General features: G+C 43.7%; 47 protein-coding genes and 1 other annotated feature (1 of these 48 running past the window's edge). Of the genes, 17 read left to right on the top strand and 30 right to left on the bottom strand.

Going from position 1 to position 57671, the window contains the following annotated elements:
* Positions 1-339: 339 nt before the first annotated feature.
* From clpB to rluD, 3 genes are all read right to left on the bottom strand, one after another.
* On the bottom strand, positions 340-2913 hold the full coding sequence (clpB, locus tag AB4232_RS03585; RefSeq protein WP_372086234.1) for an ATP-dependent chaperone ClpB: 2574 nt from the start codon (positions 2911-2913) through the stop codon (positions 340-342).
* A 142-nt stretch (positions 2914-3055) separates the two neighbouring features.
* Positions 3056-3790 carry a peptidoglycan editing factor PgeF gene (gene pgeF / locus AB4232_RS03590; RefSeq protein WP_009848468.1) on the bottom strand — a complete coding sequence of 245 codons (735 nt, stop codon included), beginning with the start codon at positions 3788-3790 and terminating at the stop codon, positions 3056-3058.
* Between the two features lie 8 nt (positions 3791-3798).
* Entirely contained in the window at positions 3799-4773 is a 975-nt protein-coding gene (gene rluD / locus AB4232_RS03595; RefSeq protein ID WP_009848467.1) for a 23S rRNA pseudouridine(1911/1915/1917) synthase RluD, read from the bottom strand.
* A gap of 137 nt (positions 4774-4910) precedes the next feature.
* Between rluD and AB4232_RS03600 the strand changes: the two genes are divergently transcribed.
* The 6 genes from AB4232_RS03600 to yjjX all read left to right on the top strand — a co-directional run bounded on the left by AB4232_RS03600 (position 4911) and on the right by yjjX (position 12621).
* On the top strand, positions 4911-5639 hold the full coding sequence (locus AB4232_RS03600; protein ID WP_009848466.1) for an outer membrane protein assembly factor BamD: 729 nt from the start codon (positions 4911-4913) through the stop codon (positions 5637-5639).
* A gap of 157 nt (positions 5640-5796) precedes the next feature.
* On the top strand, positions 5797-7221 hold the full coding sequence (locus tag AB4232_RS03605) for a lytic transglycosylase F (RefSeq protein WP_309598818.1): 1425 nt from the start codon (positions 5797-5799) through the stop codon (positions 7219-7221).
* A gap of 424 nt (positions 7222-7645) precedes the next feature.
* Positions 7646-7981 carry a ribosome hibernation-promoting factor, HPF/YfiA family gene (gene hpf / locus AB4232_RS03610; RefSeq protein WP_372086236.1) on the top strand — a complete coding sequence of 112 codons (336 nt, stop codon included), beginning with the start codon at positions 7646-7648 and terminating at the stop codon, positions 7979-7981.
* A gap of 110 nt (positions 7982-8091) precedes the next feature.
* Positions 8092-8213, top strand: a sequence feature (Phe leader region).
* A 12-nt stretch (positions 8214-8225) separates the two neighbouring features.
* Complete coding sequence (pheA, locus tag AB4232_RS03615) at positions 8226-9401, top strand: prephenate dehydratase (protein ID WP_372086238.1); 1176 nt, start codon at positions 8226-8228, stop codon at positions 9399-9401.
* A gap of 357 nt (positions 9402-9758) precedes the next feature.
* On the top strand, positions 9759-12137 hold the full coding sequence (locus AB4232_RS03620) for an EAL domain-containing protein (protein WP_372086240.1): 2379 nt from the start codon (positions 9759-9761) through the stop codon (positions 12135-12137).
* On the top strand, positions 12100-12621 hold the full coding sequence (gene yjjX / locus AB4232_RS03625) for an inosine/xanthosine triphosphatase (RefSeq protein ID WP_017098361.1): 522 nt from the start codon (positions 12100-12102) through the stop codon (positions 12619-12621). Before AB4232_RS03620 ends, yjjX begins: the two co-directional genes overlap by 38 nt.
* 117 nt (positions 12622-12738) lie before the next feature.
* Here yjjX and trpR read toward each other — a convergent pair whose 3' ends face one another.
* Positions 12739-13035 carry a trp operon repressor gene (gene trpR, locus AB4232_RS03630; RefSeq protein ID WP_009848461.1) on the bottom strand — a complete coding sequence of 99 codons (297 nt, stop codon included), beginning with the start codon at positions 13033-13035 and terminating at the stop codon, positions 12739-12741.
* A 172-nt stretch (positions 13036-13207) separates the two neighbouring features.
* Positions 13208-15157 carry a transglycosylase SLT domain-containing protein gene (locus tag AB4232_RS03635; RefSeq protein WP_372086243.1) on the bottom strand — a complete coding sequence of 650 codons (1950 nt, stop codon included), beginning with the start codon at positions 15155-15157 and terminating at the stop codon, positions 13208-13210.
* 263 nt (positions 15158-15420) lie between these two features.
* Between AB4232_RS03635 and ettA the strand changes: the two genes are divergently transcribed.
* The 3 genes from ettA to AB4232_RS03650 all read left to right on the top strand — a co-directional run bounded on the left by ettA (position 15421) and on the right by AB4232_RS03650 (position 18606).
* Positions 15421-17088: an energy-dependent translational throttle protein EttA gene (gene ettA, locus AB4232_RS03640; RefSeq protein WP_009848459.1), complete on the top strand. Its 1668-nt coding sequence runs from the start codon at positions 15421-15423 to the stop codon at positions 17086-17088.
* An 89-nt stretch (positions 17089-17177) separates the two neighbouring features.
* The gene (locus AB4232_RS03645; protein WP_269335599.1) at positions 17178-17546 is read left to right on the top strand and encodes a PilZ domain-containing protein; all 369 of its coding nucleotides are present in this window, start codon (positions 17178-17180) and stop codon (positions 17544-17546) included.
* Between the two features lie 49 nt (positions 17547-17595).
* Complete coding sequence (locus AB4232_RS03650) at positions 17596-18606, top strand: M23 family metallopeptidase (protein ID WP_017103007.1); 1011 nt, start codon at positions 17596-17598, stop codon at positions 18604-18606.
* 163 nt (positions 18607-18769) lie between these two features.
* On the opposite strand, the gene tyrA is transcribed toward AB4232_RS03650, so the two are convergent.
* The 3 genes from tyrA to nagZ all read right to left on the bottom strand — a co-directional run bounded on the left by tyrA (position 18770) and on the right by nagZ (position 22324).
* Complete coding sequence (gene tyrA / locus AB4232_RS03655; RefSeq protein ID WP_372086245.1) at positions 18770-19897, bottom strand: bifunctional chorismate mutase/prephenate dehydrogenase; 1128 nt, start codon at positions 19895-19897, stop codon at positions 18770-18772.
* A gap of 117 nt (positions 19898-20014) precedes the next feature.
* On the bottom strand, positions 20015-21088 hold the full coding sequence (locus AB4232_RS03660; protein ID WP_012603285.1) for a 3-deoxy-7-phosphoheptulonate synthase: 1074 nt from the start codon (positions 21086-21088) through the stop codon (positions 20015-20017).
* A gap of 246 nt (positions 21089-21334) precedes the next feature.
* On the bottom strand, positions 21335-22324 hold the full coding sequence (gene nagZ, locus AB4232_RS03665) for a beta-N-acetylhexosaminidase (RefSeq protein WP_372086248.1): 990 nt from the start codon (positions 22322-22324) through the stop codon (positions 21335-21337).
* Positions 22325-22445: 121 nt separating this feature from the next.
* On the opposite strand from nagZ, the gene AB4232_RS03670 reads away from it, so the two are divergent.
* Both AB4232_RS03670 and murQ read left to right on the top strand, forming a co-directional pair.
* The gene (locus AB4232_RS03670) at positions 22446-23561 is read left to right on the top strand and encodes an anhydro-N-acetylmuramic acid kinase (protein WP_372086251.1); all 1116 of its coding nucleotides are present in this window, start codon (positions 22446-22448) and stop codon (positions 23559-23561) included.
* Between the two features lie 45 nt (positions 23562-23606).
* The gene (gene murQ / locus AB4232_RS03675; protein ID WP_372086254.1) at positions 23607-24527 is read left to right on the top strand and encodes an N-acetylmuramic acid 6-phosphate etherase; all 921 of its coding nucleotides are present in this window, start codon (positions 23607-23609) and stop codon (positions 24525-24527) included.
* A 109-nt stretch (positions 24528-24636) separates the two neighbouring features.
* Here murQ and AB4232_RS03680 read toward each other — a convergent pair whose 3' ends face one another.
* Positions 24637-24987, bottom strand: a complete 351-nt coding sequence (locus AB4232_RS03680; protein WP_009848451.1) for a DUF2799 domain-containing protein — start codon at positions 24985-24987, stop codon at positions 24637-24639.
* 334 nt (positions 24988-25321) lie between these two features.
* Here AB4232_RS03680 and AB4232_RS03685 point away from each other — a divergent pair, with 334 nt between their 5' ends.
* The 3 genes from AB4232_RS03685 (at position 25322) to btsR (ending at position 29581) form a co-directional block, all read left to right on the top strand.
* The gene (locus tag AB4232_RS03685) at positions 25322-26815 is read left to right on the top strand and encodes a carbon starvation protein A (RefSeq protein WP_372086257.1); all 1494 of its coding nucleotides are present in this window, start codon (positions 25322-25324) and stop codon (positions 26813-26815) included.
* Positions 26816-27073: 258 nt separating this feature from the next.
* Positions 27074-28744 (top strand): LytS/YhcK type 5TM receptor domain-containing protein, encoded by a 1671-nt coding sequence (locus AB4232_RS03690; protein WP_372086260.1) that lies wholly within the window; start codon positions 27074-27076, stop codon positions 28742-28744.
* Positions 28745-28849: 105 nt separating this feature from the next.
* Positions 28850-29581 carry a two-component system response regulator BtsR gene (gene btsR, locus AB4232_RS03695; protein ID WP_371710033.1) on the top strand — a complete coding sequence of 244 codons (732 nt, stop codon included), beginning with the start codon at positions 28850-28852 and terminating at the stop codon, positions 29579-29581.
* Between the two features lie 138 nt (positions 29582-29719).
* Here the strand turns inward: btsR and ispH are convergent, their stop codons facing one another.
* The 6 genes from ispH to murJ form a co-directional block, all read right to left on the bottom strand.
* Complete coding sequence (gene ispH, locus AB4232_RS03700; protein WP_135382475.1) at positions 29720-30676, bottom strand: 4-hydroxy-3-methylbut-2-enyl diphosphate reductase; 957 nt, start codon at positions 30674-30676, stop codon at positions 29720-29722.
* A gap of 127 nt (positions 30677-30803) precedes the next feature.
* Positions 30804-31235 carry an FKBP-type peptidyl-prolyl cis-trans isomerase gene (fkpB, locus tag AB4232_RS03705; protein ID WP_135382465.1) on the bottom strand — a complete coding sequence of 144 codons (432 nt, stop codon included), beginning with the start codon at positions 31233-31235 and terminating at the stop codon, positions 30804-30806.
* A 194-nt stretch (positions 31236-31429) separates the two neighbouring features.
* Positions 31430-31930, bottom strand: coding sequence for a signal peptidase II (lspA, locus tag AB4232_RS03710; RefSeq protein ID WP_372086264.1), 501 nt, complete (start codon positions 31928-31930; stop codon positions 31430-31432).
* A 158-nt stretch (positions 31931-32088) separates the two neighbouring features.
* Positions 32089-34947 carry an isoleucine--tRNA ligase gene (ileS, locus tag AB4232_RS03715; protein ID WP_372086266.1) on the bottom strand — a complete coding sequence of 953 codons (2859 nt, stop codon included), beginning with the start codon at positions 34945-34947 and terminating at the stop codon, positions 32089-32091.
* A gap of 63 nt (positions 34948-35010) precedes the next feature.
* Positions 35011-35946, bottom strand: a complete 936-nt coding sequence (ribF, locus tag AB4232_RS03720; RefSeq protein ID WP_102257730.1) for a bifunctional riboflavin kinase/FAD synthetase — start codon at positions 35944-35946, stop codon at positions 35011-35013.
* A 70-nt stretch (positions 35947-36016) separates the two neighbouring features.
* Positions 36017-37579: a murein biosynthesis integral membrane protein MurJ gene (gene murJ / locus AB4232_RS03725; protein WP_009848488.1), complete on the bottom strand. Its 1563-nt coding sequence runs from the start codon at positions 37577-37579 to the stop codon at positions 36017-36019.
* Positions 37580-37829: 250 nt separating this feature from the next.
* Here murJ and rpsT point away from each other — a divergent pair, with 250 nt between their 5' ends.
* A complete protein-coding gene (gene rpsT / locus AB4232_RS03730; protein WP_012603273.1) occupies positions 37830-38090 on the top strand; it encodes a 30S ribosomal protein S20 in 261 nt (86 codons plus the stop codon).
* 220 nt (positions 38091-38310) lie between these two features.
* Here rpsT and AB4232_RS03735 read toward each other — a convergent pair whose 3' ends face one another.
* Both AB4232_RS03735 and nhaR read right to left on the bottom strand, forming a co-directional pair.
* Positions 38311-38604 carry a metalloregulator ArsR/SmtB family transcription factor gene (locus AB4232_RS03735; RefSeq protein ID WP_009848443.1) on the bottom strand — a complete coding sequence of 98 codons (294 nt, stop codon included), beginning with the start codon at positions 38602-38604 and terminating at the stop codon, positions 38311-38313.
* 100 nt (positions 38605-38704) lie between these two features.
* Entirely contained in the window at positions 38705-39595 is an 891-nt protein-coding gene (gene nhaR, locus AB4232_RS03740; protein ID WP_009848442.1) for a transcriptional activator NhaR, read from the bottom strand.
* A gap of 389 nt (positions 39596-39984) precedes the next feature.
* Here nhaR and AB4232_RS03745 point away from each other — a divergent pair, with 389 nt between their 5' ends.
* Positions 39985-41130: a Na/Pi symporter gene (locus AB4232_RS03745; RefSeq protein WP_017102996.1), complete on the top strand. Its 1146-nt coding sequence runs from the start codon at positions 39985-39987 to the stop codon at positions 41128-41130.
* Positions 41131-41436: 306 nt separating this feature from the next.
* On the opposite strand, the gene AB4232_RS03750 is transcribed toward AB4232_RS03745, so the two are convergent.
* From AB4232_RS03750 to rppH, 7 genes are all read right to left on the bottom strand, one after another.
* Positions 41437-41913, bottom strand: a complete 477-nt coding sequence (locus tag AB4232_RS03750; protein ID WP_372086268.1) for a hypothetical protein — start codon at positions 41911-41913, stop codon at positions 41437-41439.
* 217 nt (positions 41914-42130) lie between these two features.
* Positions 42131-43522: a winged helix-turn-helix domain-containing protein gene (locus AB4232_RS03755; protein WP_009848439.1), complete on the bottom strand. Its 1392-nt coding sequence runs from the start codon at positions 43520-43522 to the stop codon at positions 42131-42133.
* A 140-nt stretch (positions 43523-43662) separates the two neighbouring features.
* Entirely contained in the window at positions 43663-44514 is an 852-nt protein-coding gene (locus AB4232_RS03760) for a thymidylate synthase (RefSeq protein ID WP_009848438.1), read from the bottom strand.
* Between the two features lie 9 nt (positions 44515-44523).
* Positions 44524-45345, bottom strand: coding sequence for a prolipoprotein diacylglyceryl transferase (gene lgt / locus AB4232_RS03765; RefSeq protein ID WP_004735021.1), 822 nt, complete (start codon positions 45343-45345; stop codon positions 44524-44526).
* A gap of 58 nt (positions 45346-45403) precedes the next feature.
* A complete protein-coding gene (locus tag AB4232_RS03770) occupies positions 45404-46195 on the bottom strand; it encodes a sulfite exporter TauE/SafE family protein (protein ID WP_372086270.1) in 792 nt (263 codons plus the stop codon).
* Positions 46196-46203: 8 nt separating this feature from the next.
* Complete coding sequence (gene ptsP / locus AB4232_RS03775) at positions 46204-48453, bottom strand: phosphoenolpyruvate--protein phosphotransferase (protein WP_012603267.1); 2250 nt, start codon at positions 48451-48453, stop codon at positions 46204-46206.
* 2 nt (positions 48454-48455) lie between these two features.
* Entirely contained in the window at positions 48456-48974 is a 519-nt protein-coding gene (rppH, locus tag AB4232_RS03780; RefSeq protein WP_009848435.1) for an RNA pyrophosphohydrolase, read from the bottom strand.
* Positions 48975-49590: 616 nt separating this feature from the next.
* Between rppH and mutH the strand changes: the two genes are divergently transcribed.
* Positions 49591-50256: a DNA mismatch repair endonuclease MutH gene (mutH, locus tag AB4232_RS03785; protein ID WP_086017877.1), complete on the top strand. Its 666-nt coding sequence runs from the start codon at positions 49591-49593 to the stop codon at positions 50254-50256.
* A gap of 115 nt (positions 50257-50371) precedes the next feature.
* Here mutH and AB4232_RS03790 read toward each other — a convergent pair whose 3' ends face one another.
* The 6 genes from AB4232_RS03790 to recJ all read right to left on the bottom strand — a co-directional run.
* Positions 50372-50683: a DUF6482 family protein gene (locus AB4232_RS03790; RefSeq protein WP_009848433.1), complete on the bottom strand. Its 312-nt coding sequence runs from the start codon at positions 50681-50683 to the stop codon at positions 50372-50374.
* Positions 50684-50876: 193 nt separating this feature from the next.
* Positions 50877-51128: a DUF1127 domain-containing protein gene (locus AB4232_RS03795; RefSeq protein ID WP_371708334.1), complete on the bottom strand. Its 252-nt coding sequence runs from the start codon at positions 51126-51128 to the stop codon at positions 50877-50879.
* Positions 51129-51700: 572 nt separating this feature from the next.
* A complete protein-coding gene (vpsR, locus tag AB4232_RS03800; protein WP_009848431.1) occupies positions 51701-53035 on the bottom strand; it encodes a cyclic-di-GMP-binding transcriptional regulator VpsR in 1335 nt (444 codons plus the stop codon).
* Positions 53036-53311: 276 nt separating this feature from the next.
* Positions 53312-54844: a lysine--tRNA ligase gene (gene lysS / locus AB4232_RS03805; protein WP_009848430.1), complete on the bottom strand. Its 1533-nt coding sequence runs from the start codon at positions 54842-54844 to the stop codon at positions 53312-53314.
* A gap of 98 nt (positions 54845-54942) precedes the next feature.
* A protein-coding gene (prfB, locus tag AB4232_RS03810) for a peptide chain release factor 2 (RefSeq protein ID WP_100208942.1) occupies positions 54943-56041 on the bottom strand; the annotation gives its coding sequence in 2 pieces (ribosomal slippage) (positions 54943-55965 and positions 55967-56041; 1098 coding nt in all).
* Positions 56042-56292: 251 nt separating this feature from the next.
* On the bottom strand, positions 56293-57671 hold the 3' portion of the coding sequence (recJ, locus tag AB4232_RS03815; protein ID WP_012603262.1) for a single-stranded-DNA-specific exonuclease RecJ. Its footprint extends 358 nt past the window's final position; only the last 1379 of its 1737 coding nucleotides appear in the window; its start codon lies off the right edge, out of view — the gene reads right to left on this strand; it ends in the stop codon at positions 56293-56295.

The following is a 57671-nucleotide window of genomic DNA, read 5'->3' on the forward strand; positions in this document are numbered from 1 at the left end:
AAATTGTTAAAGAGCTTTACTTATTGAGCGTTCCTTTTAGGAAGGAGTCTCTCTAAGTGGACGGCCATTCTAGCGAATTGGATTCCAGTGTCAAACACTTTTTCCAGCTAATTTTTCAAAGCATCTTAAATGCTTAATGTCGTCTCGTTACTTACTTCAAACCGCTTGGTTATCCCTAGCAACGGAGGCGCATTATAGAGAGAATCCCCCTTTACACAAGACCAAAAACAGAAAAAAATCGCCACAGGCGATCGTTCGGACACTATTCACTCAAAGCGTTCAAAATAGGTACGATTGCGTCTTAATTCCGACTAATCGTACCTATCGTTCTTACCTTGATTATTGGTGAGCAATAATTCGGTCGTTATTCACTAATAGCTGCACTTTCTTATCCGGATTGATTTTCCCCGCAAGTATCGCTTTCGCTAATGGGTTCTCAACACTCTGCTGAATTGCTCTTTTAAGAGGCCTCGCACCATATACAGGATCAAAACCGACTTTAGAAATCAGCCTCAGTGCTTTATCCGATACTTCAAGCTCATAACCATTGTCTTCCATTCGCTTTTTCAAGTGCTCAAGCTGAATAGCGGCAATTGACTCAATGTGCTCTTGGCCTAATGGATGGAACACAACGCTTTCATCAACTCGATTCAAAAACTCAGGTCGGAAATGTTTACCCACAACTTCCATAACCTCATTTTTAATGCCTTGGTAATCCAATGTATTAAAGTTCTCTTGAATACGAGTTGAACCTAGGTTCGATGTCATGATTACCACGGTATTTCTAAAATCGACCGTGCGACCTTGTCCGTCAGTTAATCGTCCATCATCTAAAACCTGCAATAGAATATTGAAAACATCTGGGTGAGCTTTCTCTACCTCATCAAGCAGAATGACAGAATAAGGTTTTCGACGAACAGCTTCGGTTAAGTACCCACCTTCTTCATAACCCACATAACCAGGGGGCGCACCAACTAAACGAGCGACAGAATGTTTTTCCATAAACTCAGACATATCGATACGCACCATCGCATCTTCACTATCAAACATAAAGTTCGCTAATGTTTTACACAGTTCGGTTTTACCGACACCTGTTGGCCCTAAAAACAAGAACGAACCAATAGGCTTATTCGGATCAGACAAACCAGCACGGCTACGACGAATCGCATTCGATACTACTTCGACCGCTTCCGCTTGACCGATAACCCGCTTATGCAGAACACCTTCCATTTTCAGAAGCTTCTCTTTTTCTGCTTCTAGCATTTTAGAAACAGGAATACCGGTTTGCTTTGAAAGGACATCGGCAATCTCAGCGTCAGTCACCTTGTTACGTAACAAGGTCATTTCTTGCATTTCAGCTTGAGTCGCGAGATCTAACTGCTTCTCCAACTCTGGAATTCGACCATATTGCAATTCAGACATACGGTTAAGGTCACCAGCACGTCGTGCAAAATCCATATCCATTCGAGCTTGTTCTAGCTCTGATTTAATATGTTGCGTACCAGACAGCGCCGCTTTTTCAGCGTTCCAAACTTCTTCAAGCTCTGCGAAATCGCGTTCTTTCTCAGAAAGTTCACTTTGTAGCGTGCGCAGGCGTTTTTCACTGGCCTCATCATTTTCATTCGTCAGAGCTTGCTGTTCGATCTTCAATTGAATGATTTTGCGCTCTAACTTATCCAATGACTCGGGCTTTGAATCTATCTGCATTCGAATACTCGAAGCCGCTTCATCAATGAGATCAATCGCCTTATCTGGTAACTGACGATCTGAAACATATCGGTGAGATAGCGTTGCCGCCGCTACGATAGCAGGATCGGTAATTTCTACATGGTGGTGGAGTTCATAGCGCTCTTTCAAACCACGAAGAATCGCTACCGTGTCTTCAACAGTGGGTTCATCCACGATCACTTTTTGGAATCGACGCTCCAAAGCCGGGTCTTTCTCTATATATTGTCGGTATTCATCGAGCGTTGTTGCGCCGACACAATGCAGTTCACCACGAGCTAATGCTGGTTTCAGCATGTTACCCGCATCCATAGAACCTTCGCCTTTACCTGCGCCGACCATAGTATGAATTTCATCGATAAAGAGAATGACATTGCCTTCTTCTTTCGATAATTCATTAAGCACTGATTTTAGACGCTCTTCGAATTCGCCACGATACTTAGCACCTGCTACCAATGAGCCCATATCCAATGAAAGAACTCGTCGGCCTCTTAAGCCTTCCGGAACTTCATTATTGATAATACGCTGAGCCAAACCTTCGACAATCGCGGTTTTACCCACACCGGGTTGACCGATAATGACAGGGTTGTTCTTAGTACGACGTTGAAGGACTTGAATCGTGCGACGAATTTCATCATCACGACCAATCACAGGATCTAGCTTGCCTTGCTCAGCTCGCTCGGTCAGATCAATGGTGAACTTCTCTAAAGCTTGGCGTCTATCTTCCGCATTCGGGTCATCAACCTTTTGACCACCACGAACTTGCTCGATAGCTTGAGATAGTTTTTGCTCGGTCAGACCTAGTTCTTTAAGTAAGTTACCCAAAGACCCTTTGTCTTCAATGGCAGCGAGTAGGAATACTTCTGAAGATATGTAACTGTCTTGCCGCTTTTGTGCGACCTTGTCACATAGGTTGAATAGCGTTCCCATTGCGTTAGAAAGCTGAACATCACCACCGATACCACTTACTTTGGGGACTCTGTCTAATATTTCGCTCAATTTAGAACGCAATTGAACAACGTCAATATTCAGCATAGTGAGCAATGGACGAATCGCACTGCCATCTTGATTAAGCAAAGACACCATTAGGTGTACAGGTTCTATATATTGGTGATCACGACCTAATGCGAGCGACTGAGCATCAGATATCGCAATTTGGAATTTACTAGTGAATCGATCGAGACGCATGCCAACCTTCCTACTCTTAGATATGTTTATCTTATGGTTAGAAGATGGATACGGTAACGCAGATTTTCAAGGGATAAGGATGAAGAATAGAGCTGATATGAAAATATAAATGAACTGGATGAGTGGTTATGCTAGTCAGAGATTACTCTAACCAAATAAATGTTGCCTGACGCCCAGTAATACCATCACGACGATAAGAATAGAAAGCATCTGAATCTGCATATGTACATAGATTCGAATCTGTCACCGAAGTCACGCCAACTTTCATTAATCGTTGAGTCGCAAGTTGAGACATGTTTGCTAACCACTTACCGGGTTCAGATTTAGCTTTAAATGCTAATTTCGCTTGAGGGTCAAAACGAACAAAAGCGTCCAACACATCGTTGCCAACCTCAAACGCATCTTTACCAATAGCAGGGCCAAGCCAAGCAATGATCTGATTATCTGAATCTAGGTTTGAAAACTTTGCTACGGCATTTTCAAGAATGCCACCAGCAAGACCACGCCAACCGGCATGAACGGCAGCAACTTGAGTGCCTTTGGTATCGGTAAGGATGACCGGTAAGCAATCAGCTGTCATCGCAGAACACACAATCCCCTTTGCAGTGGTAAATGCACCATCCGCATCAAGCACATTCGCCACAGGTTCTAAAACCGTAATGACATCCGTTGAGTGAGTTTGATTTAGCCATACTGGAGCCGTGGGCATCTTAGATTGTTGCTTTAGCCATGTTCGATTACTTTCAACAAGTAAAGCATCATCCCCAACATGCATACCAAGGTTTAACCCTTGATAAGCACCTGTAGAACAACCATCAAAACGAGTCGAAGCAAATGCTTTCACGTTTTTTGGTGCATTCCAGTCAGGGATGATCATTGACACGATTAAATGTCGTCTTCTATGTTTTCGCGAGCATCAACACGCAACGCTTCAGCCATCACAACCATGTCATTTGGCACAGGTGCGTGGAACTCTACTTCTTCACCAGTAATCGGGTGAACAAACTTCAGCATAACCGCGTGTAGCGCTTGGCGATCAAAAGAACGAATCATTGTCGTTAGCTCTTCAGATGCACCTTTTGGAATACGTGCACGACCACCGTACGCAATATCACCTAACAACGGGTGCTGAAGGTATGACATGTGAACACGGATTTGGTGAGTACGACCCGTTTCTAGGCGCAGACGAATACGAGTATGTTCGCGGAAGTGCTCAGCAACACGGTAGTGAGTTACCGCAGGCTTACCCAGTTCATTAACGTCCATTAACGTACGCTTAGTTGCATGACGGCTAATGCCTTTCTCAACCACACCACCCGCGGTCATTTTACCAATAGCAATTGCTTCATATTCACGAGTAATACGACGTTTAGCAAGAGCTCGTACAAGGCGAGTTTGAGCTGGAACCGTTTTAGCCACAACCATAAGACCAGTTGTGTCTTTATCAAGACGGTGCACAATACCCGCACGAGGTACTTCAGCAATCTGAGGGTAATGGAAAAGCAATGCGTTTAGTATGGTTCCATCCGGCGTACCTGCACCTGGGTGTACAACCAGATCGCGAGGTTTATTGATAACCAATAAATCATCATCTTCATAGACAATGTCTAACGGAATATCTTGTGCTTCCCAGCGCTCTTCATCCGCAAGCTCTGCTTGTAAGATGATCGCTTCACCGCCCAAAACTATGGTGCGCGGTTTAGTGATAACTTCGCCATCCACTTGGATTTTGCCGTCAAGAAGCCACTCTTTAATACGAGAGCGAGAAAAATCGGTAAATAGTTCAGCGACAGCTTGGTCTAAACGTTGACCTAACTGGCTGCTTTTTACTGTGTCTGTTAATGTTATCTGCTGAGCCATATCGAACTTTTTTAAAAACCGTGAGACTAATACCCATTAGTATGGATAAAATAGAATAATTGCATCATTGTATCTGTTACTGGTTAGAAAGTAACGGAAGCTTACGAAATATTTAATTCAAGGAATCGACGCCTGACATGAAACACCTTACTTTAACGGGTCTATTAGCCGTATCACTCTTAGTTGGTTGTTCAAGTAGTGAAGAAATAGTACCGGATGTACCGCCATCGGTTCTTTACTCTGACGCCCAAGAATCACTGCAGAGTGGTAGCTGGCTTTCTGCAATCGAAAAGCTAGAAGCCTTAGACTCTCGTTACCCATTCGGCGCCTATTCTGAACAAGTACAACTGGATCTGATTTACGCTTACTACAAAAATGATGACTTGGCACTTGGCCTTGCGACTATTTCGCGATTCCTACGTTTAAACCCAACTCATGAGAAACAAGATTGGGTTCTTTACATGCGCGGTTTAACGCATATGGCACAAGACCGAAACTTCATGCATGATATTTTTAATATCGATCGTAGCGACCGAGATCCAGAGCCAGTGAAACTTGCCTTTGCTGATTTCAAACGACTGTTAGAACGTTTCCCTGCAAGCCCATACGCTGAAGATGCACAAAAACGCATGTTCGCACTGAAAAACCGCCTCGCGGAGTATGACTTAGCAACCGCTGATTTCTACCTGCGTCGTGAAGCTTGGATTGCAGCTATAAACAGAACACAAGAGTTGCAGAAGACTTACCCTGACACCATTGCTGCACGTAAGTCTTTAGACATTCAATTAGAAGCTTATGAACAACTAGGCTTAGAAGACGCAGTGTTACGAACAGAAAAGTTAATCGAGCTCAATCCACTGCCTTAGTCAGCGAATCACACTCGTCGTTAACTAAAACAATCACTTCAAAATCGCGCTAATTTGTTAGCGCGATTTTTTTTGAACTTCGTCTGGTAAACTTGATGAATGGCAACATAAGCAGTATCTTCAATAGATAACTTTTAACAAAACATCAACATGGAGTGTGGATGTGAGCAGGATGTTATTATTTATCTGGATCGGGTTATTTAGCCAACTTTCCAACGCATTAGAACTGTCCCCATTGAGCAATCAACCTTACATGGGAGACTTAGATGTACTCAAAACAAAAGGAACAGTGAGAGTATTGGTATCGGCTGATCTGGGCTTTTACTACATAGAAGATGGCAAGCCAAAAGGTATTGTGGCAGAAATGCTCTACCACTTTGAGAAAAGTCTTCGTAAGAAGCACCCCTACCTCAACGTTCAAATCATCCCCGTGCAACGAGATGATTTACTCCCCTCGTTAGAATCTGGTTACGGTGATGTTGCTGTCGCCAACCTAACGATCACCGACAAGCGATTAAGTGTCATCGATTTTTCCGATCCAATGATCAAAGATGGGAAAGAACTGATTATCACCGGAAAAAATTCTGCCCCTATCACCGAAATCAAGCAATTAAGTGGTCAAGAGGTCTGGATCCGAGCTAGCTCGAGTTACTTCGAGAGTGTTCAAAGAGTCAACAAAGAGCTTAACGCACTAGGTTTACCACCACTGCATGTCCACTTTATCGAAGAATCATTACAAGACTACGAGCTTATAGAACTGGTTAATCAGGGTTATATACAAGGAACAGTTCTAGATAGCCACAAAGCTAAGCTCTGGCTCGATGTTATGGAAAACATTCAGGTACACACTGAGTTGCCGCTGCGTGAAAATGGTCAAATTGCTTGGGCACTGAGAAAAGACAGCCCTCAGCTAAAGAAAGAGATCAACAAATACGTAAAGACCGCACGAACAGGAACTCTACTTGGGAACGTTATCTATAATAAATACATCGACAACACTCGTTGGTTAGGACGAGCACTCAACCCAAATAAAGTAGATCGAGTGGCAAAACTGGCAGATGTCTTTGAAAAATATTCGAATGAATACGAATTCGACCCTTTGATGATGTCAGCTCAAGGTTTCCAAGAGTCTGGACTTGATCAAAGCAGGGTTTCTCACCGAGGCGCCATCGGTGTAATGCAGGTGTTGCCAAGTACCGCCAAAGACAAAAACGTCAATATAAAAAACATACATAAGGTGGATAACAACATCCATGCTGGTGTGAAATATATGCGCTTTATCAAAGACCGATATTTTGACGATCCAGCGATATCGCCTGACAATCAAATCTACTTCACTTTAGCTTCTTACAATGCAGGCCCCGCTAAGATAAGAAAGATGCGGAACATTGCTAAAAAAAAGGGTTATAACCCAAATATCTGGTTTAAAAACGTGGAAATCATCACTCGTAAGTACGTGAGTAAAGAACCCGTAACCTATGTCGCCAACATCAATCGTTACTTCGTCATTTACAAACAATTGCAAGCAATCAATGCCATCCGAGAGGACGGTACAGCGAGATTACTGAACACTAACGATTAACTTCGCCCTTAACATCAGAGCTTGAGGAACAAAGGTGTTAGATAAGGTTAAAAACATAAAAGCCGCATAAGAAAACTTATGCGGCTTTTGTTTATCTAATTCTGAAGAAGCTTACGCAGAGAGCTACATCATGATACCTATATCACAAAACACTATTGAGTAAATTTCAATCAAGCACTTTCTATAGGCTGTAGTCCGCCCCTAAAAACTGGTTTAATTTTTAGCGAAGCCTTGCCTCCAACTTATCGTTTTTCATAGGGATAACAAGTATTTTTCGACAAAAAGATATCAAGACTTGCGTGAGATCACATTTGATTTTAATGCTTATCCCACCCAACCAAAACAAGATCTAGATCACATTCTTTATTCCTAAAAGTCGTAATCTGAAGTTAACCCATGAGGGATACAACAGAGGAAAACTTCTATGAAAATGAACATCACTGGTAAAAATATCGACATTACCTCTGCAATCCGTGATCACATAGAAAGCAAATTTAAGAAGCTGGATAAATGGCAAGTAGACATCATTGGTTGCCAAGCGAGCTTTAGCGAAGAACCAAATAAAAATAAAAAATTTGAAGCCGTTCTAACGGTACCAAAAGGCCAACTTGTTGCTTCATCAATTCATGACGACCTCTACGTAGCTATCAACGAAGTAGAACAAAAACTAGAGCGTCAACTCAACAAGCTACGCCATAAACCAGAAGCGCGCCGCGCTGAAAAGCCTGAAATCGAAGAGCTAGAAGCTGAAGTAGAATAAGGAAATATGACAGATTAAAAAATAGCGCCTCAGGGCGCTATTTTTTTGCTTGACGCTCATAGCTCGCTTGCTTATTGTGTTTAAACATTCATAAAACAATCACTTTTTATGCACTCTCACTCTTTGTTTATTTTTGACTTCTTTTTTCTTCCGTAAATCGGAGGCTAAGTCGTTTTAGAAAAACAAGTCAAAAACGAACAAGAAGCCTCCCACACTAGGGGGGCTTTTTTATAAGGACACATTTATGACTGACCGAACAATTTCACTAGATGATATCCGCCTTCGTCTCAATGATTTAGACGACGAACTCCTAAAATTACTTTCAGAACGTCGTAAGCTGAGTATCGAAGTCGCTAAAAGCAAGGTGGAAACATCAAAACCCGTTCGTGATGCAGTACGAGAGCAACAACTACTAGTCAAATTGATCAACAACGGTAAAGACAAGTACGAATTGGATGCTCAGTACATTACTAAGCTGTTTCACACCATCATCGAAGATTCCGTTTTACTGCAGCAGTCATACTTACAAAACCTAGCGAATCCGCAAAGTCGTAAACCACTAGCTCGCGTTGCATTCTTAGGTTCTAAGGGATCGTATTCTCACCTTGCGAGCCGTGAATACTTCAGCCGCAAGAATATGGAATTGATTGAGCTTAACTGCAATCATTTCAAAGAAGTAGCATCGACGGTGGAATCGGGCCATGCCGACTACGGTGTGCTACCGATTGAGAACACCAGTTCAGGTTCAATCAACGAGGTCTACGACCTACTGCAACATACAACGCTTTATATCGTTGGTGAACTGTCTCAACCAATTGAACACTGCTTGGTTGCGAAAAATGATATTCGTTTAGAAGACATCAAAACCCTCTATTCACACCCACAACCTCACCAACAGTGCAGTGAGTTTTTGAGTCGTCTTAAAGGTGTCAGCCTTGAGTCTTGCGCAAGTACAGCTGATGCAATGAAGAAGGTTAAAGATCTGGAAGGCGATGATGTGGCAGCAATTGGCAATGCATCGAGCGGCAAGCTTTATGGGCTTCAGCCAATCCAAGGCAACATTGCAAACCAAACTGAGAACCACACTCGTTTCATCGTTGTTGCGCGTAAACCGGTAGAAGTGTCAACTCAAATCCCAGCTAAAACGACGCTTATCATGTCAACTTCTCAAGAAGCCGGTTCTTTGGTTGAAACACTACTGATTCTGCAACGCTTAGGTATTAACATGACCAAGCTGGAATCTCGTCCTATCATGGGTAACCCTTGGGAAGAGATGTTCTATGTGGATTTAGAAGCACACTTAGATTCAGATAATATGCAGCAAGCGATAACGGAACTAACAGCCATAACTCGTCACCTAAAAGTGTTAGGTTGCTACCCAAGTGAGAACATTAAGGCTACTCAGGTTAAGTTGTCTTAACTTTTTATTATCTGTTCCCCCATTTTAACTGCTATAAGCTTTTCACTAATACAAGCATTTGGCCTACTGCAGGCCAAATGCTAAAAGAAAGTAACTAATGGAATAAAACTCGAACTAAGGAATACGCAAAGTCTGTATACTTAAAAATGAATTGGTTGTGTTACTGATTCTCACTCCTATCCACTTCAATCACCCCCACCGTACTTACTTAAACACTCATTACTGATAATTTAATCAGTAAATACAAAAACTTAAAACCCAAACAAAACTCTTCAAACACAATATAATCGATGGCAAGAACTCTCGAAATAACATAAACTTGCGCGCTAAAATTTATAAACCATGTTGTGAATAACCATGAAGCTAAGTACTAAAATATTACTTGTGATTGCCCCCGTAATACTGATCAGTACAGCGGCTTCTAGCTATATCATCTATTCCACACAAAAAAGCAGCTTTATCAAACGTGAAGACAATGCACTGCAATTAAGCATGGAAAAATTAGCAGGCTATTTTCAACAGTCTCGTTCTTTCCTCAACAATTACTCCTACACCCTCACCAATAGTGACCTAGTTAAGCGTTATTTTATGGTTGATGAAAATGTCGACCACCAACGTGAACTGACTGATAACCTAAACGAAACGATTAAGTTACTGCAAGATGGTAACGACAGTTTTACAAGGGTCGCGTTGCTTGATAGCGATCGAGCTCTTAAATATTACGCTGACAATACCAATGATCCTTTCGCAAAAATGGATCCCAAGATATTAGAGTTCATTGAGCATCAATATCAAAAAACGTTAGCAACTTCGAGTACGGACTACATACAGAATTCCCAAGGTGAAGGGGTATTAGTTCATTATGATGTTATTGATAAAAAAGCAGTTTCGACACCAATAAACGATCCACCCAACAATGTGTTTTTTGTGGTTGTATCTGTCTCTCTTGATAAGTTTAATTCACTACGAAAACAGATAGAGTTCGACTATCAAACTAGTTTGTTTTTTACCCCTACGTTAGTGACACAGGGGCGTGAGTTAACACAATCTATAAAGCTAGCACCTGGCCTCTACGCCACGCTCGATCCTGCACCATTCTTATTAGACAACAAACTCAAATCTATCTGGAATGAACTGAGCCTATCCTTTGCCCTATCTGCATTTGTCAGTGTTACCTTACTGCTGATCCTGCTATCTCGCTGGGTGATAAACCCGATCACCCGTTTAGATAGGCAGCTTCAAGAGGTTGAGAAAAAACAGAGAAAAAACATTGAGCGCCTAGGAACAAATGATGAGTTGGGGCGCTTATCCCAACGCTTTTATGATATGTACCAAGAGTTGGATGACACGTACCAACAGACTAAGTTGTTGGCAGAAAATGATCAGTTGACCCAAATAGCCAATAGGCACCAGTTTCAAACCTTCGTGCAGCAGTCGTTGTCAAAACCTAGTTCGAACACCGAAACCTGGGTTCTCTACTTTGATTTAGATAACTTCAAATTTGTGAACGACAAATACGGGCATCAGATCGGCGACTCGATTCTCGTCAGTTTTGCTCAGCGTATCTCCAATATTTGTAACCACTACAAAACAGAATTAGATGCCCACTGTCTGCCAGCCCGACTTTCTGGGGACGAGTTCGTTGTATACATTAATGCTCCAAATCACCAAGAAAATATCGCACATCGATTTTCGAATGATTTACTCACCCCACTACAAAAGGGGTTTGTCACCGAGTCAGGTAATTTCCCGATTACGGTCAGTATTGGTATTGCGACCCACCCTAATGATGGCGATACAATCGAGAAGCTTCTTTCGAATGCTGATACCGCGATGTATCAAGCCAAACGTGCAGGTAAAAACCAATTCGCAGATTACTCGTTAGACTTAGATAAAACCATTCAGCGTCAAGCCAGTATTGAGAGCGCCCTCAGAGAAAATAATTTTGATGAAGAGTTTAAGCTCGTTTACATGCCTTATATGGACTCAACAGGAAGTTATATTATTGGTGTAGAAGTGCTATTACGTTGGCACTCGAAACACCTTGGTTTAGTGCCACCCGATGAATTCATTCCTATCGCCGAACAAACCGGATTATTCGAAATAATTGATCGCTGGGTTATCCAGAATGCATTTGCTTCATTCCATCAACTTCAAGCTCAATTCGATCACTCTATTCAGCTATCGATTAACTTATCTTCAGCCGGGATTAAAACCACTCACCTTGCTGATTTCATCAAAGAGCATGCGAAAATCAATCAGATCCCGCCCAATTTGATCGATTTTGAAATCACAGAAACCTTTTACTCAAACTCTCAGGGGTTCCCATTACTTAACCAGTTATCATACATGGGCTATAGATTAGCAATCGACGACTTTGGTTCTGGTTACACCTCGATCACTCAACTGGTTCAGTATCCAACTCAGAAGATTAAATTGGATAAAACCTTTTTGGACACCTTGATTGAGACAGATAACCAGAACATAGTGAAACCCATTATCGGGCTATGCCATGCTCAAGGGAAAAAGGTCACAGCCGAAGGAATTGAAACTCAATGCATGCATCAGTGGTTACAAGATGCGCAGTGCGATATGCTGCAAGGCTATTATTTTGGTAAGCCTATGCCATTAGAAGAGCTGACGGAATGGTACCGACAGCATCAACTCAATTTTATCGATAATAAAAAGAATCAACCACATGAAATCTGTAATCATCGCATCGCTGAATCCAGCTAAAATTAGCGCCGTTAAAAGTGCATTCTTATCTGCTTTTCCTGATACTGAATTTGACTTCAAAGGCATCAGCGTCCCTAGTGGCGTTGCCGATCAACCCATGAGTAATGAAGAAACCTATCAAGGAGCAGTAAACCGCGTGCACAACGCAACTCAAGCTCAACCTGATTCGGATTTTCATGTTGGATTAGAGTCTGGAATCGAAGGAAAGGTTACATTTGCTTGGATGGTCGTTGAAGCAAACGGTCAGCGCGGAGAATCTCGATCTGCAAGCTTGATGCTGCCACCTGTTGTGCTTGATAAGCTCCAGCATGCGAATGAGCTAGGGGATGTTATGGATGATGTGTTTGGCACCGATAATATCAAACAAAAAGGCGGGGCGATTGGCCTACTAACACATAACCAACTAACACGCAGCTCTGTCTATCATCAGGCTTTAATTTTAGCGCTGATCCCATTTGTGAATCCAGAGCACTTTCCTATCTAGATCTTCGCTAAACTTCGAAAGTCTCAGAGAACAATCACCAGAAATAAAAAACGCTAACATTCAGTTAGCGTTTTTATCGAATTCATAGCCACACTACTCAGTGGTTGCTTAACTCTGTTATTGTTTGAGCAAAAGGTCGGCGATCACGGCTTTCTCTTGTTCAGATTTGGCCTTTAGCTCATTCGAGCCTCTGGTTATCGTCGCGACACCTACTCCCAGCATTTGGCTAACCTGTCGTTGCGACATCTCACCTTTCATCAGCTCACAAAAGATATTAATTCGAGCAACCAAAGCATCTCGCTCGTCTGGTGTCATCATCATGGTCAACAATAGTTCATGTTGATCTTTTTCGACAGCCGTCTTTACCAAGTCCATCAGTTGTTGCCAATTCTCATATTCAGGTTGTGATGCCATATCTCTACACTTACTTTTAAATTCTGACTTTAAAGAGTCGCTTAACGATTGAAAGCGTCGAACACTTTATACCGAAACACTTGATGTGATCCAATGTAAAAAGGCAGTAAGTGGAAATGGTTCGCACTCACTGCCTTTAATATTACTCAGCTTGGAGAAAAATACAGAAAGCTTAGTATTTCGTTTTTGCCTCGTGAGGTGCTAAAAACGTCCCTTTCTCACCCAGGATATCTCGATAGTAAGTCTCAAACATCAAGATATTCTGAACGTAACCACGAGTCTCTTTGAATGGGATCATCTCGATAAAAGCAAATGCATCGAGCTTTTCATCGCTGCGTGATCGCCACTGTTTCACACGACTAGGCCCAGCATTATACGCGGCAAATGCGAAGATGCGGTTATCATCATATTGAGCGAGTAGGCCATCTAAATAATGACTGCCTATCTCAATATTCTTACCTACATCATAAAGATCATCGCTGCCCTGGTACTTAATCTTATGTTTATTAGCCGTGTATTGTGCCGTCTTTGGCATAATTTGCATGATGCCACGCGCGCCAACTGGAGAGCGAGCCTCTGAATCCATCGCACTCTCTTGTCTTGCTAAAGACATCAAAGTAATTGGATCGAGATCGTGCTTCTCGGCATAGAAATTAAACCACCACTTATGAGCGACAGGGAAACGTAACGCAATGTTATCCCACATCTTCGCAGAAATACTCGCCGTTACCGTAAAGTGATTCCATCGCTGTGTCGCAGCATGAGCAGCAAGCATCGCTTTTTGCTCTTTATCTGCATGACTTAATAACCAGCGCCACTCACTCTTTGCAGCCGCTATTTTATCTCGCTCAATCAGCTCACCGATACGAACCAAAGAAGTGTCGAATGGTTTCACCATTTCTGCACTGTATTTAAGGGTCGAAGTTGGATAGCTAACTGGCTTATTTAATTGCTTAGCGGCAGCCACACTGTAGAAATTACGCTGACCCAAAATGTCTGACAGTCGCTTATTACCTTCAGCAGTATCGCCTAGTGCAATCTCAGCTCTACCCTGCCAATACTGCCAGCGAAGCGAAGCTTGATGTTTACCATCTAAGCGCGCAATCCACTCTTTCAAACCCGTCCAATCGGCATGTTGAATCGCTAAGCGAGCTCGTCTTTCCAGCAAAACTTGCTTTGATGAACTCGCGAGCATTTTGTCTCGCCACGCCATCAACTCTTCAGAGTCGGTATTGATCAAGCGGAACGCTAGGTAATCCGCGAGCTCTTGGGATTTTTCTTTCGAAAATTTTTGAGCTTTCACAACATCATCAAAAACCTCTTGAGCGCTGCTTGCGGATTTCCTTACTAGCTTCTCGAAACCAAATTCAGTTTGAGCTTGGTAGAATTCATTCGCTGGGTGCTTCTTAGCAAACGCGAGTACATTTTCAGGCTTGTTGTACAACGCCTTCATCTGCTTCGCTTGAGTAATTGACTCATCATGATCTAATTGCTTAACCAAGTAGCTCATTAACTTACCGTTTCGACTCTCGAACGCTAAAAGCATTCTGTCCAGAATCAGCTGATCCGTTCTTAAGCCCGCTTCATCCCAACTTTCGAAAAGTGAATCACAGTTATCATCAACACCACTGCCACTTAACCAAAGTTGTTTCGCACCTTTAAAGGCGAGATCTTGATTACCTTGTTCATAATTAGCGCGGTAATAGATACATTGATATTTTTCACCAACAGGCTCTTGGGTTTGAAACTCAAGGATCGTCTTCCACTGTTTTTGAGCCGCCAATAAATCTAAATAAGGCGCTCGTATACGATTGGAAAACGGCAGTGCTTTGTTCTCTTCAATAAAAGCATCCACCTCGCTTGGCGTTCGATCACCTAAGCCCAATAAAAAGGCGCGATAGTCAGTGTAAGGTGTTAACGGGTATGTTTGAATTTTATTACGAAGTGCTGAATAAGCTTTTAGATCACGGTTGTCTAAAACCTCTTGCGCTCTGTCATAAACATCACGCTGCATTTCAAGCTCGGAAGCATTGCTGGCCATAGCCATTGGAGCCTGTGAAAATGAAAACAAAATTGCCGATGCAGCGACAGCAATTTTCGTATTACCAATGCGGAAAAACATTCGCTCTTTCCTTAGTGCGTGTATGAATACGTGAAGTCTATTTACGCCCGACATCACATCAAATGTAAAGAGTTTGAGTGTAAATATTGTTAATATTTAACACATCGCCTCGAAAGCTTATTAAATATAGTTTTAATGACCAATGTGACAATAATAGGTGAGGATTAGTTCAAGAATGGCTTTTCTGTCCTAGGAGTAACATCTTTGAGGATATTGGTATAAAATAGCAAACAATTTTGAACAATAATTAGGATCGATCGGCAATGGCTGAATACGTATATACCATGTCTCGGGTGAGCAAAACTGTTCCACCTAAGCGTCAAATTCTTAAAGACATTTCTCTTAGCTTTTTTCCTGGCGCTAAAATCGGTGTTTTGGGTCTAAATGGTTCAGGTAAATCTACCCTACTACGTATCATGGCTGGTATTGATACTGATATTGATGGTGAAGCACGTGCACAACAAGGTCTAAAAGTAGGTTACCTACCTCAAGAACCTGTCCTAGACGAATCAAAAACCGTTCGTGAAATCGTAGAAGAAGCGGTTTCAGATGTTGCTGACGCACTTAAGCGCATCGACGCAGTATATGCTGCTTACGCAGAACCTGATGCAGATTTCGATGCATTAGCGAAAGAGCAAGGTGAACTTGAAGCACTGATCCAAGCAAAAGACGGTCATAACCTAGAAACAGCTCTAGAGCGAGCTGCAGATGCACTTCGTCTTCCTGAGTGGGATGCGAAAATCGAATTCCTATCAGGTGGTGAACGTCGTCGTGTTGCTATCTGTCGTCTACTTCTTGAGAAGCCAGACATGCTGCTTCTTGATGAACCAACCAACCACTTGGATGCAGAATCAGTTGCTTGGCTTGAGCATTTCCTTGTTGATTACAGCGGTACTGTTGTGGCGATTACCCACGACCGTTACTTCCTAGACAACGCTGCAGGTTGGATTCTAGAACTTGACCGTGGTGAAGGTATCCCATGGGAAGGTAACTACACATCTTGGCTAGAACAGAAAGATGAGCGTTTGAAGCAAGAAAAAGCTGGCGAAAGCGCACGTCAAAAAACGATTGAGAAAGAACTTGAATGGGTTCGTCAAAACCCTAAAGGTCGTCAAGCTAAGTCTAAAGCTCGTATGGCTCGTTTTGAAGAAATGACGACTGGCCAATACCAGAAGCGTAACGAAACCAACGAATTGTTCATCCCACCAGGTGAGCGTTTAGGTGACAAGGTACTTGAAGTTAAGAACCTAACGAAGTCATTTGGTGATCGCGTTCTTATCGATGACCTATCATTCAGCATGCCTAAAGGCGCTATCGTTGGTATCGTTGGTGCCAATGGTGCGGGTAAATCAACACTATTCAAGATGCTAAGTGGCGCAGAGCAGCCAGATTCAGGCACAGTTGAACTTGGCGAAACGGTTAAGCTTGCTTCTGTTGATCAGTTCCGTGACAGCATGGACGACACAAAAACAGTATTCCAAGAGATCTCTGAAGGCGCTGATATCATTAAGATCAACAACTTCGAAATCCCTGCTCGTGCATACTGCTCTCGTTTCAACTTCAAAGGCAATGACCAACAGAAGATCATCGGTCAGCTTTCAGGTGGTGAACGCAACCGTGTTCACCTAGCGAAACTGCTAAAAGCGGGCGGTAACGTGCTGCTACTCGATGAACCAACCAATGACCTTGATGTTGAGACACTACGAGCTCTTGAAGAAGCACTACTTGAGTTCCCTGGCTGTGCAATGGTTATCTCGCATGACCGTTGGTTCCTTGACCGTATTGCGACCCATATCTTAGACTACCGTGATGAAGGTCAAGTTAACTTCTACGAAGGTAACTATACTGAATATACAGAGTGGCTGAAAAAGACTCTAGGTGCACAAGCGGCAGAACCTCACCGCATCAAATACAAACGTATTGCAAAGTAAATAAGCTTGTATTTTGAACAAAGGCCGCGATAATAGCGGCCTTTGATATATCTGGTTATATGTTACGTATTGATATAGAGAGATTAGTTATGATTGAAAGACGTCAATTTTCACGAGTTGTTTATCAAACCCCGACTGATATATCACAAGGGAACGTAAATGTATCAGGCTCAGTACAAGACTTATCTCTTCATGGCCTACTCATTCAGTGCGATAAATTACAGCAACTCAGAGCTGACATTCCTGTTCAAGTCAGCTTTAAGCTCGAAAACAGTGATATCAATATTCAGTTAGAAGCAACGATAGTCTCGACCATCAATACCTCAATGCGTTTACGTATAGAGCATTTAGATATTGATAGTATCAGCCACCTTAAGCGCCTTGTGGAACTTAACGTTGGCGACGATGAACTGCTTTATAGAGAGATTGAACACCTTACCGATTTAGGTAGTGAGTGACGTCTCCATTCCCCTTTTTCTATTAGAAGCATTTAGTTAATACAGAACCATGTCTAAGAAAGTTTCCATTACAATCCCCTTAACCCAAGGGGATCAGACGTTTTATTTCGGTCGAAAAGCCGTACTACTATGTACTACCGCAATTTTTTCAGTACCTCTATTGATTGGCGGAGCTGCATACATGCACTTTGAGGGCAAGCAAGAACTCGCCCTACAAGCCGATGATGCACAACAATTGATTGAAACACTGATTGTTGAAAAAGAACAAACCGACTTTCTTTACGCTGAGCAGGTAGAAACCAATCACTCACTGTCTCAAGCATTAACCGAGAAAGAAGGCACTATTCAGTTACTTGGTAAGCGTGTATTTGATGTGGAATCAGTGCTTGGCCTGACCGATGAAGAGCCGCTGACTGATGACGTCTCTTTAGAAGACCGAATTGATGCAGCTGCAGTAGATTCAGCAGTCAGAGCCACAATGTTTCGTTTGATTCCAAATGACAGCCCTATGGCTTATCAACGCATATCATCCTCTTATGGTCGTCGCTCTAACCCTATAACAGGTAAACGCCACGTTCATACTGGTATCGACCTAACATGTAAGCGTGGTGAAGATATTGTCGCGCCAGCAGATGGCGTAATTGAAACCGTGCGCCCAAGTAAGAAAGGCTTCGGTAACTTTATAACTATGCGTCACTCATTCGGCTTCATGAGCTCTTATGCGCACCTACAGAAGTTCAAAGTACGTAGCGGTCAATTTGTGAGTAAAGGCGATGTGATTGCGAGCTGTGGTAACTCAGGTAACTCAACCGGGCCACACTTGCACTATGAGGTACGCTTCCTTGGTCGTTCATTGAACCCTCAATACTTGATGGATTGGACACCTGAGAACTTCAACTACGTGTTCGAGAAAGAGAAAAAGGTTAAGTGGGGTCCATTGGTTCAACTGATTGATAATGTGGTTCGCTTGCAGATCAACCTGACTAACGTGCCTTACATTAGCTCGACCATAGACACCGTATCGAGTGAAGATAGTAAGAAACCTATCACGACTAACTAGTTATTGGTTATTGGCTATTGGTTATTGGTTATTGAGGGATGTTGATTTGGCCTATGATGATCTAATTGCTTTTAGCCTACAGTAGACCAAATGCTTTCATAGCGTTCAGCACAAACAAAAAGAGCGACCAAATGGTCGCTCTTTTTTATGACTTCAAATCGTATTAACCACGATGAATCGAGTCATGTGCTTGTTTTAGAAGACTTTGGCTCTCTTGCAAGAACTGCTGCGAGTAATCGCCAAACCAATCACTGACTTGATTAAAGCTATCAACGAATTTAGCTTTATCTTTCCCATCCAAGATTTCTAATGCTTCACCGAAACGACTATGGAAACGTCGAATCATCTCAATGTTCTCATCTGAAGAAAGAATGATATCACCGTACAAGTTCGGGTCTTGAGCAAACAGACGACCAACCATCGCAATCTCAAGTCGGTAGATTGGCGAGCTTAACTTCAGAAGCTGATCAATGTTCGGGTTCTCTTTACTTAGGTGTAAGCCGTAAGCAAAAGAGGTGAAGTGACGAAGAGCTTGAATCAGAGTCATGCCGTGATCGTGTTCCGCAGCATCCATCTGGCAAAGGCTCGCGCCCCAAATACCAAATTGATTCAGCAACCATTGATAGCTTTCAGAACTACGCCCATCACTGTAAACAATCACTTGTTTCGCAAGGCTTGGAACATCAGGACCAAACATTGGGTGTAATCCAACCACAGGGCCTTGGTGCATGTCTAACATAGCTTGTAGAGGCTTTGCTTTTATCGACGTCAAATCACACAGAATACAATCGCTTGGTAGGTTACCCAACTTCGCAATCACACCTTCTGTCAGGTGAATTGGAACCGTTACAACCACAAGGCCAGCATTATCTAAGATCTCATCGGCTTTATCCCAATCTTGGCTGCCAAGGATTTTCACTTCGTAACCAGAAAGCTTGAACATACGTCCAAACAGACCACCAAGCTGACCATTACCACCAACGATAACCACTGAACGTAACTCTGGGTTAAGGCACTTAAAACCAGAATCTTTTTCACTGGCATAAGACTCACGCATCGTACGACGTAAAATATCTTCGATTAACTGCGGTGGTACTCCTATTTTCTCGGCTTCTTGACGACGAGATGCCAACATCGCGGCTTCACGTTCCGGTACATAAATAGGTAAACCATGTTCACTTTTTACTTCACCGACTTTCTCTACTAGAGCCAGTCGTTGAGCGAGTAAATCCAACATTTGTTTATCGACAGCATCGATTTGGTCGCGTAATTCGTTCAGTTCAACGGCCATTTTATTCCTTACTCATCTATAAGCCCGTGCCAATCTAAAAGCCCGCACTGATGCAGGTTCGTTAGCAACAGATCTTAAAATGCCCCATTAGATGAGGCACTTAAATTTAAACTCTGACTAACCTTTCAAGCGGTTCTCTAAGAACGGGACTAATTCTGTATGTGCATGTTTCAATAGTGCCTCAGTTGAATCCCAATTGATACACGCGTCGGTAATAGATACACCGTATTTCATCTCATTGAGAGGTATATCTGAAGATTGGTTTCCTTCGTTAATATGGCTCTCAATCATCAAGCCGATAATCGACTTATTACCTTCACGAATCTGATGGATGACATCTTCAGCCACCAGCGGTTGACGACGGAAATCTTTACGAGAGTTCGCATGACTACAGTCGACCATTAGTGCCGCCTCTAAGCCAGACTTGCCCAGCTCTTGCTCACATTCGTGTACCGATACTGAATCGTAGTTCGTCTGCTTACCGCCACGTAAAATTACGTGACCATTTGGGTTACCTTGCGTCGTGAGTAGTGCGACTTGACCTTCACGACTGATACCCATGAAACGGTGGCTAGAAGAAGCCGCCTGCATTGCATTGATTGCAGTACCTAGATTGCCATCCGTACCATTTTTAAAGCCGATTGGCATTGAAAGACCACTCGCCATTTCACGGTGAGTTTGTGATTCAGTCGTACGAGCGCCGATTGCAGCCCAGCTGAATGTATCTGCTAGGTATTGCGGACTGATTGGGTCTAGCGCTTCCGTCGCTAGTGGGATTTCCATCTCAGCAAGTTCAACAAGTAACTCACGACCAACATGTAAACCATGCTCAATATCGAAAGTGCCATCTAGGTGAGGGTCATTGATCAAGCCTTTCCAACCAACAGTGGTACGAGGCTTCTCAAAGTAAACACGCATTACAATATACAGTTGATCGCTAAGCTGCTCAGATAAAGCTTTTAAGCGTTTCGCGTACTCTTTCGCCGCTTCAATATCATGGATAGAACATGGGCCACATACCACAAGCATGCGATGATCTTTCTTATGAATAATGTCTGCAATAGTTTGACGAGACTCTTGAATGAAACGACGAGCATTATCACTCAAAGGCAGTTTTGCTTTTAACTCCTCTGGAGTAATCAGTACTTGTTCGTCGATGATATTGACATTGCTTAATTCACTTTTCTGCATAACTCAACCTGTATATTTATTTTTACACCCAATATTTCCATTTGGGCTAACAATCTTTAAAAACACAATAACAGCTACAAAAACGATTGCAAGTGTAAACAATAAAAAACATTTGGTGTAAATTTAAATTTACATGTTCATTTTAATTCGCTCTAATACACAAACCAGCTTAAACTGCACCTCACACATACAAAAAAGGCGATATTTCTCATATCGCCTTCTTCAAACTTATAGAGTGTTTATTTATCACCCAGCGTTTAACATTCGCTTAATTTGCTCTGAGGCCTCTTTCCATCGACTATCCGAGTGAAGCGTCGATAAATCAAAGCTGTGCTTTTTAAGCAATGAGTTGGCTAAAGGCACCTCTTGAATCGCTAAATGATCAAGAGCCTCAATTTGTGCATCTCGCTTATTACACATCAGCACCATGTCACAGCCAGCATTCAAAGCTGCTTTCGCTCTGTCTGCTGGTCCGCCCATAATGGCCGCGCCTTCCATCGTTAAGTCGTCAGAAAAAACTAAGCCTTTGAATCCAAGCTGCTGCTTCAATACTTTCTGCAGCCAATACAGTGAACCGCTCGCTGGTTGATCATCATAGTGAGAGAAAACCACGTGTGCTGGCATCATCGCATCCAATATTCCGGCTTCAATTTGCGCCTTGAAAATTGCCATGTCGGTTTCAAAGATATCATCTCTAGGATCGTAAGGCGTTTCTAAGTGAGAGTCAGCAATCACACCACCGTGTCCAGGAAAGTGCTTGCCTGTCGTCGCCATACCAACCGACTTCATGCCTTTGATGAAAGCGCTGCTGTGACGAACAATGGTATCAATATCTTCACCAAACGCTCGGCTACCAATCGCTTTACAGTCGTGGCCTTTGTCTAATACCGGCGCAAAGCTCAGATCGATATCATGGGCAATCAATTCCGCCGCCATCAACCAGCCGGCTTGTTCTGCTAACTGCTCACCACCGTTCTTAGTCGCAAATTCTTGAGCTGCAGGGATAATTGAAAAGCCATCGCGAAAGCGCTGAACTCGGCCACCTTCTTGGTCAACGCCAATCAAAATAGGACGTTTCGCTACCTTGCGGATCTCTTTATTTAACGCCGAAAGCTGTTTGCTATCGTGGTAGTTTCGAGCGAATAAGATGAGACCACCAACGGTTGGGTGCTCTAAAATTTCTCTGTCTTCAGCTGTCAGTTCGTAGCCCGCGACATCTACCCACAACGGTCCCATATTTATCCCTTATTAAACCTAATTTCATAAACTTCCCGAGATTATTCTCTTTAAATTTGCTTTACAATGTTTTTAAACCAATCTGTGGAAGACTTTAAGAATGCAGTGCAAGAGCTTAGGAATGGATCATAAAGAACTGTATATCGGTGTGATGTCGGGGACGAGTATGGACGGTGTTGATACCGCCTTAGTTTCGATTGAAGATTCGCGCATCACATTGCTCGCTCATGATGAGTTCCCAATGCCTGATGATCTCAAAGCGCGTCTGCTTGAAGTTTGTATTGGTCAGAAAACGGATTTGATTGCCATTGGCGAACTCGACCACCAGCTTGGTCATCTATTTACTGATGCAGTTTTGCAACTTCTCGACAAGTCAGATACGCCTGCATCTTCTGTGACTGCGATTGGTAACCATGGCCAAACAGTATTCCACAAGCCAACCGGTAATTCGCCATTTACCATGCAGTTAGGTGACGCCAATATCATTGCCGCTAAAACACAGATTCAAACGGTTGCCGACTTCAGACGCAAAGACATGGCGCTTGGCGGACAAGGTGCGCCATTAGTACCAGCGTTTCACCATACGATTTTTCACCCGCGAGACAGCTCGGTTGTGGTGTTGAATATTGGTGGAATCTCGAATATTTCAGTACTGCGCCCGAATCAGCCTACTCTTGGTTATGATACAGGCCCGGGCAATATGTTGATGGACGCTTGGATAGATAAGCACACGGGTGAGAAGTTTGACCGTGATGCGCAATTCGCACTTAAAGGTCAACTCAATCAAGCCTTGCTCGAACAGCTGTTGAACGAATCTTATCTATCTCAAATGCCACCGAAAAGCACTGGTAGAGAGCTGTTTAATCTACCGTGGCTAGAGCAACAATTAACAGAATTCAAAGACCTTGCAGCAGAAGATGTTCAGTACACGCTTTGTGAATACACCGCATTGACGATAGCCAATGAAGTGGAGACTTATCGCTTGGGCAACCAACCTGCACTGTATGTGTGTGGCGGGGGTACGAGAAATCCACTGTTGATGAAGAGACTGTCTGAACTGCTTCCTAGCTGGGAGGTTGAGTCAACCACCAGTAAAGGCGTTGATGCCGACTACATGGAAGCCATGGCCTTTGCGTGGCTTGCTCAACGTCATGTTCATCAACTGCCAAGCAATTTACCAGAAGTGACTGGCGCAAGCAGAGCGGCCTCTCTAGGCGTTCTCTATCGTGCTGACTAAACAACTTTAGAACCATCATTTTAGAATCACCATTTAAGGATCATTATGAGTAACGACGCTCTCATATCAGCGCTCTCGCACCTCGTTTCGGAGGGGAGAAACCCTGACACTATGGATATTGATCTACTCACCTCTCTCGAAGTGGTTGAAAAGATTAACCAACAAGACAAACAGGTACCACTGGCGATCGAAGCCGAATTACCACTGATCGCGAAAGCGGTTGACAAGATCGCTCACGCCTTTCAAAACGGTGGCCGACTGATCTATATGGGTGCAGGCACCAGTGGTCGATTAGGTGTATTAGATGCCTCAGAGTGCCCTCCGACTTTCGGTGTTTCAGACAAAATGGTTATCGGCTTAATCGCTGGCGGACCAGAAGCGATTTTAAAAGCCAAAGAGGGAGCGGAAGATTCGCTGACTCTCGGTATTGAAGACCTGAAAGCCATTCAATTTACAGAAAACGATGTCGTGGTAGGCATTGCAGCCAGTGGCCGTACACCTTACGTGATTGGTGCGCTCAACTATGCGAATCAGATTGGTGCGGTGACGGTTGCGCTGTCTTGTAACCCAGGCTCTCCAATTGCTGAGATTGCTCAAATCGCAATTAGCCCGGTGGTTGGCCCAGAAGCATTGACGGGTTCAACACGACTCAAATCAGGGACAGCACAAAAGCTGGTGCTTAATATGCTGACCACAGCCAGCATGATTCGCATTGGTAAGAGCTACCAAAACCTGATGGTCGACGTAAAAGCGACCAATGAAAAGTTGGTTGCCCGCGCTGCTCGTATCGTTATCCAAGCAACGGAGTGCGAGAAAGCACTGGCGGTGTCGACACTTAAAGCGACTGATTACGATGTGAAGCTATCGATTTTGATGATTCTAACAGGGCTAGATTTAGAACTGGCCAAGGCTCAGCTTGATAAACAAAATGGCTTCTTAAGAAAAGCGGTCGAGAATAATCAGTAATCTTAATTTGGTTTGTGGCTTCTCATTTAGACAGCTACTTTAACGACATACAAAAAGACCAGTACACATACGGCACTGGTCTTTTTAATTTCTAATCGCTAGCTTGAGCTTAGTAGTCGTTAGAAAACTCATCCCAGCCGCGCTGCCATTCCATACGGAAACGTTGAGCGTCTTCCGTACCAGAACACACGCCTTCATACACTTGACCAGATAAACCAATCTGATAAGCATGGTTCGGATTACAATATTCAGTCACACCTAGGTGATAGCCTTCTGTATAGCTAGCTTGATCGACTCCGCCAAGCTCGGCCATATCTGAATAAGAACGCTGAGTGTGGCCTTTGATACCATCACGATAGCCAATCTCTTGCCAATTGCCTTCGGCGGCTAAATCTTGAACATTGGCGCTGCATCCTGCAAGGCTAAATGCCACGGCGAATAATGCGATTATTTTTTTCATTTCAATCCTTTATATTGTTACTTCACCACTTCCTGACGAAGTGTTGCCTTTGTGGCGATTCTCCGCTGAACACTGACTGATGTCCACTTATGTCTGTTATCTGCCGCTGATATTTATTGATTACCGCTTAAAGCTAACAAGTCACCACTAACTAGAAGCATGATACTTCTCAACACCAGTAACCAACCGCTCCGCAAAGGTCACAAACCACTAAACCGGTTATAACACCACTTAATTAGCTATTCGACCACTCACTCTCATAGCGGAAGTTTCTTCTCATACACTCCTTTAATATACACCCTGACTTAATTAATACATTCAGGGATAACAAATTATGATGTGGTTTCTTACCTGTGTTGCAGCACTCATTGGTGGCTACTTTATTTACGGTGCCTTTATCGAGAAGATTTTCGGTATCAATGAAAAGCGTCAAACACCCGCTCACACCAAGCAAGACGGCGTGGACTTCGTTCCAATGTCGACGCCAAAGGTTTACCTAGTTCAACTGCTTAACATTGCAGGTGTAGGTCCAATCTTCGGCCCTATCATGGGTGCCCTTTACGGCCCAGCAGCAATGCTTTGGATCGTTCTAGGTTGTATCTTCGCAGGTGCTGTACACGACTACTTCTCAGGTATGTTATCTATCCGTAATGGTGGTGCTTCGGTTCCAACCATCACAGGACGTTACCTAGGCAATGGCGCAAAACACTTTATGAACATCTTTGCCATTGTTCTACTGCTTCTTGTTGGTGTGGTATTCGTTTCTGCTCCAGCAGGCATGATCACTAACCTAGTGAATGACCAAACTGATTTCGCGATGTCTGCAACAACGATGGTTGTTATCATATTTGCTTACTACATCATCGCAACGATTGTCCCTGTCGATAAAATCATTGGTCGCTTCTACCCACTGTTCGGTGCACTGCTTATCTTCATGTCTGTTGGCCTAATCACTGCGATTGGTCTATCTGACGAGCACCAAATCATGGGCGGCTTCGAGATGAAAGACATGTTCACCAACATGAACCCGAATGACCTACCACTTTGGCCTGCTCTATTCATCACTATCGCTTGTGGTGCTATCTCTGGCTTCCACGCAACTCAGTCTCCTTTGATGGCGCGTTGTATGGAAAACGAGAAGAACGGTCGCTTCGTATTTTACGGTGCAATGATTGGTGAAGGCATCATCGCTCTAATCTGGTGTGCGCTTGCTCTGTCATTCTTCGGTTCAGTTGAGTCTTTATCTGACGCGATTGCAAACGGCGGCCCAGGTAACGTGGTATACAGCGCTTCATTTGGCCTACTGGGTGTATTTGGCGGTATCCTTGCTTTCCTTGGCGTGGTTATCCTACCTATCACTTCTGGTGACACAGCGTTCCGTTCAAGCCGTCTTATCCTTGCTGAATACTTCAACATGGAACAGAAAACACTGCGTAACCGACTACTAATGGCTCTACCGCTATTCGTTCTTGGTGGCATCCTGACTCAAGTAGATTTCGGTATCATCTGGCGCTACTTCGGTTTTGCTAACCAATCAACAGCAGTCATGATGCTGTGGACAGCTTCGGCTTACCTACTTCGTCACAATAAACTGCACTGGGTGACAACGGTTCCAGCTGTGTTCATGACTTCTGTGTGTATTACATTCATCCTGAACAACAGTCAGCTAGGCTTCGGTCTGCCAATGCAGCTTTCAACCATCATCGGCGTAGTGAGTGCATTAGGTATCGCAGCTTACGTTATCAAAATTTCAAAAGGCAAAGGCGATATCGACCTTGCTGATGAAGAATCAGAAAAGGAAGCAAAGCCCGTAACAAAAACAGCTTAGCTTTCCCCGAAACATTCTCACTCTTCATAGAAAGAGGAGAATAAGAAAGCCAAAAACACTTCGCTTGTTCCACCACATCTTTGATGAACTGGAATCTAAGATCAAAGCCCATCATGTATGATGGGCTTTATTATTTTATCCATAACCACTGAATACGTTAGTTTCCACTTTATAAAAGAAAGACAACCTGCAAAAAGCAAAGCTACCTTTCAGCCTCAATGAGCTTTACACTTAGCAAGCATCTCAATTGGTGAAAATATGGAACTCATTCTCTCTCTGCTGCAACAAACCTGTGTCTACTTAGTAATAGCTTACATGCTAAGTAAAACCCCGTTGATTCTCCCTTTGTTGAGCATCTCTTCACGCTTAAGTCATAAAGTCAGCTGTTATGTTCTGTTTTCCCTGTTCTGTATTATGGGCACCTATTTTGGGCTGCAGATTAATGACGCCATAGCCAACACACGTGCGATGGGTGCCGTGATGGGTGGTTTGTTTGGGGGCCCTGTCGTTGGCTTTGCCGTCGGCTTTACTGGCGGAATTCATCGTTACTCATTAGGTGGCTTCACAGACTTAGCTTGTGCGATTTCAACCACCGCAGAGGGCTTGATTGGTGGCCTATTGCATGTTTACTTAGTCAGAAAGAACAAAGCTAGCCAACTGTTTAATCCGTTGGTGGTTTTCTCGGTAACCCTGTTTGCAGAAATTATTCAGATGCTAATTCTGTTAGCGGTCGCGAAACCATTCGAGCAGTCCTATGCTCTGGTTTCTGATATTGCCGCGCCAATGATCATTGCTAACTCTGTGGGTGCGGCACTGTTCATGAGCATCATCCAAGACCGGAAAACCATCTTCGAGAAATATTCGGCAACTTTCTCACGCCGCGCATTAACCATTGCCGAGCGTTCAGTGGGTATTTTGCATGGAGGATTCAATTCAGATAATGCGCAAAAAATCGTGCGCATCATTTACGAAGAGACCAACGTTGGTGCGGTGGCGATCACCGACCGAGAAAAAATTCTCGCGTTTGTTGGCATTGGCGATGAACACCACATACCTAACACTCCGATTTCATCGCAGAGCACGCTTACCTCGATGAAACAGAACGACATCATCTACCTTGATGGCAAAGAGAACCCGTACCAATGTTCTCTATCGCAAGATTGTAAATTGGGTTCTGCGCTTATTATTCCACTGCGCGCGGGTAATGAAGTGGTCGGAACCATCAAACTGTATGAGCCAAAGCTGAAACTATTCTCGACCATCAACATGTCGATGGGCGAAGGCATCGCTCAGCTATTGTCGAGCCAGATATTGTTTAGTAATTATCAGCAACAGCAAACGCTGCTCACCCAAGCGGAAATCAAACTGCTGCATGCACAGGTGAATCCTCACTTCCTGTTTAATGCACTCAACACCATCAGTGCCGTTACACGCCGTGACCCTGATAAAGCACGAGAACTAATTCAGCATCTATCTCACTTCTTTAGAAGTAATCTGAAGCAGAACATCAATACAGTGAAACTCAAAGACGAACTGGCGCACGTCAATGCGTACCTAACTATTGAAAAAGCACGTTTTACCGACCGATTAGAAGTCGAATGGGATATCGACCCACAACTATACGAGTCGCAACTGCCAAGCTTTACCCTGCAACCGCTGGTAGAAAACGCCATCAAGCATGGGATATCCAATATGTTAGAAGGCGGCAAAGTTAAGATCTATAGCGAGGCTTTCGAGGGTGGATTCAAGTTAACCGTTGAAGACAACGCGGGTAATTATCAGAAGCCATCTCAAGATCATGTCGGATTAGGTATGGAGATTGTTGATAAACGACTCACTAATTTCTTTGGACAAGATTCAGCACTAAAAATAGAATCTCAACCACAGCAATTCACTCGAATGAGCTTTATCATACCTATACTGAAATAAAGGCATTTTCGGAGACGAATCACTCCGAGTTGAAACATTTAGAAGCCGACATTTAAAAGAAAAGCGTGAAACAAGCAGGGATAGAACCAAAATGAAGATTGTAGGATGTTAAAGGCATTAGTTGTCGATGATGAGCTTTTTGCTCGCGAAGAGCTGATTGAACTACTCACTGAAACCGGACAAGTAGAAATCATTGGCCAAGCGAGTAACGCGATCGAAGGACTGAAACAGATCAATCTGCTCAAGCCTGATGTGGTGTATTTGGATATCCAAATGCCGCAGGTTACCGGAATTGAACTGTTAAGCATGCTTGATCCAGACACCATGCCCTACGTGGTATTCGTCACCGCCTACGACCAATATGCGATTCAAGCATTTGAAGACAATGCCTTTGACTACCTACTCAAGCCAGTTGAACCTTGTCGATTAAATAAGAGTGTTTGCCGTCTGAATAAAGTCATCAAGCAGAACCACAAAGCACCGGAACAAGACATCTCAGCGATTGCTCCGTGCCGTTTAGAGCAGATCCCGTGTATCGGCCACAACCGCATTGTGATCATGGCAAGCCAAACGGTCGAGTGCGCTTATTCAGATATAAGTGGTGTGCATGTTCGTAGCTCATCACAAACGGCGACTTCACAGTTAACCCTGAAGATCCTAGAAGAAAAAACCGATTTGATCCGTTGTCATCGACAGTATTTGATCAACATAAAATCGATCCAAGAGATCAAACTGTTGGAAAATGGATTAGCGGAGATCATCACGCTGACTGGTTTTGAAGTGCCTGTCAGTCGTCGCTACCTCAAGACACTGAAAGAGCTACTCGGCCTCCAGTAACCCGTTAGAAATTCGACGCCTTTCCAAAGCACGATCAAAAAAGCCAACGCATCAACGTTGGCTTCCTACTGTTTACAAATCAATAGTGTTTGCGAATCGATAGAGTTACGAATCGATCTTGTCACCAATCCATAGAGACTAGTCGACTTGCTTAATCTGCAGCTCTTTTGGTACTTCGAAGAACATGTTCTCTTCACGACCTTGAATCTCTTCAACCTCGGTAGCACCCAACTCACGAATACGATCTAAGATTTGGTTTACTAGCTCTTCAGGCGCTGAAGCACCCGCTGTCACACCAATTTTCTTTTTCCCTTCAACCCATTCAGTTTGAATGTCTTCAGGACAGTCGGTTAGATAACCTGGCGTGCCTAGCTTCTCAGCTAGCTCTTTTAAACGAGTAGAGTTCGATGAGTTCTTAGAGCCAACAACTATCACTACATCAACATCACCAGCCATCTCACGAATTGCGTCTTGACGGTTTTGTGTTGCGTAGCAAATATCATCTTTACGTGGTCCTTGGATCTCAGGGAATACGCGACGTAACTCTTCAATCACGTCTGCAGTTTCATCAACTGACAGCGTGGTTTGACTAACATAATGTAAGTTACTCGGGTCGTTCACGACTAAGTTCTGTACATCTTCTGGTCTTTCAACCAAATACATACCACCAGCTTGGCTAGCGTATTGACCCATAGTGCCTTCCACTTCAGGGTGACCCGCGTGACCAATCAATACTACTTCCATATGTTTGCGGCTCGCTCGAGCAACCTCCATATGAACTTTAGTCACCAAAGGACACGTCGCATCAAATACCGTTAACTCGCGTTCTTTCGCTTCTTTGCGAACCGCTTGAGAAACACCGTGAGCCGAGAAGATCACGATGTTATCGTCTGGTACTTCACTTAACTCTTCGACAAAAATAGCACCACGTTGCTTGAGCCCTTCAACAACAAAGCGGTTATGCACCACTTCATGGCGAACATAGATCGGTGGCTGATACATTTCCAGTGCGCGCTCTACGATGCTGATCGCACGATCGACACCGGCACAAAAGCCACGAGGGTTAGCTAACATTATTTTCATTTCATTGCTCATCATTTACCGCGGTACTAAGGTTGTTTCTATAGAGTTCGCTGTCAGCGAGGTTCGCATTCTACAGTGAAGCGCCGAGACAGTGAAGCTCTGGGTTGTGCCACACCTGTAAGGCGATGTTATTCTATCGTTATTCCACCGCTAAGATGTTGACGTCAAACGTAACGTCTTGGCCTGCTAATGGATGATTAAAATCAACCGTCACTGAATCACCCGCGATCTCAGTGATAATACCTGGAATTTCCATACCATCAGGACCAGAGAAAGCCATAATAGTGCCAACCTCGACTTCAGAATCGCCAACAAACTTAGCACGATCCATATGATGGATATGATCTGGATTTGGCATACCAAACGCGTCTTCCGCCTTCAATTCGATAGACTTTTCAGTCCCCGTTTCAAGGCCAATCAGGCACTGTTCAAAGTTCTCACTTAGGCTGCCATCACCCATCACAAACTTTGCAGGCTTACCCATATTTTCGGTGCTATCGGCAACTGAACCATCCTTCATTTTAATCGTAAAATGTAGAGTTACTGCTGAATCATTTTTAATTGCTGCCACGTTACTTTCCTTAGATTTCTTTATTATTTGAGAATGCATTTTGCTTTGATCTCATATTAGTTGCAGCATAAAAAAAAGCGCCGTCGGAATCAACCGACAGCGCTTAGGGCTATTCTATTCTGTGAGTCATAGGCTGACTTTAGGACAATCTATTACAAAGCGATTTGCTTGATACTCATTAATGTCTGAGTAGTCTATTGGCTTTCATCTTTCTTACGGAAACCATCTAAGATGATCATCGCGGCGCCGATACAGATTCCCATATCCGCTAGGTTAAATGCAGGCCAGTGGTAAGTACCCCAATAGAAGTCTAAGTAATCGACGACAAAGCCATGTACAACACGGTCGAACACGTTACCAACAGCGCCACCAATGATGATCGCATAAGCAATGTTGCTCCACTTATCTGTTGCTGGTAGCTTGCTCATCCAGTACGTCAGCATCCCCGTTACCGCAAATGCGATACCAGTAAATAACCAGCGCTGCCAACCACTTTGATCACTCAAGAAGCTAAATGCTGCACCGTAGTTATGCACGTACAAAAAGTTAAAGAATGGCAACACCTCAATGCGGTTTGCCCAGCCATAACCCATGTTGTCCATAACAAAGAGTTTGATACCGATATCAGCAAGGAAGACCAGTAGGGCCAACCATAACCAACGCACACCAGATTGTTTTAACGAAACTTCACTCATTTCTATTCCTAGTATTTACGAAGTTGGTATTCACTGTTACTCAATTTAAGTGACCTTGATTACCAAACTTGGCTAAACACATTTCCTATAATTAAAAATAACCCCAGTTGGTACTGGGGCTATGATTTTTACACAAAGTTCAGTCTTTCTCTGAGTCGTTATGCGTACTTACGCACTTCGCCTTCACCGTCGATGTTCGACACACAACGACCACAAACTTTCTCGTGACCTTCAATTGTGCCTACATCTGGAGTGTGGTGCCAGCAACGGTCACACTTCTCAGCTTCAGTTGCTGCAACTTCAACGTATAGACCTTCAACGTCTGTCGCTTGAGCTGTATCAGACTTATCGCTAAGTGGTTTAACAACCGCAGAAGAAGTAATAAGTACGAAACGTAGCTCATCTTCTAGCTTGTTGATTTTTGCCGCTAGTGCATCGTCAGCGTATAGAGTAACTTCAGCCTGCAGAGCACCACCGATTGTTTTCTCTTTACGAGCATCTTCAAGAAGCTTGTTCACTGCACCACGAACTGACTGGATTTCAGTCCAGAATTCGTTGCTTAGCTCTTCGTCGTCAGCAAGACCAAATAGGCCTTCGAACCACTCGCCTGTGAATACAAACGTGTCGCGTTCGCCTGGCATCTCGTTCCAGATTTCATCTGCAGTGAACGACATGATAGGTGCCATCCAACGAACTAGAGCTTCTACGATGTAGTAAAGCGCCGTTTGACAGCTACGTTGAGCATGGCTGCCCTGCTTCGCTGTATACTGACGGTCTTTAATTACGTCTAGGTAGAAAGAACCCATTTCGATAGAACAGAACTGCATTAGACGTTGAGTTACACCGTGAGTATTGTACTCACCGTATGCTTTAACGATCTCTTCTTGTGCAGCTTGAGCACGGCCAACAGCCCAGCGATCAAGTGCTACCATTTCTTCAGCAGGAACTAGGTCAGTTTCAGGGTTGAAACCGTTCAAGTTCGCTAGGAAGAAACGAGCCGTGTTACGAATACGACGGTAAGCATCAGCAGAACGCTTAAGAATCTCGTCAGAAACCGCAACTTCGTTAGTGTAATCCGTAGAAGCAACCCATAGACGTAGAATATCTGCGCCTAGTTTGTTCGTTACATCTTTAGGAGCAACAACGTTACCGATAGATTTAGACATCTTACGGCCGTTACCATCAACCACGAAACCGTGCGTTAGCACTTGCTTGTATGGTGCTTCGTCTTTCATCGCGATAGATGAAATCAAAGAAGACTGGAACCAGCCACGGTGTTGGTCAGAACCTTCAAGGTAAAGATCAGCACTGTGCGTTCTTTCTTCATTCGGGAAGTTGTACTCTTCACGAGAATCCACAACAGAGAAGTGCGTTACACCTGAGTCGAACCATACGTCTAGCGTATCAAGTACTTTCTCGTACTTATCAGCGTCTTCAGCACCCATCAGTTCAGCAGCATCTACATCCCACCAAGCTTGAATGCCTTTTTCTTCCACAAGCTTCGCTACTTTTTCAATAAGAGCTGGGCTATCTGGGTGAAGTTCTGATGTTTCTTTATGAACGAACAGAGCAATTGGCACACCCCAAGTACGTTGACGAGAGATACACCACTCAGGGCGACCTTCGATCATACCTTCGATACGGCTTTGGCCCCATTCTGGCATCCATTCAACACTCTTCGTTGACTCAAGCGCTTTTGCACGAAGGCCAGCTTGATCCATAGAGATGAACCATTGTGGTGTTGCACGGAAGATGATTGGAGTTTTGTGTCTCCAACAGTGTGGGTAGCTGTGCTCGTATGCGTGGTGATGCAGTAGTGCACCCTTCTCTTTTAGAACTTCTAAAACAGAGTCGTTCGCTTTGAATACATGCTGACCAGCAAAAAGCTCAGTGTCTGGCAGGTAAACGCCGTTAGAGCCTACTGGGTTAGCAATTTCTAGGTTGTACTTCTTACCAACCACGAAATCCTCTTGACCGTGACCAGGAGCGGTATGAACCACACCAGTACCAGAGTCAGTTGTAACGTGGTCGCCAAGAACAGCAGGAACCGTAAAGTTGTAGAACGGGTGGTTGAATTGAGAAAGCTCAAGATCAGCACCAGTAGCAAAACCAAGGTTATGGAAGTGCTCGATACCCGCACGATCCATTACGTCTTTTGCTAGTTCAGAAGCAACAACGATACGTTGAGCTGGCTGTTCGCCATTCGCTTCAACTTGGATCAATACGTATTCAAGATCATCACGTAGACATACTGCGCGGTTAGCCGGCAGAGTCCATGGTGTTGTCGTCCAGATAACGATAGAGATTTCGCCCTGACCCGCGTGACCTTCCGCTAGAGTAAATTTCTCTAGTAGAGCCACTTCGTCAGCTGCTGTAAATTTCACATCGATAGATGGAGACACTTTATCTTTGTATTCAACTTCAGCTTCAGCCAAAGCAGAGCCACAGTCAGTACACCAGTGAACGGGTTTGAAACCTTTAAGAAGGTGACCTTTGTCTGCGATTTTGCCTAGAGAACGAATGATGTTCGCTTCAGTGCCAAAATCCATAGTGCGGTAAGGTTTATCCCACTCGCCCATGATACCAAGACGTTTGAAGCTCTCTTTCTGACCTTCAACTTGGCCCGCAGCGTACTTACGACACTCTTCGCGGAATTCAGCCGCTGAAATCTTCTGACCAGGCTTACCTTTCTTCTTCTCAACCATCAACTCGATTGGAAGACCGTGACAGTCCCAACCAGGGATGTACGGTGCATCAAAACCAGAAAGGGTCTTAGATTTGATAATAATGTCTTTAAGAATCTTGTTCAGCGCGTGGCCAATGTGAATGTCGCCGTTCGCGTATGGAGGGCCATCATGCAGTACGAAAGATTTTTTACCTTTCTTTGCCTTACGGATCTCACCGTAAAGGTCTTCTTTGTACCAACGCTTCAGCATTTCTGGTTCACGATTTGCCAGATTGCCACGCATTGGGAACCCTGTTTCTGGTAAGTTCAGGGTATCTTTATAATCACTCATCGATTCTTAATTCCGTTATATTGGGCGAAGTTAGACATTATGTTAATCGGTGGAATTATCCGACTAATTCTTTAGCTGAAGCAGCCACACCCTTGCGGCTTCAGCATCCAATTCTATTTGATTCTTTAATGCGTCAAACGACTCAAACTTTATCTCGTCGCGCAGTTTGTGCAAAAGTCGCACTTCTAACTGTTTACCATATAAATTGGCTTTAAAGTCAAAAAAATGTACTTCTAATTGCTGCCTTACACCATTAACTGTTGGCCGTTGTCCAATATTAGCAACACCACCGACAGGAACACCGTCGATATCTAATGCTTCAACAACATACACTCCCGACACAGGAGAAACACAACGTTTTAATGGAATATTAGCGGTAGGGAAACCGATAGTTCTCCCTAGTTTACGACCATGAGAAACACGACCACTGATACTGTAGTCACGCCCAAGCATGGTAGCACTAGAAACCAAGTCATTGGCCGCTAACGCATTTCGTATCTCAGTGCTGCTTACTCGTAATTGGTTTAAGCAATAACTTTGGGTGCTCACCACCTCAAAACCATATTTTTCGCCCGCTTCTTTAAGCATAGCGAAATTACCCGTTCGGCCTTTGCCAAAGCAAAAATCGTCACCAACCACCAAGAATTTCACACCAAGCTTATCAACCAAAAGCTCCTTAATGAACGCTTTCGCAGACAAGCTTGCAAAATACTGATTGAAATTCACACACAATAAACGACTAATCTCTAGCTTGCTCAATTGCACGTACTTATCTCGTAAGCGAGTTAAACGCGCTGGCGCTCGACCTTTAGCAAACAACTCCATAGGTTGCGGTTCAAACGTCATGACAACAGAAGGGAGTCCCAGTGCTGTAGCTTGTTTAGAAACCTGACTCAGAACCTCTTGATGCCCTAAATGAACACCATCGAAGTTACCTATGGTTAATACACAGCCATGATGCTGTGCTTTAATATTGTGTATACCTCGGATCAGTTCCATTGTGATCAGCTAAAACCTGTTATTTGCATCATTTATTGTGTGAAACCGACGGATTATATACTAATCAGTATTAATCTGTCGCTGCTTTTAAATGTTTTACTCGGATACCTAAAACCAGTACCGACACAATATAAGCAAAGCCACCAAGTGCGATCAACCCTGTTAGCGTCAACGCTCTTTGGTTGAAGCTCCAATCAAGCCACAGCTGCATATTGTCTAGTTGCCATAAAATCACGCCAACCATCACAGTTCCAGATACTAATAATTTAAGGCTAAACAACAATGTAGTCTTGGTTAAACGATAAACACCCGCTATATGCAGACCACGATAAAGTAGAGTCATGTTCACGAACGCAGATAACGCCGTTGCGATTGCCAAACCAACATAACCATAGAAATAAGCGAAGATCGCGTTGAACACCATGTTAGTGACCATCGCAATGATGCCGTACTTCACAGGAGTTTTAGTATCTTGACGTGAGTAATAGCCCGGAGCCAACACTTTAATCAACATGAAGTTTAGCAAGCCTGAAGCGTATGCCACCAAAGACATGGAAGCCTGCTGTACATCGTGTGGTGAAAACTCGCCACGCATGAAGAGCACCATCAGCATCGGCTTCGCTAAAACAATAAGACCTAACATCGCAGGAATGCCTAGCAATAAAACCATGCGCACGCCCCAGTCCATTGTATGAGCAAACCCTTCCCCTTGAGCATCTACGTGTTTACGCGACAAAGCAGGAAGAATAACCGTCGCAATAGCAATACCAAACAAACCGAGTGGGAATTCCAATAATCGATCCGAATAATATAGCCAACTGATAGAGCCGGTTGCTAGAAAGCTGGCAATGAAGGTATCGAACAACAAGTTGATTTGGCTCACTGATACACCAAACAAGGCAGGGATCATTAGCGTGCGAATCTTAACCACACCGGGATCTCTCCACCCCCACTTCGGCTTAACCAACACACCCGCTTTAATCAAGAAAGGCATTTGGAAAAGGAACTGGACTAAACCACCAAGAAACACACCGATGGCCAAGCCAATTTCGGGTTGTTCTAAATTAGGAGAGATAAACCATGCTGAACCTATGATCATTACGTTCAGGAACACAGGGGTAAATGACGAAACCGCAAATTTGCCCATGGTATTGAGGATTGCACCAGATAAAGCAACAAAGGTGATAAACCATAAATAAGGAAAGGTAATCTTGAGCATAAAGCTCGCCAGCTCAAATTTTGGTGCTGCTGGGCCATCATTTAACCAATCGATAAACCAACCTGCGCCAAACATCGCAGTGATGACACCCGAGCCCAACACCCCGATAACGGTGACGATAGAAACTAGTACCCCGAGCGTGCCCGATACTTTGGCAATTAAATCTCGAGTCTTATCTTTATCACCAGCAGCGTGATATTCTGTTAATACAGGAACAAACGCTTGAGAAAAGGCACCTTCTGCGAAAAGTCGACGTAAGAAATTAGGGATTTTATTAGCGAAGAAAAATACGTCGGCACTCGCTCCTGCTCCCATCAAATTTGCTACTACTACATCACGTACTAGCCCCAATACGCGGGAAACAAAAGTCATTGCACTGACAATCAGGCCTGACTTTAATAGTCGTTTACTCACACAAACCTCTGACACTGGTTGATTACTTTCAAGCGAGGATAAATACTATCCTGTCCTAAGAAGCATATTTATTAGCATTGGTCTAAAAATGCTGTTAGAATCCCCGCCATCTTAACCGCGATGACCTTTCCATACCAAAGTTTGTTTGGCTACGATTGGTTTTTGCACAAATCATTTGACAATTAAGCGCCTATGAGGGATAGTCCTCGCCCTTAAATTGTCACCGAACTAAGTTTTTGGGAGTTAGACCTTGGCAAACAGTAAATCTGCTAAGAAGCGCGCTATCCAAGCTGAGAAACGTCGCCAGCACAATGCTAGCCGTCGTTCTATGATGCGCACTTACATGAAAAAAACTATTGCAGCTATTGAAGCTGGCAATAAAGAAGCTGCAACTGCTGCTCTTGTAGAAGTTACACCTCTTCTAGACCGCATGGCGACTAAAGGCCTTATTCATAAGAATAAAGCTGCACGTCATAAGTCTCGTTTCGCTGCTGCAATCAAAGCTCTTTAATAGAAATTTGATTACAACGCAAAACGAAAAAAACCGGCCTCGGCCGGTTTTTTTATATCTAAATTTTGAGTAACACAGAGATTTTTCTTGCTGAGCGTTACTTGGTTTACTTAAAGATATGCGGTTTGCTGATAGGCACTAACGTTCGACATGAAATACTGACACTTCCTTGTGTCGACCCTACCCCTGGTAAGAAATCACTTCCCCCACCAGCAATAAACTACTTGCAGTACATACCATGCAGTAGGTTAATCATCGCTTTTACTTCTTCACTGCTCAATGTGTAATACACTGTTTGAGCTTCTTTGCGAGTTTCGACCAAACCATCTCTTCTCAACCAAGCAAGATGTTGAGATAAAGCAGATTGACTCAATTCCAACTTGCCACACAACTCCCCAACCGACAGCTCAGTACCATGCAATAGGCACAGAATCTGTAAGCGACGCTCATTGGCCATGGCTTTGAGTAGAATCACAGCTTGTGCTGAATTCTTCTCCATCTCTTTTAAGTTCATAGTTTGGCTCCATACAACCTTTACGCCAAGTCCGGGTTATCTGTATTTCCGGCAGATTATGAAGTCATGATAATCGATATCAATTCATTAACAAACAAGCTCACTCGAACAATTTGCTAAAATCTGCGTCACATACATTTTTTACTGCTGGATGTTGGATCATCCTCTCAGCAAATATGACGTAGTACTCCTCTTTTAACTCCTCGATTCCCCCCAACAATTGCAATGACGTATCTTCCTCAACCTCTGACATATATAGCGTAGGCGCTAAGAAAATAGCGTCGTGGTGGTAACGAGCGAAAGCCTTCATCAATGCCGCGTCATCAAACTCACCCAAAATATCAGGCTTAAGTCCTTGTCTATCAAACCATTGCAGTACTTTACGCCCCATCGAAGTTCGACTTCCTGGGATTAACAGTTTCTTTTGTTCTAATACAGCAGGAAAGTTAACACCTTCCACATTACCTGAACTGAAAAAGCTCATACCACTCTCACCCAACTTTTTACTAAACAGGCCTGGGCTTTGGCTAGAATCCACCGGGCAGTCTGACAAAATCATATCGAGCTTATGCTGAGAAAGTTGTTCAAGTAGCATTTCATGAGTCGATTCAAAGCAGCGTAAATGAATGCTGTTATCGGGTGGGATTGTCGACATCAATATCTTGCTGACTAATCTTTTGGACAGTGCATCCGCGACGCCAACATCAAACAGAATATTGGAGTGCTGGCTATAATTCACGATATCCAGCATCTCGTAACTCAGGCCAAACATACGATCGGCATATTTAAAGACCAACTGCCCAAGCTCTGTCGGCTCAACACTGCGACCATTACGCTTAGTTAGCTTGCCGTCCATACGCTCTTCTAAGGCTTTTATCTGACCAGTTACCGTTTGTGGTGTTAGGAATAGGGCTTCTGCAGCTTTAGTAACAGAGCCTTGCTTGCAAACCATCCAGAAGTAATAAAGGTGGTTATAGTTGAGATGCGACATAAATGTGCCGTAAAAAAAGAGAAGATAACCTGTTATATCAAATATGCCCTCCCCACTCAATAAACTCGGAAAAACCACACCTAACTATCAATTACTACTTATTTTTACGAAGTGTCTAATTTCATAATGTAATATTTCAACGATTATTATCAATTTTTCTCTAACTTTTAAGATCTATATCACCTATCAAAAACACGAACAAAAAACTTTAAAAACAACAAGTTAAACCACCACCATTTCAAGACCAAATATTTAAAGAGCAAATCATCACAAAAAAGTCTCACCTAAACCAAAATGTAATATTACTGAAATATTTATTCTCTAACATCACGCTCAGATTAAACAAACAGACCAAACACAGACTAAAACGGTCCAATGGAGAAAACATTATGAACCAAGCTACTACTGCAGCAGCGCCTATCTCGAGCACAACTCGTTGGCTACGCTGGGCTAACTTGGCATTCATGCTTTACCTACTATTACTTTCAGTTTCAATGGTTGGTACAGGCTTCAAATGGGCAACAGGCGAGCAAGCAAAAGTTCTTTTCGAATTTGCTTCACATCCAGTTGCAGGCTTAATGATTGGTTTAGTGGCAACAGCCCTTATTCAATCATCAAGTACAGTTACTTCAATTATCGTTGGCCTTGTGGCAGGTGGTTTACCTGTTGAGCTAGCAATCCCTATGATCATGGGTGCAAACATTGGTACTACAGTAACCAATACGCTAGTTAGCCTTGGTCATGTTCGTTGTAAAGATGAGTTCAAACGTGCATTCGCAAGTGCGACGATTCACGATTTCTTTAACCTATTAGCCGTTGCTATCTTCCTACCACTAGAGATGGCGTTTGGTATTCTAGAGAAAATTTCTCACTGGTTAGTATCACCGATGCTAGCAACAGGTGATATGAGCATGGGTGGTCTTAACTTCATCAAGCCAATCACTAAGCCTGTTGTAAGTGCGATTAAAGAGCCACTATCAACGTTTGGCGACACTGTTGGTGGGGTTATGCTTATCGTTCTAGGTATCGCGACTATCTTCGTAGCTATCACGGTAATGGGTAAGCTAATGAAGAGCCTAATGGTTGGCCGTGCTCGTGAGATTCTAAAGAACGCAATCGGTCGTGGTCCTATCCACGGTATCGCTTCTGGCTCTATCGTGACTATCCTTGTTCAGTCTTCTTCAACGACAACAAGCTTGATGGTTCCACTAGTTGGTTCAGGTGTTCTTAAAGTACGTGACGTTTACCCATTCACTTTAGGTGCAAACATCGGTACGTGTATTACCGCGCTATTAGCAGCGACAGCAGTATCTGGTGAGTTCGCAGTATTCGCACTACAGATTGCTCTAGTACACTTGGTGTTCAACATCATGGCAACGGTATTCATCTTTGGTATTCCGTTCCTACGTGAACTGCCAGTGAAAGCAGCTGATATCATTTCAGACATGGCAGTGAAAAACAAAGCTGTAGTAGCTGGTTATCTTGTTGCGGTATTCCTTGTACTGCCTGGTAGCGTGTTAGCACTGACAGCTTAATAGCAAAACAAACATCGCTTATAGCAAAGCCCGCAACCTCCTAGGTTGCGGGCTTTTTCTTTTCTGAAAGGCAGATGTGTGAAACAAAAAGAAGATTGGAGTAGCGAGTGACAAGTTGAAAGCAGATACAGGATGGATGCGAGTGAACGAGTAACGAAAAGCCCGTTTTACTCGCATCTATATATCCCCGTCATTCCCTACAGCGAGGAACGAGCGTGATAGGGAATGACGGGGGTTTTTGATCTTAGTATCCCGAATCTCTTCTACTTGTATCTAACTCCCCTTATCTCGCATCTAAAGAAACGCTTACTTACCTTGCTCATTACGCAGATACATAATGGCAACCATGCCAAAGCCGATAAGTTGCCATAGATACTGCCCATCGCTTGCACCTGTGATGGTTTGAGTGAAAGCCATACAAGCCGTCACAAACAGAGAAGCAAAGGCAGCATAGAGTAACCACGGACGCTCCTTGCCAGGCATGAACTCACCTGCTAGTACTGAACGAAGAACCAATAAAAATGGCACACATTGCAAAGCAATCAGAATAGGGAACATAAAATCGAACGTAGGGCTCAGTAAAGCATGACCGATTTGGCTCTTATCCCAAGTACCTACAATATAGCCTTTCCAGCCAGCCCAAGTATCACCTGAATAAGCGGTATCTGGCGTAATAAAGCCAAGCACAACGCCCATCACTTTATCGACAAAGCCATTTTTGAACCAAAAGACGAATAAGAAGATCTGAATTGGAATGATCTGAAAAGCAAACTTCTTCAACATGTGTGTACCCCAAATAATTAATGATTTGGTGACCAGTATGTGGAAGTCGATGTTTTTACGCTTGATGCAAGGCAATCGAGCCTGACTCCAAACAATAATCAAACATGTTGAGAAGCCTGTCGGCACAAGAAAACCTTGCAGAAGAGCCGTTACTATTAGCGGTAACTCAACGTCTTCACTTCAAAGAGAATTATGTGGTTTAGGAAAGGTTTGTTTTTTATAAAGATTCAATAAGATCAAACAGTTGGCCATTATACTCTTTTTTCACTTCGGTATAGCGCTGATAGTTGTATTGCGAACCTTCTGGGTTATCCGACAGCTTGTCAGCCACACTAAGTAGATAAAAACTGATAGGGCTCGGTGTACTTTCGGCCGCATAAAAAAGGTAAGGGAAAGCTTGATTGGCATGTTGGTTGATTAACAGTGCAAGACCCAAGGTAAGGTTGGCAATATCACAACGTGGGTTCATCTCAAAGGCTTGCTTTGCCAGTTGCAGTGCATGTTCGCGATCTTCTTGCTCATGACTTTGCAAATAAGCCAAAGATTCCGAATACGACAATAAGGCATTGACCAAATAATTGTCTCTTCCTTGCTGTTGAATCGTATCCAACTGAAGTGCGATCTCTGCAAATGGCTGTCCACCTTTGCCTTGGTAGAAAAGCGATATTCCCTCTGAAATAACCTTCCAATCATCGTAGTTATCAATAGAAGTCACTCGATGACTGACGACACCGTATTCTGAACTCATTGGGGCAATAATGGCTTTGATCTCAAGAATCACATCCCCAATGGCATCAAAGAAGTTATCTTGGCTAAAGCTCTTTTCCACTTTCTGGCTTTGATTGGGCTGGCGGTTGTTTTGTATCAGCACGCTCAGTATATAATTACTGCCCTTTTGCTTGAGCCAACCTTTGAGTTCGACACCATTATTGGCAAGTGATTGCTTGCCCTGTTTCGAGAGCTGAGAGAAGTGGTAACCCGATAAATTTCTCGCTGAGTTCAGCCCGTAGAATAGGTAGTTGTACACGCTTTCCGACATCTCATAATCGTCCGCAGAATCGAGTGTTATGTCATGGATATAAACGGGAATCACATCACTTTGAGGCGCAGAAATAACAGCTGTGTCATTGGTTGGGATATCGCTTTGCCATGCCCAAGTTGCTATTAAGCCAATAGAGAATACTGCGGTTGTAATCAGGGCGATGGTTTTATTTTTAGGCTTAGAAACAACTTTGATTTCAGGTGGGGGAATTTCTACTACGGGAGTAGTCTCAACGCTAGGCTGAATTATCTCAATATCGAACAGATAACCTTGCTTAGGAATGGTCTGAATGATGCGATACGGACGTACTTTATCCTGAAGCTGACTGCGCAGTAAACTGATGACCTGTCTGACCAAGTTGTCAGACACTTGAGTTCGTTGCCAGACATCAGCAGCTATCTGCTGCGTACTAACCACTTGCCCGCGCTTGTCGATGAAATAGCTGAGCAGCCTTGCTTGTAGTGGCTCTAAATGAATCTCTTCACTATCAATCACCAACTGGTTTTTATCAGGGTAGAAAGAAATAGGAAAGTCGTGTTGCAATACAAAGCAATGCGAGCGAGTCATAGTAGTTCTGTGGTTAGAAAAGACCACTCAAGATTATTGGTTTTACGAATAGTAAGCAAGCCAAGCATCAGAAATAAAAAAGGCTGCGCAGAGGCAGCCTTTCGATCAATCAGTCAGTCAGTCAAACAAAGCAGATTAGATTAAACCGAGAATGGGTACTTAATCGCTTCGTGGCATTCGTAGCCTTCAACCCAGAAGTCATCCATCGTCACCCACGTTTCCAAATCTTCTAAAGACTTAATCTCAGGATTGATATGGAATGTTGGCCCCGCTAAAGGCTCACGCTTCAACTGGATATCACGCATAGGTGCGAGTTGATCTTCGTAGATATGAGCATTAACCAGCTTGTGGTAAGCCACACCCGCTTTCTTACCAGTAATTTGCGCCATGATTGCTAGGAACACATACACTTGAACCATGTTGAAGTTCAGGCCTAATGGAACATCACAAGAGCGCTGAGTACTGTTTAGGTACAAAGTGTCACCAAGTAGAGAGAAGTGGTGGCTGTACATACACGGACGTAAACAACCCATGTGGAACTCACCTGGGTTATAGAAGTTTAAGATCTCGCCGCGGTCATCAATGCCGTTCGTTAGATCATCAACAATCTTCTTCAGTTGGTCGATATGACCGCCATCAGGTTTTGCCCATGCACGTCCTTGAACGCCATAAACACGGCCCATGTCGTCTTCACCCTTGCGGTAAGGGTTATTTAGCCATGCTTCATTCAGGTTAGAATTCGCATCCCAAGTTTTAGTCCCTAGCTTACGAAAATCTTCAGCATTGTCGTAACCACGGATATAGCCAAGCAGCTCAGCAACTGCGGCTTTCCAAAAACTTTTACGTGTTGTTACCAGTGGGAATTGGTTATTACCTACATCATATTCAAGGTCAGCATTGATTACGGTTAGGCAGCGCTTGCCTGTGCGTTCATTTTCAATCCAAGTACCGTCATTAACGATACGCTGACAGAGATCTAAATACTGTTTCACACCAATTCCTTACTTCGTTTGTTGTGGTAATTCATCTTTGTAGTGACCACGCTTGTATGCCCAAACCATCATCAGCACACCGATGATAACCATTGGCAGTGACAAAATTTGTCCCATAGAGATAAATCCACCGAACAAACCTAGCTGAGCATCAGGTTCACGTACGTATTCAACTAGGAAGCGAAATGTACCATATCCTGCTAGGAATAACCCTGATACAGAACCAAGAGGACGCGGCTTTTTGATGAACCAGTTCAAGATGAAGAACAGTACAATACCTTCAAGCGCCATTTCATAAAGCTGAGATGGGTGACGAGGGAGTGGACCACCGTTAGGGAATACAATCGCCCATGGCACATCAGTCACACGACCCCATAGCTCACTGTTCATGAAGTTGCCCATGCGGCCCATACCTAAACCAAATGGAACCAATGGTGCAATCATGTCAGCGACACCAAAAAAGGTTCGACCGTTCTTTTTGGCATACCAAAGCATCGCGGTGATCACACCAAGCAAACCACCGTGGAAAGACATACCGCCAGTCCATACCTTAAATAGGTAGAGTGGATCATCAATGAAAAGGCCAAAGTTGTAGAAAAGTACGTAGCCAATACGACCACCAAGCACCACACCTAGAAAGCCAGCAAACAGTAGGTCTGATACTTGCTCTCGAGTCCAACCACTACCGGGTTGATCAGCTCGGCGATTTGCTAACCAAAGAGCAAACATAAAGCCGACAAGGTACATTAGGCCGTACCAACGAACTGAGATTGGTCCTAGTTCAATAAGAACAGGATCGATATTTGGGAATTCGATAAAACCCTGAGACATACTTGGCTCTCTATCTAAAATTGAATAACGGTTAACTCAACAGCTAACAGAAAAGACACTACAGCAGCATAGTGGCTGCTATAAACATTAAAAATACCGCAAAGAACTTCTTCAGCACGGGGGTTGGCAATTGAGTGGCCAGTTTCGCACCCACTCGAGTGGTCAACACTGAGGTACAAGATATCGCAATCAAAGCCGGCAGATAAACATAACCTAAGCTATACGCAGGAAGATCATCGACAGAAGATCCATGCCAAATGAAACCTAGCATTCCCGAAATCGCGATAACACAACCGCATACCGAAGATGAGCCGACGGCTTTACGCATTTCCACACCGTGATGGTTGAGGAAAGGTACCGACAAAGACCCACCGCCAATGCCCGCTAAACTTGATACCAAACCAATACCGCCACCACACAACACGGTTTTAGCTGTACCCGGCATCGACTTTTGGCTCTTAGAGCGAATAGACAACAGCATTTGCAACGCCAATACCAAGACAATCACACCAAAGACTTTTGGTAAGTATTGAGCTGGAATCACATCGGCCACGAAAGAACCTAGGAAGCCACCGACCACCACTCCGGGCATCAACCATTTAACGACAAATATCTCTACGTTACCCAATTTTAAATGGTTAATCGCAGACGATCCCGACGTAACGATGATGGTTGATAACGAGGTAGCCAATGCCATTTGCATCGCAAACTCTTGAGGGATACCCGCTTTAGGAAGCAAAAAGAGTAAAGCAGGAACCACCAGCAAACCACCACCAATGCCTAGCAAGCCAGCTAAAACACCAACAATAGCACCAAGGCCTGCTAGCAAGCCTGTCAGTTCATATGACACGTTAAATCCTATTTTTTACCCGCTCGAATGAAGCCTGTAAATTCACGCTCTTCGAAATAGTTGAGCATCATACTATAGATGTCACTTCCATACGGTTTTGATAGCGCCTCATTTGCCAAATCTTGCAGTTCACTAAGCTTAGATTGACGAATCAAATACTTAGTCCTTGCGACATTTGAGGTGTTCATACTTAACGTCTCATACCCTAACCCAATCAAGAGCAATGCACCCATTGGATCACCCGCAAGCTCTCCACATATACACACCGGCAATTGATATTGCTTACAAGTATCATGGATATGTTTCAATGCCATGATCACTGCAGGGTGCATGGATTCATAGACATCAGAGACACGGGAATTGTTCCGGTCAACCGCCAATAAATATTGAGTTAAGTCATTGGTGCCCACCGAAACGAAATCAACTTTATCCGCAATAAGCGGAAGAAGGTAAAGCATGGATGGCACTTCAATCATGATACCGATACGCGGCATACGCACTCGGTTATCAAGCTCATGCACTTCGTCATACGCTTGTTCAATCAGTTGGAACGCGTCATCCAGCTCCTGCGCACCAGAAATCATCGGCAGCAAGATACTCAAGTTATGGCTTTCACAGCTCGCACGTAGCATCGCACGTAACTGAATAATAAAGATGTCGGGGTGATCAAGGGTAAAACGAATACCACGCCAACCAAGGAATGGATTATCTTCTTCTATTGGGAAGTAAGGTAACGCCTTATCTCCACCAATATCCAAGGTTCGCATCACCACTTGCTTCTCAGGGTAACTCGCAAGCACAGAACGATACTGTTTGAATTGTTCGTCCTCTGACGGAAACCTTTGCTGCAACAAGAAAGAAATTTCGGTTCGATACAGACCAACCCCATCAACCCCTTGGTTGATAGCGATGTTAGTGTCTGCACTCAAGCCCGCATTAAGCAGAATCTCGACTTGCTTGTCGTCTTTCGTTTTTGCCGGTAAGTACAGTTCTCGATTGACCATAGAGGAGAGCTCACTCTCTTCTAGAATCAGCCCCCGATACTCTTTGAGCAGGTTTTTAGTCGGCTCAATAAAGATCTCGCCGCTATACCCGTCAACAATCGCTTGCTTACCATTAGCTTGCGAAAGATTAAGGTTAACTCCCATAACAGAAGGAATACCCAAAGCTCGAGATAAAATCGCTGCGTGCGAGTTCGCCGCCCCTTCCAAGGAAATAACCGCTAATAGTTTTTCTTTAGGAATAGACGCTAATACAGAGGCCGTTAACTCACGAACCACCAAAATAATCGGTTTATCTAACGTGCGAAGTTCATGTTCAGAATTGTGGAGGAAATAGAGCAGTCTTTGACCAAGCTCTCGGACGTCTTGCGCTCTCTCCCGAAGGTACACATCTGACATACGAGCAAAACGGTTAGAGTAACTCTCAACAACCTGTCTCAATGCCCAATCGGCTTTGTCGCCTTTCTGAATTTGACTCTTGAGATCCTTACGTAACATGGGATCGTTGAGTAAGTGAGTAAACAGATCAAAGATCGCCAACGCGTCTTTATTGATTTCACTATCTAAACGCTTTCGCATTCGCTTAAAATCATTGAGAGCATTTTCGACAGCGACTGCCAACAGCTCATGCTCCCTTTCAACATTGAGCGTCGAAGCAGGGTAAACATCGGTGAGTTCAGGCTGAGTGTTGTCCCACCATAAGTCACCAATCGCCACACCCGATGAAGCTGCAATACCTTTGGTCGCAGGTAGCTTCTGTTGCTCTAACAGCCAATGGCCTTGAGTTTGGGCATGCGCCACAATAACCGCAAGTTGTGCTGAGAGTGTAACAAGGAAGGATTCTTCCATCTCACTGAATAAACGGGGGGACTTCTGTTGAATGACCAATACGCCAAGCACTTGCTTGCGATAGATAATCGGAGTGCCGAGAAAAGAGTGATAAACCTTTTCTCCAAGCTCGGGAAAAAACTTATAAGCAGGGTGAGCAGACGCTTGTGCAAGGTTGATCGGTTCAGCACTTCTTTTAACAAGGCCAACCAAACCTTCGTCAAAACCAATGTGAATACTATTGCCTTTGAAGATCAGGCCTTGAGTTGCCATCAACTCAAGACGCTGCATATCATTATTTGCCAAATACACGGTGCAACATTCCGTCTGCATCGCGCTGCATGTCTCTTTAACCAAAATATCAAGAGCCGTCGACACATCTTCAACTCTTGATACGTGTTCAACTATTTCCCTTAGTTGGCTGAGCATGCTTAACCTCTACGCAATTTGCGCTTTCCTTTTGTTTTTCGCTCTTTAAACGGCATTGCTAAAGATGCGAATTCTTTCATCGCTCGACGGTAAACATCTCGCTTGAAAGATACAACTTGTCGAACTGGGTACCAGTAACTCACCCAACGCCAACCATCAAACTCAGGTGTGCTTCCACGCTGCATATTGATATGCGATTCATCGCAATCTAAGCGTAAAAGAAACCACTTCTGTTTTTGTCCAATACAGACAGGTTTAGAATCCCACCGAACCAGTCGTTTGGGCAGCTTATAGCGTAACCAATGACGACTTGTCGCGACGATCTTTACATCCTTTTTAGTAAGGCCAACCTCTTCATACAACTCGCGGTACATTGCCTGTTCCGGAGTTTCACCTTCATCTATTCCCCCTTGAGGGAATTGCCATGAATGTTGCCCGTATCGTTTAGCCCAGAAGACCTGACCATGGTTGTTACAGATTACAATACCAACATTTAATCGGTAACCATCGCCATCTATCACTGGCCAACCTCTATCTAAATTTTTAATTACACTGATTTTTCCACATATCCCCAATCGGAGCAAACTTAGTGACGTGACAAGCGCTATATTTATGAATAATAACTACGAATATGGATAAGTTTTGCTCAAATCTTAGTTACCCACACAAGAGTGAGACATAGACCACATTTATTCACCTTTTCTGTGAATAACTATGTGAAGAATTACCCGCAATCGTTTTTTTTAATCCATAGATTTATCAGAACCAAAAACAAAAAACCACCAACCGACAATAAAAACAATTAAAAATCAATAAATTAAAACAAATCCATCAATTTTAAAAACATGAAAAAATAAAAAGATCTTTTAAAAATCACCCATGGTTAAAGATCAACCACTCCGATGTTTATCCACACTAGTAAGTGAAAGATTCATTTCAAGCCCTATTTAGCAAGCATTTTATCCCCTGCAAACTCCTGTTTATTTATCCACTAAATTAATATTTCAATTAATTACCTTCATGTCCTGTGGATAACCATGAGTTTGATCCCTTTTCTAGCAAGGCGATCATTTCTTAACCAGTCGTCATATGGTGATAACTTCTGGTAAAATCATTTTTTTGATCATGCCTTTTATTATGAAACCAGAACCACAAACACAACAAGAGCTGTTAGACAGAGCATATGCTATTGCAGGAATGACCTTCAAAGAGCTCGCCGATGAAGCCAATATGGTTGTACCAAACGACCTAAAGCGAGATAAAGGCTGGGTTGGACAACTATTGGAATGGCACTTGGGGGCGCCAGCTGGCAGTAAACCAGAACAAGATTTTGCCAAGCTCGGGATCGAGCTAAAAAGTATCCCGATTGGTTATTCAGGGAAGCCACTCGAAACCACCTTTGTTTGTGTCGCGCCATTGATGGGCGTGCAAGGCATAACGTGGGAAACCAGTCACGTTCGAAACAAGCTGTCTAAAGTGTTGTGGATCCCGGTAGAGGGAGAAAGAGAGATCCCACTGGCAGAAAGGCATGTAGGATCCCCTTTATTGTGGACACCAACCCAAGCGGAAGACGAGATCTTAAAAAGGGATTGGGAAGAGCTCATGGAGCTGATCGTGTTAGGTAATGTTGAACAGATAACAGCAAGACACGGCGAAGCACTGCATTTGCGACCAAAAGCCGCCAACAGTCGAGTGTTAACAGAAGCTTACGGTGCAAGTGGAAAACCAATAAAGACCAAACCTCGTGGTTTCTATCTACGAACTCAATTCACCCACAGATTGCTGACAACCCATTACGCATAGAAAGCCATTACGCATAGAGGTTTTATCTAGCATAGATAGGCTAAAAGATCAGTACGTTATAAACCGTCTCAATTTAGAAGTAATTTCTCACTACAACGCTCGTTAAGAATACTCTCTAATGAGGTTTGAGCGCCAGTTCAATATCGCAGTAGCTTTGGTTGGGTTCATTACCAAACTCATCATACGCGTTGTGCAAGCGAAGGTAGGCCTTTTCAAAGCCGAGCCGGAGTAATTCCTCTTTCACTTGATCCAAGGATCCAAAGTGAAGCGGCTCGCCGTCTTGCTTTACCGGTTCTAGCTTGTGTTTGTACTCCACCGCCAGCAAATATTCAGAGATATCAGAGCAACCAATAACGTACACTTTCGGTGTCTGATAAGAGTCTTTGTGCTCTCCATGTAACCACATGTCTAATTGATGCTTCTGCATAGTCAGCCTCCCTTGCTCTGTAAAGCTTAGCCGAACTATTTACCTTTACTAGATAACGACTTAAAAAAGCAAAAAAAGAGAAGCAAGAGCTTCTCTTTTTTGGCCAGTTCTAGTTCAAAAATTTGCATTTTCGACGCCATAACTATCGCTGATGTTTATCTTGTGGGGTGAAAGGCGCTATCACCCCACAAGATTACGTCGGTATTCGCGCGCTTAAGACTCGACGAAGATGACGAACTCGGCGCTCAATCGTGACAACTTCAGGCTCAGAAAGACCAATTGGTCGACCATCGGCTTCAAGGCCAATATCTCTCAATAAATGGGTGTTGTTCCATGGTAGATCATATGAACTACGACGAACTTTTCGTTGCCATTCACGCTCTTCACGACGAAGGTCTGCACGGATAAGAACTGTTGCTAGTTTTAAATATACTGAGTGACGCATAATAACTCTCCAGTTGTGGAATAAACTGAGGAAAAATAGCGTTCTAGATAGTATGAGGGCTTCTCACTTAGCTGCTATTTTTCCGCAGCCAAATAAGGGTACGGATCTATTAGTTAGGTTTATCTTGGGTGTTTCGATCGGCCATGGCTGATGTGTGTGACATATCAGTCACCATGTCAGTACACGGATCAAACGACGCGCAAATATGCTGTATAAAATCGAAATGTTTCATTTGCGCCTCCAAGCTAACTAAAAAATCCAAAAAGAAATGGGGTCGTAAAAGCAGACAAGTCTTTGTTAAATCGTTGCTTTCACGGTTAAAGTCTAACCAAGTGAGTATATTATTCAACCGATAATTGGTTAACATTTTTAAAACAATGCATTCGCCTGAAATATCAGTTGCATATTCATTTACATATAACATATTCACTATGATTATATAAAATCACAGCATATCTATCTTAGGGCTCTCTCTATAGAACAGCGGACTATCCTTCAGAAACAAAAAAGCCACGTATGATACGTGGCCCTTGAATTTTCACTCACCGGATAGAGTCAATGAATAGAACGTTCTAAACAACGCCCTCAGATATAAGACCATGTTTATTGAGTAAGCGGTACATAGTTGCGCGTGAAACTCCAAGCTCCTTAGCGGCCAAAGACACTTGACCACCATAAGATTCCAACACAATGAGTAAAGCATCTCGCTCTGAACGTTCACGTATACTTTTCAGACTGCGGCGTTCATCATTCTGTTTTGGTAAATCCAGTTGATGATCCTCAATGATGACAGCATCAGACATCAACACAACACGCTTAATCTGATTCATCAATTCACGAACGTTGCCAGGCCAATGGTAGCGACTCATCGAGCGGATAGCATCGTCTGAGAAGCTCTTCGCTTGCGCATTAAACTCTTTTGAGTACTCACGCAGAAAATGATTCGCTAGCACTGAAATATCACTCACACGTTCTTTTAAGCTAGGAACATGAATACGCAGAACATTGATGTAATGATAAAGCTCTTCATTGAAGTCGCCCTCGATCAATGCCTTTTCAATATCAGAAGAGTTAGCAGCCAAAATGCGAACATCAACCGACTTAGCTCCCTTCGTGGTTTCAATTTTCCCTTCTTGTAAAAAGCGTAAAAGGTTCAATTGTTGATTACGAGGCATCGCTAGGACATCGTTGAGTAAGAGGGTTCCGCCATCGGCTTCTTCCAACATACAAGGCGCTGCCGTTGCTGGGGCTGAAATACCAAACATCTCAGTCTCTATCCTCATTTCAGATAGAGCACGGCAATTCACAGTTAAAAATGGTTTCTGAGCTCGCGATGAATTTTGATGAATGGAACGTGCAATTGTCTCTTTTCCTGTCCCACTCTCACCGTAAATCAAAATACTGACATCTGTGGGGCCAATTCGCTTTACTTGGTCTCTCAAACGCTTCACAGCCACAGAGTCGCCAAGCAAACCCATATTGTTGTTAATACCGTAGTTTGGCCATACTTTCTGCTCAAGTTTGAGCATACCCAGTTGATGACCAATGGTACTCAATAGCTGAGCATCAGGGATTGGTGCCGTGAAAAAGTCGATACAGAAGTTAACGATAAATTGGCAGATTGTATCTGAGCTCAATTGCGATTCACGGATAAAAGCAAGCCATCGAACTTGCTTGTTGTTGCTCACGAGGTTAGCGATACCATTAAGGCTAAACTCATCATGACTAAGATCCACAATGCCAATGCAGGGGCCAATATCAGTAATTAAGGCATCGGCTTTTCGTAAATCTGCACACTGGGTACATTGCCAACCCACTTGTTCTAACACTGATAACCAGGGTTCGTACGCACCACCAACGACGATAAGAGAACCTGGTAAGGAATCCATCTTAAATTGAGTTCCCATCCTTCTTCCTTATTCTGTTTTTATTTTTTTCAATCAGGCTAACACGAGTTAAACGAATCATACGGGTACAAAGTTGCCGCAAGATCGTATTCAGATCCGATACGTATAGTAATGAGACTATCTTAGATTTTTTGTCTCAATGGTAAGACTATGTCATAAATAATCATTTTTCGAATCAAGAGTGCGGTACGAGCTAGGTTTTGACGCTAAAAACCGAAAAAGCCACCCGAAGGTGGCTTTTAAATTACACGGGCAGTAACACCCCATAAGCGAAAATTACGCTTGTGGGCGCATTGCCGGGAACAAGATCACGTCACGGATTGTGTGCGTGTTAGTAAATAGCATCGCTAGACGATCGATACCAATACCTTGACCCGCTGTTGGCGGTAAGCCGTGCTCTAGTGCAGTAATGTAGTCCGCATCGTAGTACATAGCTTCGTCATCACCCGCGTCTTTTGCGTTAACTTGTGCTTTGAAACGCTCGTCTTGGTCTTGTGCATCGTTAAGCTCAGAGAAACCGTTCGCTACTTCACGGCCACCGATGAAGAACTCAAAGCGGTCTGTGAAGAATGGGTTGCTGTCGCTACGACGAGCCAGTGGAGAGATGTCCGCTGGGTAACCCGTGATGAACGTTGGTTGAATTAGCTGAGGCTCAGCCGTTTCACCAAAGATCTCTTCAAGAAGCTGACCACATGTCCAAAACTTCTCAACGTAAAGACCCACTTCTTCTGCAATTTTAACCATCAATTCTCTGTTCTGAAGATCGTCTTCAGTCAGAGCTTGAATGTTTGCATTTTCAGGTGTGTAGTGTTTGATTGCATCGAACATGCTCATGCGAGCGTAAGTGCCACCGAACTCAACCGTTTCGTCGCCGTAAGGCATAGAAGTAGAACCAAGAACGTCCATCGCCGCTGTGCTTAGCATCTCTTCCGTTAGATCCATTAGATCTTTGTAGTCAGAGTACGCTTGGTAGAATTCCATCATTGTGAACTCTGGGTTATGACGAGGAGAAAGACCTTCGTTACGGAAGTTACGGTTGATCTCGAATACACGGTCAAAACCACCAACTACTAAACGCTTAAGGTAAAGCTCAGGTGCAACACGTAGGTACATGTCGATGTCTAATGCGTTGTGATGAGTGATGAATGGACGTGCTGTTGCACCGCCTGGGATCACGTGCATCATTGGCGTTTCAACTTCTAGGTAGCCTTTTGAGCTCATGAAGTTACGGATTGAAGACACAAGCTTAGAACGCACGATGAATGTGTTACGAGAGTCTTCGTTCACGATTAGATCAACGTAACGCTGACGGTAGCGCATCTCTTGGTCAGTTAGACCGTGGAACTTCTCTGGCAGAGGACGAAGTGCTTTGGTTAGCAATTCAAACTCTTCCATGTTCACGTAAAGGTCACCTTTACCAGACTTGTGAAGCGCACCTTTAACACCGATGATGTCACCGATATCTAGGCCTTGGTACTTCTCTTTCAGTACTTTTTGTACGTCTTTCGCTGCGTACGCTTGGATACGACCAGAAGTTTCTTGAATCGCAAGGAATGGACCACGCTTCGCCATAATACGACCTGCGATCGCAACGATGTGGTTAAGCTCTTCTAGCTCTTCCTTAGTCTTCTCACCGAATTCCGCTTGAAGATCGCCAGCTAGGTGCTCACGACGGAAATCATTTGGGTGACCGTTCGCTTTGCAGTTTTGGCGGATATGATCCAGCTTGCTACGGCGCTCAGCGATTAGTTTGTTCTCTTCAGGTGAAGAAGCTTCTTGTGCATTTTCGTTTTGAACAGCATCAGTCATTTGAGATGTACCCTGCTTTTATAATTTGGACAGCTATATTTTTGAAAATATAGGCATTTTTACCAATATTATTGGTAAAGCTTAATAGTTGATAAAGCTTACAGACCTGATTTCAGGCTAGCTTCAATAAACTTGTCTAAGTCACCGTCAAGAACCGCTTGAGTATTACGGTTTTCGATGCCGGTGCGTAAATCTTTGATACGTGAATCATCCAGCACGTAAGAGCGGATCTGACTGCCCCAACCGATGTCTGATTTCGTTTCTTCGCTCGCTTGTTTTTCAGCATTTTGCTTTTGAATCTCAAGTTCAAAAAGCTTAGCACGTAGCTGCTTCATCGCTTGATCTTTGTTCTTATGCTGCGAACGGTCATTCTGACACTGAACCACGGTGTTAGTTGGAACGTGAGTAATACGTACCGCCGATTCCGTGGTGTTTACGTGCTGACCACCAGCGCCAGAGGCACGGTATACGTCAATACGTAGGTCAGAAGGATTAATGTCGATCGTAATGTTGTCATCAATCTCAGGATAGATAAACGCAGAAGCAAATGAAGTATGACGACGACCACTTGAATCAAATGGTGACTTACGAACTAGACGGTGAACACCAGTCTCTGTGCGTAACCAACCGTAAGCGTACTCACCAGAGATACGTACCGTTGCGCCTTTAAGGCCAGCAACATCGCCATCAGACACTTCGATAACTTCAGTCTTGAAGCCTTTCGAATCTGCCCAACGCAAGTACATACGCAACATCATTGAAGTCCAGTCTTGAGCTTCTGTACCGCCCGAACCTGACTGTAAATCGATGTAGCAATCTGATGCGTCGTGATCACCAGAGAACATACGACGGAATTCCAGCTTCTCTAACTTAGCTTCAAGCTCGGCCAATTCTGGCTCAATTTCATCGAACGTTTCTTGATCTTCTTCTTCAACCGCAAGCTCTAGTAGGCCATCAACATCCTCAACACCTTGGTCAAGTTGGTCGATCGTTTCTACTACCGCTTCCAATGCTGAACGCTCTTTTCCTAGCGCTTGAGCACGCTCAGGTTCGTTCCATACATCCGGTTGTTCTAATTCTGCGTTTACTTCTTCTAGACGCTCTTTCTTTGCGTCATAGTCAAAGATACCCCCTCAGGATATTTGTGCGCTCAGACACATCCTGCAGACGGTTTTTTATAGGATTGATTTCAAACATTTTAGCTCATCATTTATGAGTAGAATTTAACCGGAGAATTGTACTCAAAAGTGTGACGGAGATACAGAATTTTTTAGAGTGGTGCACCAAGATTCAATAACTTAATCGGATATAAAATTGACGGGCAGAAAAAACACGCAAAATTTGTAAGGAAAGGAAGGGAAACAAGCCCTGTTTTTGAACAGAGCTTGTTGGATTTGGCACTAAATGATGAACCTCATTCAGTGAACGATAACGCTATTTGGCTTCAACTATTTCGCTTCGATATGATCAATCATCAACTGCAACGATTGATTGCCACGAAACTCGTTAATATCAAGCTTAAACGCAAGATGTACCGTTTTCACTGAGGCATCAGGCCAGCGACGTAGGTCAACATTAAAGGCAATACCATCAATCATCACATTGGTCGGGTGGCCTTTATACAATGGCTCAAGCATTAACTTTAAGTGCTTTTCACCCACTAATTTTTGATGCAGAACTTTAAACTCACCATCAAAGATGGGCTCAGGGAAAGCTTGTCCCCACGGACCACCTGAACGCAACGTCTCAGCGGTGTGCATTGAGAACTCTTCAGGTAACAGCTCACCATCAGACAAGATAATACCCTTCAGCGCCGTCTCACCGAGTTCTTTACGCACAACGTCATCAAACATCTTGCTGAATCGCTCGAAGTCTTTTTCCATAATGGTTAAGCCGGCTGCCATTGCGTGACCACCAAACTTCAAGATCAGGCCAGGGTTTTGAGTGTCGATTCTGTCTAGCGCATCGCGCATGTGCAAACCTGGAATCGAACGACATGAACCTTTAATGCTACCTTCACCACCATCAGCAAATGCGATCACTGGGCGGTGATATTTGTCTTTGATACGCGAAGCTAGAATACCAATTACGCCTTGATGCCAATCACGTTGAAACAGAGCCAAACCAGAAGGCAAATCGTCTTTACCAAATTCAAGGCGCTCACAAAAAGCCATCGCTTCTTGTTTCATGCCCTCTTCGATCTCTTTACGTGTTTGGTTCAAGCCATCTAACTCGCTGGCCATTCGACGCGCGGCATGGATGTTATTACTCATTAGCAGCTCAACACCAAAAGACATGTCATCCAATCGGCCAGCCGCATTGATACGTGGACCAAGCGCAAAACCAAAATCGGAGGCAACTAAACGCTTAGCATCTCGCTTAGCAATTTCAATCAAGGCTTGAATACCCGGACGAGCTTTACCCGCACGAATGCGTTGTAGCCCTTGGTGGACCAAGATTCGGTTGTTTTCATCAAGTGGTACCACATCCGCAACAGTACCCAGAGCCACTAGGTCAATCAGTTCCATCAACTTGGGTTCTGTCATGCCGTGTTGAGCAAACCAGCCCAACTTACGCATATGAACACACAATGCCATCATCAGGTAAAAGGCGACACCCACACCGGCTAGCGCTTTTGAAGGAAATGCGCAGCTTTCTAGGTTGGGATTGACCATTGCATCTGCAATCGGTAATTCAGAACCAGGCAAGTGATGATCAGTAACCAGTACATCAAGGCCTTTCTCTTTAGCAAAGCGAACACCGTCAATTGAAGATACACCGTTGTCGACTGTCATGATCACTTCAGCACCAAGTTCGATCGCCTGTT

The organism is Vibrio sp. 10N.286.46.A8 (genome assembly GCF_041470165.1).
GTDB classification, from domain to species: domain Bacteria; phylum Pseudomonadota; class Gammaproteobacteria; order Enterobacterales; family Vibrionaceae; genus Vibrio; species Vibrio tasmaniensis_A.

Excerpts from the sequence above, each read along its gene's own strand:
- clpB (WP_372086234.1), bottom strand. The coding sequence starts at position 2,913 with ATGCGTCTCGATCGATTCACTAGTAAATTCCAAATTGCGATATCTGAT.
- pgeF (WP_009848468.1), bottom strand. The coding sequence starts at position 3,790 with ATGATCATCCCTGACTGGAATGCACCAAAAAACGTGAAAGCATTTGCT.
- rluD (WP_009848467.1), bottom strand. The coding sequence starts at position 4,773 with ATGGCTCAGCAGATAACATTAACAGACACAGTAAAAAGCAGCCAGTTA.
- AB4232_RS03600 (WP_009848466.1), top strand. The coding sequence starts at position 4,911 with ATGAAACACCTTACTTTAACGGGTCTATTAGCCGTATCACTCTTAGTT.
- hpf (WP_372086236.1), top strand. The coding sequence starts at position 7,646 with ATGAAAATGAACATCACTGGTAAAAATATCGACATTACCTCTGCAATC.
- pheA (WP_372086238.1), top strand. The coding sequence starts at position 8,226 with ATGACTGACCGAACAATTTCACTAGATGATATCCGCCTTCGTCTCAAT.
- AB4232_RS03620 (WP_372086240.1), top strand. The coding sequence starts at position 9,759 with ATGAAGCTAAGTACTAAAATATTACTTGTGATTGCCCCCGTAATACTG.
- yjjX (WP_017098361.1), top strand. The coding sequence starts at position 12,100 with ATGAAATCTGTAATCATCGCATCGCTGAATCCAGCTAAAATTAGCGCC.
- trpR (WP_009848461.1), bottom strand. The coding sequence starts at position 13,035 with ATGGCATCACAACCTGAATATGAGAATTGGCAACAACTGATGGACTTG.
- AB4232_RS03635 (WP_372086243.1), bottom strand. The coding sequence starts at position 15,157 with ATGTTTTTCCGCATTGGTAATACGAAAATTGCTGTCGCTGCATCGGCA.
- ettA (WP_009848459.1), top strand. The coding sequence starts at position 15,421 with ATGGCTGAATACGTATATACCATGTCTCGGGTGAGCAAAACTGTTCCA.
- AB4232_RS03645 (WP_269335599.1), top strand. The coding sequence starts at position 17,178 with ATGATTGAAAGACGTCAATTTTCACGAGTTGTTTATCAAACCCCGACT.
- AB4232_RS03650 (WP_017103007.1), top strand. The coding sequence starts at position 17,596 with ATGTCTAAGAAAGTTTCCATTACAATCCCCTTAACCCAAGGGGATCAG.
- tyrA (WP_372086245.1), bottom strand. The coding sequence starts at position 19,897 with ATGGCCGTTGAACTGAACGAATTACGCGACCAAATCGATGCTGTCGAT.
- AB4232_RS03660 (WP_012603285.1), bottom strand. The coding sequence starts at position 21,088 with ATGCAGAAAAGTGAATTAAGCAATGTCAATATCATCGACGAACAAGTA.
- nagZ (WP_372086248.1), bottom strand. The coding sequence starts at position 22,324 with ATGGGACCGTTGTGGGTAGATGTCGCGGGCTACGAACTGACAGCTGAA.
- AB4232_RS03670 (WP_372086251.1), top strand. The coding sequence starts at position 22,446 with ATGGATCATAAAGAACTGTATATCGGTGTGATGTCGGGGACGAGTATG.
- murQ (WP_372086254.1), top strand. The coding sequence starts at position 23,607 with ATGAGTAACGACGCTCTCATATCAGCGCTCTCGCACCTCGTTTCGGAG.
- AB4232_RS03680 (WP_009848451.1), bottom strand. The coding sequence starts at position 24,987 with ATGAAAAAAATAATCGCATTATTCGCCGTGGCATTTAGCCTTGCAGGA.
- AB4232_RS03685 (WP_372086257.1), top strand. The coding sequence starts at position 25,322 with ATGATGTGGTTTCTTACCTGTGTTGCAGCACTCATTGGTGGCTACTTT.
- AB4232_RS03690 (WP_372086260.1), top strand. The coding sequence starts at position 27,074 with ATGGAACTCATTCTCTCTCTGCTGCAACAAACCTGTGTCTACTTAGTA.
- btsR (WP_371710033.1), top strand. The coding sequence starts at position 28,850 with ATGTTAAAGGCATTAGTTGTCGATGATGAGCTTTTTGCTCGCGAAGAG.
- ispH (WP_135382475.1), bottom strand. The coding sequence starts at position 30,676 with ATGAGCAATGAAATGAAAATAATGTTAGCTAACCCTCGTGGCTTTTGT.
- lspA (WP_372086264.1), bottom strand. The coding sequence starts at position 31,930 with ATGAGTGAAGTTTCGTTAAAACAATCTGGTGTGCGTTGGTTATGGTTG.
- ileS (WP_372086266.1), bottom strand. The coding sequence starts at position 34,947 with ATGAGTGATTATAAAGATACCCTGAACTTACCAGAAACAGGGTTCCCA.
- ribF (WP_102257730.1), bottom strand. The coding sequence starts at position 35,946 with ATGGAACTGATCCGAGGTATACACAATATTAAAGCACAGCATCATGGC.
- AB4232_RS03735 (WP_009848443.1), bottom strand. The coding sequence starts at position 38,604 with ATGAACTTAAAAGAGATGGAGAAGAATTCAGCACAAGCTGTGATTCTA.
- nhaR (WP_009848442.1), bottom strand. The coding sequence starts at position 39,595 with ATGTCGCATCTCAACTATAACCACCTTTATTACTTCTGGATGGTTTGC.
- AB4232_RS03745 (WP_017102996.1), top strand. The coding sequence starts at position 39,985 with ATGAACCAAGCTACTACTGCAGCAGCGCCTATCTCGAGCACAACTCGT.
- AB4232_RS03750 (WP_372086268.1), bottom strand. The coding sequence starts at position 41,913 with ATGTTGAAGAAGTTTGCTTTTCAGATCATTCCAATTCAGATCTTCTTA.
- AB4232_RS03755 (WP_009848439.1), bottom strand. The coding sequence starts at position 43,522 with ATGACTCGCTCGCATTGCTTTGTATTGCAACACGACTTTCCTATTTCT.
- lgt (WP_004735021.1), bottom strand. The coding sequence starts at position 45,345 with ATGTCTCAGGGTTTTATCGAATTCCCAAATATCGATCCTGTTCTTATT.
- ptsP (WP_012603267.1), bottom strand. The coding sequence starts at position 48,453 with ATGCTCAGCCAACTAAGGGAAATAGTTGAACACGTATCAAGAGTTGAA.
- mutH (WP_086017877.1), top strand. The coding sequence starts at position 49,591 with ATGAAACCAGAACCACAAACACAACAAGAGCTGTTAGACAGAGCATAT.
- AB4232_RS03790 (WP_009848433.1), bottom strand. The coding sequence starts at position 50,683 with ATGCAGAAGCATCAATTAGACATGTGGTTACATGGAGAGCACAAAGAC.
- AB4232_RS03795 (WP_371708334.1), bottom strand. The coding sequence starts at position 51,128 with ATGCGTCACTCAGTATATTTAAAACTAGCAACAGTTCTTATCCGTGCA.
- vpsR (WP_009848431.1), bottom strand. The coding sequence starts at position 53,035 with ATGGGAACTCAATTTAAGATGGATTCCTTACCAGGTTCTCTTATCGTC.
- lysS (WP_009848430.1), bottom strand. The coding sequence starts at position 54,844 with ATGACTGATGCTGTTCAAAACGAAAATGCACAAGAAGCTTCTTCACCT.